This window comes from Bacteroidota bacterium (assembly GCA_041658205.1).
In the GTDB taxonomy this organism is placed as follows: domain Bacteria; phylum Bacteroidota; class Ignavibacteria; order UBA10030; family UBA8401; genus UBA8401.
This window is the reverse complement of record JBBAAO010000001.1, coordinates 980,415-1,038,085: the sequence shown is the minus strand read 5'-3', so window position 1 is coordinate 1,038,085 and position 57,671 is coordinate 980,415. Positions and strand designations below refer to the sequence as shown.

The 57,671-nt window shown below is 40.9% G+C and carries 45 protein-coding genes (2 of these 45 cut by a window edge); 26 read left to right on the top strand and 19 right to left on the bottom strand.

All coding sequences use genetic code 11. The features are described 5' to 3' along the window. Positions 1-838 carry the 3' portion of a TIR domain-containing protein gene (locus WDA22_04280; protein ID MFA5832678.1) on the top strand. It extends 29 nt beyond the left edge of the window, so 838 of the gene's 867 nt are visible here — the last part of the coding sequence; its start codon lies beyond the left edge, outside the window; the stop codon is at positions 836-838. 58 nt (positions 839-896) lie between these two features. Beyond that, positions 897-1,991 (top strand): cyclic dehypoxanthinyl futalosine synthase, encoded by a 1,095-nt coding sequence (mqnC, locus tag WDA22_04275; GenBank protein MFA5832677.1) that lies wholly within the window; start codon positions 897-899, stop codon positions 1,989-1,991. A 53-nt stretch (positions 1,992-2,044) separates the two neighbouring features. Here mqnC and WDA22_04270 read toward each other — a convergent pair whose 3' ends face one another. The 3 genes from WDA22_04270 to ychF all read right to left on the bottom strand — a co-directional run bounded on the left by WDA22_04270 (position 2,045) and on the right by ychF (position 5,231). Beyond that, on the bottom strand, positions 2,045-3,478 hold the full coding sequence (locus WDA22_04270) for a phosphoglucomutase (protein MFA5832676.1): 1,434 nt from the start codon (positions 3,476-3,478) through the stop codon (positions 2,045-2,047). Next, complete coding sequence (locus WDA22_04265; protein ID MFA5832675.1) at positions 3,462-4,043, bottom strand: zinc ribbon domain-containing protein; 582 nt, start codon at positions 4,041-4,043, stop codon at positions 3,462-3,464. Before WDA22_04265 ends, WDA22_04270 begins: the two co-directional genes overlap by 17 nt. Positions 4,044-4,136: 93 nt before the next feature. After that, entirely contained in the window at positions 4,137-5,231 is a 1,095-nt protein-coding gene (gene ychF, locus WDA22_04260; protein MFA5832674.1) for a redox-regulated ATPase YchF, read from the bottom strand. A 268-nt stretch (positions 5,232-5,499) separates the two neighbouring features. On the opposite strand from ychF, the gene argC reads away from it, so the two are divergent. From argC to WDA22_04230, 6 genes are all read left to right on the top strand, one after another. Continuing rightward, a complete protein-coding gene (gene argC / locus WDA22_04255; GenBank protein MFA5832673.1) occupies positions 5,500-6,525 on the top strand; it encodes an N-acetyl-gamma-glutamyl-phosphate reductase in 1,026 nt (341 codons plus the stop codon). Between the two features lie 3 nt (positions 6,526-6,528). Then, positions 6,529-7,746 carry a bifunctional glutamate N-acetyltransferase/amino-acid acetyltransferase ArgJ gene (argJ, locus tag WDA22_04250; protein ID MFA5832672.1) on the top strand — a complete coding sequence of 406 codons (1,218 nt, stop codon included), beginning with the start codon at positions 6,529-6,531 and terminating at the stop codon, positions 7,744-7,746. A gap of 92 nt (positions 7,747-7,838) precedes the next feature. Further along, positions 7,839-8,681 carry an acetylglutamate kinase gene (gene argB, locus WDA22_04245; protein ID MFA5832671.1) on the top strand — a complete coding sequence of 281 codons (843 nt, stop codon included), beginning with the start codon at positions 7,839-7,841 and terminating at the stop codon, positions 8,679-8,681. Positions 8,682-9,016: 335 nt separating this feature from the next. Beyond that, positions 9,017-9,922, top strand: coding sequence for an ornithine carbamoyltransferase (argF, locus tag WDA22_04240; GenBank protein ID MFA5832670.1), 906 nt, complete (start codon positions 9,017-9,019; stop codon positions 9,920-9,922). Next, positions 9,922-10,371 carry an arginine repressor gene (argR, locus tag WDA22_04235; GenBank protein ID MFA5832669.1) on the top strand — a complete coding sequence of 150 codons (450 nt, stop codon included), beginning with the start codon at positions 9,922-9,924 and terminating at the stop codon, positions 10,369-10,371. Before argF ends, argR begins: the two co-directional genes overlap by 1 nt. Positions 10,372-10,420: 49 nt before the next feature. Beyond that, the gene (locus WDA22_04230; protein ID MFA5832668.1) at positions 10,421-11,659 is read left to right on the top strand and encodes an argininosuccinate synthase; all 1,239 of its coding nucleotides are present in this window, start codon (positions 10,421-10,423) and stop codon (positions 11,657-11,659) included. A gap of 172 nt (positions 11,660-11,831) precedes the next feature. Here the strand turns inward: WDA22_04230 and WDA22_04225 are convergent, their stop codons facing one another. Then, positions 11,832-12,731, bottom strand: a complete 900-nt coding sequence (locus WDA22_04225) for a pirin family protein (protein ID MFA5832667.1) — start codon at positions 12,729-12,731, stop codon at positions 11,832-11,834. A 164-nt stretch (positions 12,732-12,895) separates the two neighbouring features. Between WDA22_04225 and WDA22_04220 the strand changes: the two genes are divergently transcribed. The 12 genes from WDA22_04220 (at position 12,896) to WDA22_04165 (ending at position 26,559) form a co-directional block, all read left to right on the top strand. Then, the gene (locus WDA22_04220) at positions 12,896-14,350 is read left to right on the top strand and encodes a HAMP domain-containing sensor histidine kinase (GenBank protein ID MFA5832666.1); all 1,455 of its coding nucleotides are present in this window, start codon (positions 12,896-12,898) and stop codon (positions 14,348-14,350) included. A 509-nt stretch (positions 14,351-14,859) separates the two neighbouring features. Next, the gene (locus WDA22_04215) at positions 14,860-16,698 is read left to right on the top strand and encodes a 2-oxoacid:acceptor oxidoreductase subunit alpha (protein MFA5832665.1); all 1,839 of its coding nucleotides are present in this window, start codon (positions 14,860-14,862) and stop codon (positions 16,696-16,698) included. Next, positions 16,698-17,747, top strand: a complete 1,050-nt coding sequence (locus tag WDA22_04210) for a 2-oxoacid:ferredoxin oxidoreductase subunit beta (GenBank protein MFA5832664.1) — start codon at positions 16,698-16,700, stop codon at positions 17,745-17,747. The genes WDA22_04215 and WDA22_04210 overlap by 1 nt, the downstream gene beginning before the upstream one ends. A 106-nt stretch (positions 17,748-17,853) precedes the next feature. Beyond that, positions 17,854-18,837: a bifunctional oligoribonuclease/PAP phosphatase NrnA gene (locus tag WDA22_04205; GenBank protein ID MFA5832663.1), complete on the top strand. Its 984-nt coding sequence runs from the start codon at positions 17,854-17,856 to the stop codon at positions 18,835-18,837. Between the two features lie 7 nt (positions 18,838-18,844). Continuing rightward, entirely contained in the window at positions 18,845-20,335 is a 1,491-nt protein-coding gene (locus WDA22_04200) for a leucyl aminopeptidase (protein ID MFA5832662.1), read from the top strand. A gap of 277 nt (positions 20,336-20,612) precedes the next feature. Further along, positions 20,613-21,023 (top strand): acyl-CoA thioesterase, encoded by a 411-nt coding sequence (locus WDA22_04195; GenBank protein MFA5832661.1) that lies wholly within the window; start codon positions 20,613-20,615, stop codon positions 21,021-21,023. 21 nt (positions 21,024-21,044) lie between these two features. Continuing rightward, on the top strand, positions 21,045-21,605 hold the full coding sequence (locus tag WDA22_04190) for a thioredoxin family protein (GenBank protein MFA5832660.1): 561 nt from the start codon (positions 21,045-21,047) through the stop codon (positions 21,603-21,605). Then, positions 21,605-22,111, top strand: coding sequence for a TlpA disulfide reductase family protein (locus tag WDA22_04185; GenBank protein ID MFA5832659.1), 507 nt, complete (start codon positions 21,605-21,607; stop codon positions 22,109-22,111). Before WDA22_04190 ends, WDA22_04185 begins: the two co-directional genes overlap by 1 nt. A gap of 9 nt (positions 22,112-22,120) precedes the next feature. Continuing rightward, positions 22,121-23,491, top strand: coding sequence for an MBL fold metallo-hydrolase (locus WDA22_04180; protein MFA5832658.1), 1,371 nt, complete (start codon positions 22,121-22,123; stop codon positions 23,489-23,491). 112 nt (positions 23,492-23,603) lie between these two features. Next, complete coding sequence (locus tag WDA22_04175) at positions 23,604-24,899, top strand: GWxTD domain-containing protein (protein MFA5832657.1); 1,296 nt, start codon at positions 23,604-23,606, stop codon at positions 24,897-24,899. Next, complete coding sequence (pdxA, locus tag WDA22_04170; GenBank protein ID MFA5832656.1) at positions 24,896-25,891, top strand: 4-hydroxythreonine-4-phosphate dehydrogenase PdxA; 996 nt, start codon at positions 24,896-24,898, stop codon at positions 25,889-25,891. Before WDA22_04175 ends, pdxA begins: the two co-directional genes overlap by 4 nt. Further along, positions 25,891-26,559: an ATP-binding cassette domain-containing protein gene (locus WDA22_04165; protein ID MFA5832655.1), complete on the top strand. Its 669-nt coding sequence runs from the start codon at positions 25,891-25,893 to the stop codon at positions 26,557-26,559. Before pdxA ends, WDA22_04165 begins: the two co-directional genes overlap by 1 nt. A gap of 185 nt (positions 26,560-26,744) precedes the next feature. On the opposite strand, the gene WDA22_04160 is transcribed toward WDA22_04165, so the two are convergent. The 9 genes from WDA22_04160 to WDA22_04120 all read right to left on the bottom strand — a co-directional run bounded on the left by WDA22_04160 (position 26,745) and on the right by WDA22_04120 (position 37,569). Next, positions 26,745-29,291 (bottom strand): DUF3160 domain-containing protein, encoded by a 2,547-nt coding sequence (locus WDA22_04160; protein ID MFA5832654.1) that lies wholly within the window; start codon positions 29,289-29,291, stop codon positions 26,745-26,747. Between the two features lie 209 nt (positions 29,292-29,500). Continuing rightward, on the bottom strand, positions 29,501-29,731 hold the full coding sequence (locus WDA22_04155) for a NifU family protein (protein MFA5832653.1): 231 nt from the start codon (positions 29,729-29,731) through the stop codon (positions 29,501-29,503). 45 nt (positions 29,732-29,776) lie between these two features. Continuing rightward, positions 29,777-30,871 carry an Mrp/NBP35 family ATP-binding protein gene (locus WDA22_04150; GenBank protein ID MFA5832652.1) on the bottom strand — a complete coding sequence of 365 codons (1,095 nt, stop codon included), beginning with the start codon at positions 30,869-30,871 and terminating at the stop codon, positions 29,777-29,779. Between the two features lie 24 nt (positions 30,872-30,895). Further along, on the bottom strand, positions 30,896-32,743 hold the full coding sequence (locus WDA22_04145) for a peptidylprolyl isomerase (GenBank protein ID MFA5832651.1): 1,848 nt from the start codon (positions 32,741-32,743) through the stop codon (positions 30,896-30,898). Further along, entirely contained in the window at positions 32,740-33,630 is an 891-nt protein-coding gene (locus WDA22_04140; protein MFA5832650.1) for a phosphoribosylaminoimidazolesuccinocarboxamide synthase, read from the bottom strand. The genes WDA22_04145 and WDA22_04140 overlap by 4 nt, the downstream gene beginning before the upstream one ends. Positions 33,631-33,639: 9 nt before the next feature. Beyond that, complete coding sequence (aat, locus tag WDA22_04135; protein ID MFA5832649.1) at positions 33,640-34,248, bottom strand: leucyl/phenylalanyl-tRNA--protein transferase; 609 nt, start codon at positions 34,246-34,248, stop codon at positions 33,640-33,642. 89 nt (positions 34,249-34,337) lie between these two features. Next, the gene (locus WDA22_04130; protein ID MFA5832648.1) at positions 34,338-35,441 is read right to left on the bottom strand and encodes an ATP-dependent 6-phosphofructokinase; all 1,104 of its coding nucleotides are present in this window, start codon (positions 35,439-35,441) and stop codon (positions 34,338-34,340) included. A 64-nt stretch (positions 35,442-35,505) separates the two neighbouring features. Then, positions 35,506-36,501 (bottom strand): Gfo/Idh/MocA family oxidoreductase, encoded by a 996-nt coding sequence (locus WDA22_04125; protein MFA5832647.1) that lies wholly within the window; start codon positions 36,499-36,501, stop codon positions 35,506-35,508. 63 nt (positions 36,502-36,564) lie between these two features. Further along, the gene (locus WDA22_04120) at positions 36,565-37,569 is read right to left on the bottom strand and encodes a cytochrome c (GenBank protein ID MFA5832646.1); all 1,005 of its coding nucleotides are present in this window, start codon (positions 37,567-37,569) and stop codon (positions 36,565-36,567) included. Between the two features lie 85 nt (positions 37,570-37,654). Between WDA22_04120 and WDA22_04115 the strand changes: the two genes are divergently transcribed. Next, positions 37,655-39,025 carry an LptF/LptG family permease gene (locus WDA22_04115; protein MFA5832645.1) on the top strand — a complete coding sequence of 457 codons (1,371 nt, stop codon included), beginning with the start codon at positions 37,655-37,657 and terminating at the stop codon, positions 39,023-39,025. Next, positions 39,022-40,107 (top strand): LPS export ABC transporter permease LptG, encoded by a 1,086-nt coding sequence (gene lptG, locus WDA22_04110; protein ID MFA5832644.1) that lies wholly within the window; start codon positions 39,022-39,024, stop codon positions 40,105-40,107. The genes WDA22_04115 and lptG overlap by 4 nt, the downstream gene beginning before the upstream one ends. Positions 40,108-40,189: 82 nt before the next feature. Here lptG and WDA22_04105 read toward each other — a convergent pair whose 3' ends face one another. From WDA22_04105 to WDA22_04080, 6 genes are all read right to left on the bottom strand, one after another. Next, complete coding sequence (locus WDA22_04105; protein MFA5832643.1) at positions 40,190-41,065, bottom strand: hypothetical protein; 876 nt, start codon at positions 41,063-41,065, stop codon at positions 40,190-40,192. Then, complete coding sequence (locus tag WDA22_04100) at positions 41,055-44,237, bottom strand: biopolymer transporter Tol (GenBank protein ID MFA5832642.1); 3,183 nt, start codon at positions 44,235-44,237, stop codon at positions 41,055-41,057. The genes WDA22_04105 and WDA22_04100 overlap by 11 nt, the downstream gene beginning before the upstream one ends. Next, positions 44,234-47,341 carry a T9SS type A sorting domain-containing protein gene (locus WDA22_04095; GenBank protein ID MFA5832641.1) on the bottom strand — a complete coding sequence of 1,036 codons (3,108 nt, stop codon included), beginning with the start codon at positions 47,339-47,341 and terminating at the stop codon, positions 44,234-44,236. Before WDA22_04095 ends, WDA22_04100 begins: the two co-directional genes overlap by 4 nt. Positions 47,342-47,420: 79 nt before the next feature. Beyond that, the gene (gene porV, locus WDA22_04090; GenBank protein MFA5832640.1) at positions 47,421-48,533 is read right to left on the bottom strand and encodes a type IX secretion system outer membrane channel protein PorV; all 1,113 of its coding nucleotides are present in this window, start codon (positions 48,531-48,533) and stop codon (positions 47,421-47,423) included. 80 nt (positions 48,534-48,613) lie between these two features. Next, positions 48,614-52,618, bottom strand: a complete 4,005-nt coding sequence (gene porU, locus WDA22_04085; GenBank protein ID MFA5832639.1) for a type IX secretion system sortase PorU — start codon at positions 52,616-52,618, stop codon at positions 48,614-48,616. A 191-nt stretch (positions 52,619-52,809) separates the two neighbouring features. Then, positions 52,810-52,998 (bottom strand): hypothetical protein, encoded by a 189-nt coding sequence (locus WDA22_04080; GenBank protein MFA5832638.1) that lies wholly within the window; start codon positions 52,996-52,998, stop codon positions 52,810-52,812. An 11-nt stretch (positions 52,999-53,009) separates the two neighbouring features. Between WDA22_04080 and WDA22_04075 the strand changes: the two genes are divergently transcribed. The 4 genes from WDA22_04075 to WDA22_04060 all read left to right on the top strand — a co-directional run. Beyond that, positions 53,010-54,719: a PDZ domain-containing protein gene (locus WDA22_04075; GenBank protein MFA5832637.1), complete on the top strand. Its 1,710-nt coding sequence runs from the start codon at positions 53,010-53,012 to the stop codon at positions 54,717-54,719. A gap of 311 nt (positions 54,720-55,030) precedes the next feature. Further along, the gene (gene glgA, locus WDA22_04070) at positions 55,031-56,509 is read left to right on the top strand and encodes a glycogen synthase GlgA (GenBank protein ID MFA5832636.1); all 1,479 of its coding nucleotides are present in this window, start codon (positions 55,031-55,033) and stop codon (positions 56,507-56,509) included. Positions 56,510-56,515: 6 nt separating this feature from the next. Beyond that, positions 56,516-57,088 (top strand): HAD family hydrolase, encoded by a 573-nt coding sequence (locus WDA22_04065; GenBank protein MFA5832635.1) that lies wholly within the window; start codon positions 56,516-56,518, stop codon positions 57,086-57,088. Continuing rightward, on the top strand, positions 57,085-57,671 hold the 5' portion of the coding sequence (locus WDA22_04060; GenBank protein MFA5832634.1) for a hypothetical protein. 586 nt of this gene lie beyond the right edge of the window; the window shows 587 of its 1,173 coding nt (coding positions 1-587); its start codon is at positions 57,085-57,087; its stop codon lies off the right edge, out of view. Before WDA22_04065 ends, WDA22_04060 begins: the two co-directional genes overlap by 4 nt.

The following is a 57,671-nucleotide window of genomic DNA, read 5'->3' as shown; positions in this document are numbered from 1 at the left end:
AGAGTTAATTCAACAAGGCGAAAAATTGGCTCCGGAAGGTGGACACGAATTTTCCGGATATAACGCTAAGATGCAAAGCCAGTACTTAATGTGGCGTAAGTCTTGTCTTGATACTATCACAAAGATTGGTGAGAAAGCAACTCCATTCAGAGAAAAAATCACGAAGGATGAGAACGGTGCATATTTTTACCAAAATTCCGCACAGTTGATTCTTGAAACAGTGAAACTCTCTTTACCCGTTGCAGAAGCAGAATACAAAAAAAATACTGCACAAGCTCCGCCACCGAAACCCGCTCCGGTGGCTGCAGCTCCTCCAAAACCAGAACCCGCTGTGCCGAAAGCAGTACCGCAGCCCGTTCCGGCAGCAACGCCAAAACCTGAACCGCCCAAAGCAGCACCTGCATCTCCAGCAGCCGCTGCTCCTGTTGCACAACCGGTTACATCGTCTTCAAGTAAACAGGTGTTAGTGCTTTCGTCGTCAACTTCTGAATTGCAGAATCAGTTAACAAATTTGTTGAAGGAAATGGGAATTGAAGGAATAATGTTCCAACGGGGAACGGCTCCTGATGCAATCGTGGGATTCTTAGAACAATACCCGACAGTAAAATATGCATATTATCTTTACAATCCGGATGACATCAACAGTGCGATGTTTGAATTAGGATATCTCATCGGCAAAGTAGGATCGCACCGTGTATGCTGCATCCATAAAAAAGATGATGCACCACCAAAAGGAATTCCCGGTATTATCTATAAAGAAATTGTCGTGAAGTTAGAAGAGATTAGTTTCAGTCTTATTAAAGACCTTAAAGCAGCTGGATACACAGTTACATTTTAATTTTTTACCTTATACCCTGTCAAGATTCTGCCTCTTGACAGGGTTTTTAATTTTTACTATGACTCTCACTGAAATTTATTCAAAAGTTCGTGACGGCAAACGCATCAACCGTGAAGAAGGATTATTCCTCCTTCGTAATGGACAATTGTTGGAACTTGGAGATCTTGCAAATCAGATTCGTTTCAAAAAGAATCCCGATCCTCAAGTGACGTTCGTCCTTGATTCAAATCCAAATTATACCAATGTCTGTACTGTAGATTGTATCTTCTGCGCGTTCTATCGTCACCCCGGTGAAGAAGGAGTTTACACCTATACGGTAGATCAGATGCTGGAAAAATTTAAAGACTCTGCCAAGAAAGGGATCACGACGATTCTTCTTCAGGGGGGAGTGAACCCTGCTCTGCCGTTTGAATATTATGTGGAGATGGTAGAGCGAACGGTGAAAGAAGTTCCGGAAGTGTACCCTCATTTTTATTCCACATCCGAAATAATTGAAATGGCTCGAGTGTCTGGATTAACTCTGACTCAAGTGTTGCAACGATTATGGGATGCAGGGCAACGCTCCATTCCAGGCGGTGGTGCTGAAATCCTTTCTGACCGAGTTAAGAAAAAGATCAGCAGCAAAAAAGGAACTTCTGAGGATTGGCTGAATGTGATGCGTACAGCGCATAATGTTGGTTTCAAATCAACTGCAACAATGATGTACGGTCATCTGGAAAAGGATGAAGATATCATCGAACATCTGGAAGTTGTTCGTCAACTACAGGATGAACTCCATGGATTCACAGCATTTGTTCCGTGGAGTTTCAAACCGGGAAATACTCCGTTGGAAAAAATAATTCCGACGTATGCAACACCAAAACGCTATTTGGAAATAATTGCTTTCTCAAGAATCTATCTTGATAATTTTGATCACATCCAGGCATCATGGTTCAGCGAAGGGAAAAAGACAGGGCAGATTGCGCTTCATTTCGGTGCCGATGATTTTGGCGGGACGCTTCTCGAAGAGAATGTTCATGCGGCAGCAAATTTCGTGAATAAGACCAACACCGAAGAATGTATCCAATTGATTCACGAATCCGGTTTTGATGCAGCACAGCGGGGAACACTCTACGATATCAAACGAACCATTACACGAACAAAAGCAGCGTAAAAAAAGATGACTGTCACTTAAAAAGTGACGGTCATCTTTAGAATAACACACTTCTAGTAATCGATTAACTTCTTCCCTTCTTCTAATAATCTCAACAGTTCATCTTCTGTTCTTCCCTCTGCATAGATCCTCACTATCGGTTCGGTCTGCGAAGCTCGGATTAACAGCCAGCGCGAATCTCCAAATAAAAATTTAATTCCATTTAAGATCTCTTTATCATATAGTTTGCGAACCTTTTCTATAAAAAATTCTTCAAGATTTTTTGAAGGATGAAAATGTTCGCAGTGATGTAGCATTTCTTCTCTGTTTGACGAACCTGCTGCGATATCAATTCTTTTGTAATGCAGCTCTCCGACGATACCTTTCACTTCTTCCCAGAGTTCGTACAGTGATTTACCACTCATTGCCAGCAGCTCACAAAACAATAATCCGGATAAAATTCCATCGCGCTCCGGCAAATGTCCTTTAATGCCGAACCCGGCACTCTCTTCAACACCGATCAGAAAATCAGTTTTCATCATTATGTCTGTGATGTTTTGAAAACTGACATTCACATCAAAGAACGGCAAATTCCATCGCTCAGCCAGCATGCGCACTTTATCCGTTACGGGAACAGATTTAATGACCGCACCGCGCAGGTTTTTATAGTGATAGACATGCCAAAGTAATAAAAGGATTGTCTGTTGGACTGACACCCATTTTCCATCAGGAAAACTAATGGCACACCGGTCTGCATCTCCATCAGTCGCGATGCCTATGATTGCGTCTGTAACGCTTACATTATAAAATAGCGGTTCAAGATTTTTTTCGATCGGTTCCGGACAACGGTCATAAAAATTTGGTTCAGGGGATCCGAAGATTGTCTGCGCACGCCAGCCAAGCCCGACAAGAATATCTTCAAGAATTGTTTGACCAGCGCCACCCATCGAATCGATCATCACACTGGGATTGTTCTTTGGATTCAAAGCATATTCCCGCAAAAGAGTGAAATCAATCACCGATGTAAGGTGTTCAAAATAATCCGGGTAAAAGTTTTTCCGAGAAATATTTTCTGTGGTGTGTAGTTTTTCGGATTCATCCCTGAGAAATGCTGCAACTTTTCTTGTCTCCTCAACCGTGAACGGACCGCCATATTCCGCTTTAAATTTTACGCCATTGTATGAAGGAGGATTGTGACTTGCCGTAAGTACGATGCCCGCGCCACAATGGTGATGTTTTACACTAAAGGATAGTATGGGTGTAGGGACAATATTTTCAGAAAGAATTGCCTTGATATTATGGGCGGAAAGAATACTGGCGAACAATTCAGCGTACTGTCGGGAAAGAACGCGTCCATCAAATCCGACCGCTACAGGTTTTGATGATAGATTTTCCGATTGAAGATATCGGACAAATGCTTCGGCTACACGAAAGAGATTCTCTTCGTTGAAATGTTCTCCAACAAGTGCGCGCCACCCATCATTTCCAAATTTAATCGTTTGTTTCATCAGGCGGATTATTTTCTGCGAGGATGTTCTGAGCAGAGAGATATTGATCGGCAGGTACAAACACTTTAATCGGATACTTAAAAATCGTTCGGCCAAGAGCATTGTCCATAAACCCATCGGCGAGAACACCAATATTTGTGGTGTTTGTTGAATGCGCTGTGATTCCGGCACTCTGCAATCGTCCCCGAATCATCTCCGCCTCATAATAATCGTGAGAGGAAAAAATCACAGTCCATCCTTCCGATGCTTCTATTCCGATATGTTCATCACAATAATGTCTCTTTTTCTTCACTGTAAGACATTCAATGCAAAACAATTTTTGGCAGACAACACAGACTCCTACTGCAATGCCGGTGGGATGATTTGTGCAGGAATATTGATCTTCTGCGTAGAGCGTTCCACATTGAGGGCAGTAGTCAGAATCAAGATCTACTTCTCCACCGCAATTGTCACATTGATTCATCGGCGCAGGAACAGGTAGTGTATCCACGAGCAAAATATTGCAGTCTGAGCAAAACAAGGCTTCGTCAGTATACTCTACTTTACAGTTCGGACAAAATTTCATTGTAATAAAGATTACGTTATTGAATCATCGGTTCTTTAAATCATTGAATCATTCAAATGTTCCAATCGATTAATGAATAAATGCTTCAATGTTTTAAACGTTGAATCTGAAGTGACAAACATCTCCATCTTCCATAACGTAATCACGCCCTTCAACATGGAGCAATCCATTCTCTTTCACTGCCGCTTCCGTCTTCAGCCGAAAAATATCTTCGCATTTGATAATTTCAGCACGGATAAATCCTTTTTCAAAATCTGTGTGGATAACGCCGGCTGCTTCCGGTGCCATCGCACCTTTGCGGAGCGTCCAAGCGTGAACTTCTTTTGGACCGGCTGTAAAGAATGTGATTAATCCCAACAGATCCATTCCTTCGCGCACCACCTGTTGCAGGCCTGATTCTTTTAATCCAAGACCGACTAAAAACCCGGCACGTTCTTCCTTCGGAAGTTCAGCAACCTCCGCCTCCACTGCAGCGCTCACAATAACAACTTTAGCTCCTTCAATTGCCGCAATCTTCTTTACCTCTTCAACATATTTGTTCCCTGTTGAAATCTCTTTTTCGTGAACATTGCAAACATACATCACCGGTTTGTTGGTTAGCAAATGCATGTCACGCAAAAACATTTTTTCTTCATCATTATGCACCTGCACATAACGCGCAAGTCTGCCGGTCGCAAGGTGATCTTTCACTTTATTATAGAAGTCGGCTTCGGGGCGCGCTTTCTTGTCATTCTTTGCTCGATGTTCCGCATCGCGGACCTTCTTTTCAATCGTATCCATGTCTTTGATTATCAATTCAGTTTCAATCACTTCGATATCCCTTTGGGGATTCACACTGCCATCCACATGAATAATATTCGGGTCATCAAAACACCGGACAACATGAGCAATGGCATCCGTATCACGAATGTGTGAAAGAAACTGATTTCCCAGTCCTTCACCTTTACTTGCACCTTTTACCAACCCGGCAATATCCACAAATTCGATGGATGAAGGGAGAATCTTTTGAGATCCATATATCTTTACAAGCCCATCAATTCGTTCATCATCAACGAAAACAACGCCGACGTTTGGTTCTATTGTGCAGAATGGATAATTGGCTGCCTCAGCACCGGCAGCGGTTATTGCATTAAAGAGAGTTGATTTTCCTACATTGGGAAGTCCGACAATACCACAGTTAAAGCCCATCTGATTAAAATTCCTACATTCGAAATGATGCCGCTTTACGGCATCCCGCACAGCGGGACAAATTCCAAACTTGTTTATGTGATCTATGCGAGTTCTGTCGTATCGTAACGAAATAGCTCAAGTGCAAAATCGAGATTTGTTTGGTTTGAATTAAAAGTAAGATACGGAAAATTTGCAGGGGTTCCAAAAAGCGAGTGGGATGTTTTTTTTGAAAAAAAATAATCGGGATCTTGTATAATTATCCATTTTTCCGTATAATTATGCAGCTATGAAAAAGACAATTTCCATTATCGGCGCATCGGGTTATTCCGGTGCGGAATTATTAAAGATCCTTCTGCGGCATCCACACTGTACGGTAAGTCGGGTATTCGCCAACTCATCCGCAGGAAAACGGGTTGAAGAGTTATATCCCAAGTTTCGACAAACAGCTGTCGGGCATCTTGTCTTCGAAGAATATTCGATTGACAAAGTTTTAAATGATGATCTTATTTTTATTGCGCTTCCTTCCGGGGAAGCAATGAATTTTGTTCCGGCATTAGTTGACGCAAGGAAAAAAATTATCGATCTTGGCGGAGATTTTCGGTTACAAGATCCACTGCTCTATACTAAGTATTATAAGCATGAACATAAGGCTTCTGCCTATCTTTCAAAAGCTATCTATGGCTTGCCTGAATGGAATAGACAGAATATTCAATCAGCTCAAGTAATCGCTAATCCCGGCTGTTATGTAACAAGTGTATTGCTTCCTCTTCTTCCATTGATCAAAGAAGATCTTATCGAGAGTAATGGGATCACCATTAGTTCATTATCTGGAGTCTCGGGCGCGGGACGCAGTGCATCGATCGATTTGTCATTTACAGAAACAAATGAGTCAGTAAAAGCATATAAAGTCGGCGTTCATCAGCACACTCCGGAAATTGAAACAGTTCTGAACGATTTTGGTGGAATGAAATCTACCGTTACGTTTGTACCGCATTTAATTCCAGTCACTCGTGGAATTTATTCATCAATTTTTGCCAGATCGAAAGAAACAATTTCTTTTGAACAAATTGAATTGGCATACAAAAAATATTATTCGCAAACGCCTTTTGTCCGTTTAATCGGCAGTTCTGTTCCGGAATTGAAACATGTTCAGAACACGAATTTTTGTGATATTGGGTGGAAGATGTACGAACGAAATCAGCAGGTTATTCTCCATTCTGTGATCGATAACCTTACAAAAGGCGCCGCAGGACAGGCAATACAAAATATGAATCTGATGTTCGGATTTGAAGAAACCATAGGACTCATGTAAGCAATGAAAACACACAAGATAAAAACAGTGCATAACGGTGTTTGCTCGCCACAGGGATTTATGGCTTCAGGCGTACGGGCCGGAATCAAAAAATCCAAAAAGGATATTACCGTTATTTACTCTGCGCTCCCAGCATATGTGGCGGGAGTTTTTACGCAAAGCGCCACTGTTGCGGCATGCGTAACACTCAATCGCAAACAATTGAAACATTCCAAAACAGCCCATGCAATTCTCGTGAATAGCGGTAATGCAAACGCCTGCACGGGTGAGCGTGGAATGATGAATGCAAAACAATCAATTGCAACAACCGCTGCTGCTCTGGGAATTAAAGGATCTCAAATCCTTGTCGCTTCTACCGGTGTTATCGGACAGTTTCTTCCAATGGACAAGATGACGCTCGGTATTTATGATGCCGTAAAACATCTACGCACAGACGGCAACAGTGATGCTGCTGAAGCAATCTGCACAACGGATACATTCCCAAAAGAATACGCCGTTGAGTTCGAAATTGGAGGAGTGCCCGTGCGTATTGGAGGAATGGCGAAAGGTTCCGGAATGATCGCTCCCAATATGGCAACCATGTTGGCTTTTGTTACAACGGATGCGAAGATATCCTACAATGCATTGAAACACGCTTTTGCCAAAGCAAATGATATGTCATTCAATAGAATCACCGTTGATGGAGATACCAGCACGAATGATATGTCTCTTATTCTTGCAAATGGAAAAGCAGAGAATACAGAAATAAAGGAAGGAACTGCCGGTTTCAAAAAATTCTATATCGCGCTTGAACATGTGTTGATTCATCTATCCAAATTGATTGTGAAAGATGGTGAAGGGGCTACAAAGTTTGTCGAAATCACAGTGACGGGTGCTCCATCCAAAGCTGATGCTGAAGTTGCCTGTAGAACAATCTGCAACTCTCCCCTTGTCAAGACGGCGATTCATGGTGAAGATGCGAATTGGGGTAGAATTCTTGCCGCAGCAGGGCGCTCAGGAATAAAATTTAATCCCGATAAAACAGAGATTTATTTTGATGAGTTAAGGATTCTTGGAAAAAATTATGATATCAGTTTTTCTGAAGAAAAAGCAAAAAAAATCCTAGAGCAAAAAGAAATTACAATCACTGTTCAATTAAATAGCGGAAAACATTCGGCAACGTTCTGGACCTGTGATCTATCAGCAGAATACGTAAGAATTAACGGATCATATAGAAGTTAAAAGTCAAAATGTAAAAAATTAAAATTTTTATTCACTCTAGTTTTATTTTTCACTTTTGACTTTCACATTTTTTACCTTTGACTTTATCAACTATGTCCCAATCTAAAGAAGAAATACTGATCGAAGCTCTTCCCTACATTCAAAAGTATGAGGGGAAAACATTTGTCGTAAAGTACGGCGGTGCAGCGCAGACAGAAACCGAACTGAAGCAGCGATTTGCAAAAGATGTTACGATTCTGAAAAAGATCGGAATCAATATCGTAATCGTACATGGCGGCGGGAAAGAGATTACCGATACGGCTTATAAACTCGGGATTGAAACTCAGTTTGTGAACGGACATCGATTCACCGATAAAAAAATGGTTGATGTTGTTCAAATGGTCCTTGCGGGTAAGATTAATAAAGAGATTGTCAATCTTATTAATCAAAATGACGGAGAAGCTGTCGGTATTAGCGGTGTCGATAACAACCTGTTGATTGCAGAAAAATATTTAGAAGATGGACAGGATATCGGTCTCGTGGGAAAAATTGTCGATGTAAATACCTCATTCCTTCACATGTTTTTGTCCAATAAACTGATGCCAGTCATTGCACCTTTTGGAGTCGGCACCGATGGAACAATTTTTAACGTTAACGCAGATCTCGCTGCCGCAGCGGTTGCCTCAGCCTTAAAAGCTGAAAAATTGGTCTATCTGAGCGATGTAGAAGGTGTTATCGCAAACAAACAGCTTGTCTCTACGCTGACGGAACAAAATGCGCGCGAATTGTTTGGCGATGGAATTATCAGTGGCGGAATGATCCCAAAAGTAAAATCGGCATTCTCAACACTCCACGCCGGAGTAAAAAAAGTGCATATGATTGATGGACGAAAAAAACACTCCCTTCTCCTTGAAATATTTACGGATGAAGGTATCGGAACGGAATTAGTTTTGTAATTTTATTTGTAATTATTCAGCGACCAAATAAAACAGTATATAATCCTAGTCATTCTGAACGAGTTCCGCAGTTTTGTTGCGGAACGAAGTGAAGAATCTGGTTTGTATGCTTGAAAACTTAAAGTGTAGTTTTTCAGATTCTTCGCTACGCTCAGAATGTCTAGGTTTTCACTATCCACCCAAATAATAGCTAAGCAGTTACTTTTATTTTATTAATGGCAAGATTACATGATTTTCAAGATTATCAAAATTCACTGATTTGCACTTCCAAATCAATCTTGTGATTTTGCAATCTTGAAATATTGAAAATGAATAATTTTTCAGAGTAAAAATACATGAATAAAGATTTTATCTCCATCTCAGATTTATCCAAAGACGAAGTGTTCGAACTTCTTACTCTTGCTGATTCCTTAAAGACTCAAAAAGATGTGAAACCTCTCGTAGGGAAAACGGTAGCCATGATTTTCCAAAAGCCGTCTCTTCGTACACGTGTGTCATTTGAAGTTGGTGTAATTCAACTTGGCGGACATGCTATCTTCCTTACGGATGAAGGGGTCGGACTTGGCGTTCGGGAATCAGCAGCGGATGTTGCAAATGTTTTGTCTCGATTTAATGATGCTATTGTTGCTCGCGTGTTCAATCACCAACTATTGCTGGATCTTTCAAAATTTGCCACAGTTCCGGTGATTAATGCTCTTTCTGATCTGTCTCACCCTTGTCAGATTTTAGCTGATCTTTATACCATTCGTCAGCATGGAAAGCTGCGAGACCATGTAAAGGTGGCTTACGTGGGCGATGGAAATAATATTGTGAATTCATGGCTTGAACTTTCTTCGATTATTCCAATTCACCTGACTTTAGCAATTCCATTCGGGTACGAACCGGATCAAACTACTTTTGATAGAGCCAAAAAGGCAAACGTCAGCAAGATTGAAATCATCCGCGATCCGCGTAGTGCCGTAAACAAAGCAGATGTTGTGTACACCGACACCTGGACAAGTATGGGACAAGAAAAAGAGAAGACAAAACGGATCTTTGATTTCTGGGAATATCAAGTAAATTCATCTCTTCTTCGACAGGCGAAGAAGGATGTTATCGTAATGCATTGCCTTCCTGCCCATCGCGGTGAAGAAATCACGGACGAAGCGTTAGACGGAAAACAATCTGTGGTGAATGATCAAGCGGAAAACCGTCTGCATATTCAAAAAGCAATCATGGCAAAGTTGATCGGAAAAATGTAATGAATAAGAACCAGCGGCAATTCATCATCAAAGAGATTCTCCAAGATCACGACGTTGCCAATCAGGAAGAGCTTGTGGCATTGTTGAAAAAACGCGGGATTATTGTTACACAAGCAACTCTCTCTCGGGATTTTGCGGTATTGGGTATTGTTCGGATCCATGCAAACGGGAAGCAAAAATATTCTCTTTCCGCTAACAATGAAGAATCATCTATTACACCACTTGTCACCCACGAAGTTGTCGGAATTGAATCAAATGAATCGCTCATCGTTGTTCGTACTCTTCCCGGTAGAGCAGGAGGAGTTGCTTCCTATATCGATTCAATGCGTAATCGAATGATTCTGGGCACGCTCGCCGGGGATGACACTGTCTTAGTAACCCCTGCATCTGTTAAGAAAATTTCTACAATTCTAAAACAATTAAAAGAAGCACTGTTCGAAAAACAATAATAGTTGTCCTTGATATCATATACTCACCACTCTTAAGAAAGAAATCACAATGAAAAAAGAAAAAATTGCAGTTGCCTATTCCGGTGGACTTGATACATCGGTCATAGTAAAATGGCTTCAGGAAAAATATAATGCCGATATCATTACTGTCACAGGAAACCTTGGGCAGAAAAAAGAATTGATCGGCGTGCCGGAGAAAGCATATAAATCCGGCGCAAAAAAAGTATTCATGCAAAATCTTGAAAAAGAATTTGTGTATGATTACATCTTCCCCGCACTGAAAGCCGGTGCACTGTATGAACATTCTTATCCGATGGCAACTTCACTCGGCAGGCCGTTACTTGCAAAAGCACTTGTTGATGTTGCAAAACGTGAACGTTGCACAGCCGTTGCTCATGGTTGCACCGGAAAAGGAAATGATCAGGTCCGCTTTGAAGTAGCTGTTATGGCACTCGCTCCCGAATTAAAAGTGCTTGCACCGCTGCGCGAGTGGGAATTCAAATCGCGCGAAGAAGAAGTGGAATATTGCCAGAAGCACGGCATTCCTGTGAAAGCAACAAAGGACAGTCCATATTCGATCGATGAAAATATTTGGGGAACAAGCATCGAATGTGGCATTTTGGAAGATCCGATGGAAGTTGCACCGCAAGATGCATATCAACGCACTGTTTCTCCCGAAAACGCTCCTGATAAACCAACGTATGTGACGATTGAATTCAAGGCAGGCGTACCGGTAGGATTGAATGGCAAGAAAATGGATGGAGTATCGTTAATCCACAAATTGAACGAGATCGCTGGAGCAAATGGTGTCGGTCGTCTTGACCTTGTAGAAAACCGTTTAGTCGGAATTAAATCGAGAGAGATTTACGAAGCACCAGCCGCAGTCACACTGCATTTCGCTCATCGCGAACTGGAACGACTGACGTTGGATAAAGAAGTAACACATTACAAAATTAAATTGGCAAACGATTATGCTAACATCATCTACAACGGATTATGGTTTTCACCGCTGAAGAAAGCACTGGATGGTTTCATCAACGAAACACAGAAGAATGTGACAGGTATTGTTAAAGTGAAACTGTATAAAGGAAATGTTGAAATTGCCGGACGCACATCACCATTCTCGTTGTATGACATGAAACTTGCCACATATACAAAAGAAGATACATTCGATCACACAGCGGCTGAAGGATTTATCAAAATTTACGGATTACCTTCAAAAATCTATAATCGTGTGAATAAGGAGAAATTTGCAAAAGTGAAAAAAGCATTAAAGCGCAAAAAGTAACCTTTTCTTAACTGGCGTATCAATAAAAAAACCGGAGAGCGATCTTCGGTTTTTTATTTTCTTTACTTTAATAGAATATGGATGTTACGGATTACGCGGATGCACACCGATCTGGAGTAAATAATTCATCCGTGAGAATCTGTTCTTTCTTTGTCATCCGTGTTCTATGCTTCTATTTAATAAACGTCCCGTTTCGTAACTCATCAAATGCATGTTGTAATTCCTGCTGCGTATTCATCACAATCGGTCCACCCCACGCAACAGGTTCTTTCAGAGGTTTTCCCGAAACGAGCAAAAATCGAATTCCATTTTCTCCTGCTTGAACAGTCACTTCATCTCCACTATCAAAAAGTATCAAGGAACGATTTCCTGACCATTCAAGGCGTTCGTCACCATTCGGCATCAATGATTCTCTGAGCGTGTCTTGAGGCGCAGATGCTTCACGAAATGTTCCCGTTCCTTCAAAAATATAGGCGAATGCTTGACGATATGTTTCCACCTTCAATGTTTTCCTTTTTCCCGGTGGTACAAAAACATCAAGATATCGTGGATCGGCTGCGATTCCATCAACTGGTCCTTTCTTTCCCCAAAAATCACCACAGATTATCCGCACTTGTGTTCCATCGTCATCTGTAACTAATGGAATCTCTTTGGAATTCACATCCTGATAACGCGGCGCGGTCATTTTTAATGATGATGGAAGATTTGCCCATAATTGAAATCCATGCATCCTTCCAACAGAATCCCCTTGTGGCATTTCTTGATGAAGAATTCCGCTTCCAGCAGTCATCCATTGAACATCACCGGCACCGAGCGAGCCATTATTTCCTAAACTATCACTGTGTGTGACGTTTCCGGCAAGAACATATGTGATTGTCTCAATTCCTCTGTGCGGATGCCATGGAAAACCGGCAAGATAATCACGAGGATTATCATTCCTAAAATCATCCAATAATAAGAATGGATCGAATTCACTCGGATTCCCAAAACCAAAAGCGCGCCGTAGATGCACACCGGCTCCCTCAAGAGTAGGTTTGGCTGGAATAATACGTTTAATAGGACGAATAGACATACTTTTCTCACATTATCGTTTAATTATACACCACCTGGTTAAGTGATGCAATAGGAGAATTATGTTATTTAATAAATCCGAAAACTCATTTCTTTCGTTTATACCCTTGAAAATCAGACTAAATTGTATCATTTTAGCCCAGCACTTCACATCAAGGAGCCATTATGTTCAGAAATCTTAGTATCTCAACAAAATTATTCCTCACGTTTGTTCCCATTTTTATTGTTGGGATTGCCGCCAGCATTTATCTGAATAATCAATATCAGGAAGAACAAATGCAGTCCCAAGCACTCGAGTCTGCAAATGAAAAAGCTCTAATAGTTCGTGAATCGTTGGTGAACATGATGGTAGAAAGTCAAATGGTGGATGATAAATATCTTGAGAAAGTAAAGCATGTGGCCAATCTTCATGATCTTTATATCAGGATAGACACTGCAAAACTGCGCCTTGCCGAAGATTTTATGGACAGCACTCGTGCTGCACGATTAGCAGAACGCGTAGAGTTGGCAAACAATAAAGGTGAATACGATAACCAATACGGCAATCAAGTTCTTGCAACAGGTAAGCAGCAATGGATCCGATTAGGCGATGACTTCAAAGCAATGGTTCCATTTGTGGCAGAAAAAAAATGTCAACGCTGCCATGATGTTCAGATCGGCGATGTTCTCGGTGTTGCACATCTTGACTTTCCCCTCACAAAGATTATTGAAGCAAATCAAAAGAACTCTCAACGTTCCGCTATGATCTCCGGCGGAGTTGCCTTCTTTGTTATTCTTGTCGGATTTATTTTCTTCCGCTCGCTCGTTCAGTCCCCATTAAAAAAATTGGAGAAAGCCACCGAAGAGATTGGTAAGGGAAATATGAGTGATGAACTAGCATTGCCGAGTGGAAACGACGAGATGGGAAAACTTGCGCAAGCATTTTCTCAAATGCGCGGAGCATTGAAGCAGAGTCAGGATGCAATGAGAATCTCCACCGTTGGCCAAGTTGCTGCATCGTTGGTTCAGGATTTTCGCGCTCCCATTAAAGAGATTGTTAATGCCATCGATGAGATTAAAAAATCTCCAATAGATGAAGTAAAGAAAAATGAATTGCTGGATGATGCAAAAGAATCTGCACAACTCGTCAACAGAATGACACAGGACTTGATCGATTTCACTTCCGGTGATATTAAGGTTGATAAAAAATTATCCAGCGTTGGGAAACTCATCCGATCCGTGACAACGAGCATCAAACCAGATTTAGATAAACAAGGGATCAAATTTGACACGAACGCAAAATATGATGGTCAGGCGATCATCGATCCAGAACGAACTGCCCGTGCACTTGATAATATTATTTCATATGCAGCAAATTATGTCGCAGCTGGAGGAATGATCAAACTTGAAACTGATTCCGATGCCGGGAAATTATTTATCAGAATCATCGATAACGGCAGCGGTATTCCAAAAGCATTTCAAGAAAAAATCTTCGAACCGTTCGTGAAAGTTGTTCAAAGTGGCGGGGTAGGACTTGATCTTGCCCTTGCAAAAAAGATTATTGAAAAACAGGGGGGCAAAATCTCCCTCGTCTCCGAAGAAGAAAAAGGAACAACCTACGCCATTACATTGCCAATGTAAACGCAGCGTTCAGATTTTAGATTTTAATGTTCAGACATAAAAACCCGCTTGAAATGTCTTCCGTCGGTAGATAAAGCGGGTTTTTTATTCAATCATCAATAACTTTGAATTTGCCCTTAATTCATTCGTTATGTCTCATGATAAGACCTAACTTGAATCTGCCAATTTAATAATCTAACTTAGTATTAAGGAGTTTTTGGTCTTAATTATTCTCTTCAATATTTTCAAAAATACCGTGAATTATTTCTTATGAGCTTCATATGATTGGGATTTTCATCGCTGAATTTCTCAATAGTGAAAAATGAGCAATCTTACAGGAGAAAAAACTCGGTATTTTAGGTAGTTCATATTTGGCGCGGCTTTTGCATTAAAATTGACACATTGCTTCAGGGATTTTATCCTTAAAAAATATTCCCGTTCTTAAATGAGCTGAAATAACAATTTTTTCAACGTCATCCCGCACAAAGAAATACCTAGCGGTGAGACAAAACTTTAAGAAAGACGTGCTTATGGAAAAAGAAACTCGTGTTCTTGATGAAGTTACGATACGCTTTGCCGGAGATTCCGGTGATGGTATGCAATTGACTGGGGGTCAGTTTACCAACACTTCCGCTGCAATGGGAAATGATCTTTCAACGCTCCCGGATTATCCAGCTGAGATTCGGGCTCCTATCGGTACCACATACGGTGTCAGTGGATTCCAAATCCATTTCGGTGCAACGGAAATTAACACGCCTGGCGATCATTGCGACGTTCTTGTAGCAATGAATGCTGCATCACTGAAGGTGAATCTCCGTTCATTAATCGATGGTGGTATCATCATCGTCAACACCGACGGTTTTGGCGACAAAAATTTGAAACTTGCCGGATATGCGCAAAGCCCATTATCTGACGGTTCTCTTTCCAAATTTCAAGTCTTTCAAGTTGATATTACAAAACTGACGAATCTTGCACTTGCCGACATGAACCTTGGCCAAAAGATCGTCGACAAGACAAAGAACTTTTTTGCATTGGGTATGATGTATTGGATGTTCAATCGAACGTTGGACAATACCACACAATGGATCACGGAAAAATTTGAGAAAAAACCTGAACTGATTGAAGCGAATACTCGGGTAATGAAAGCCGGATGGAATTATGCTGAAACGACAGATATCTTCGTTGTAAAGTATGATGTAAAACCTGCCCCGCTCACTCCCGGTAAATATCGTAACATTAACGGTAACCAGGCCACCGCGCTCGGATTCGTTGCCGCTGCGGAAAAAGCAAATCTTCCACTCTTCCTCGGTTCGTATCCTATTACACCAGCGAGTGACATCCTGCATGAATTATCATATTTCAAAAATTTTGGCGTAAAGACATTTCAAGCTGAAGATGAGATCGCAGGAATCACAAGCGCTATCGGCGCAGCTTTTGGCGGTTCTCTTGCACTCACAACCACGAGCGGTCCTGGTGTTGCGTTGAAGACAGAAGCAATCGGTCTTGCAGTAATGGTAGAACTTCCTCTTGTTATTGTTAACGTTCAACGCGGCGGCCCAAGCACCGGTCTGCCGACGAAAACAGAACAAGCAGACCTTCTGCAAGCAGTCTATGGAAGAAATGGTGAAGCACCTGTCCCGGTAATTGCGGCTTCAACGCCAAGCGGTTGTTTTAATGCGGCATTTGAAGCATCACGTATCGCATTAAAGTTTATGACTCCAGTTATGCTTTTAACGGATGGTTACATAGCAAACGGTTCGGAACCATGGCTCATCCCTGAAGTAAAAGATCTTAAAGACATCTCTGTAAAATTCCGTACAGATCCGGATAACTATATGCCATATTTGCGTGATGATGTTACACTCTCCCGTGAATGGGCAATTCCCGGAACTCCCGGACTTGAACACCGCATCGGCGGCTTGGAGAAACAAGATAAGACCGGAAACATTAACTACGAACCGGAAAATCATGATAAGATGATTAAACTCCGTGCGTCGAAAATTGAACGAATCGCAAACGATATTCCCCCGGCAAAAGTCGAAGGAGATGAAAAAGGCGACGTATTGGTTGTTGGTTGGGGTGGTACGTATGGAACAATCAAAACTGCTGTCGAGAGAAAACGAAAAGAAGGAAAATCCGTTTCCCACTTACATCTTCATTATATTAATCCGTTACCAAAAAATGTTGGTGAGATTTTGTCACAATTTAAGTATGTCCTTGTTCCCGAAATTAATTTGGGGCAATTGATTAAAATTTTACGCGACAAATTTCTTGTCCCGGCAATCGGTCTGAATAAAGTTCAAGGGCTACCCTTCCGTTCGATTGAGATCGAACAAAAAATTGATGAGATCTTAGGAGGAAAAAAATAATGAACACTCTCGTAAATGGCGTTACCAATCAATCAACAGTGGCAACAACAAAATACACTGCTAAAGATTTCAGTTCGGATCAAGACGTGCGATGGTGTCCCGGTTGCGGCGATTACTCAATCCTCGCACAGGTACAGCGTGTGATGCCCGATCTGAACATTCCAAAAGAAAAAATTGTGTTCATTTCCGGAATAGGTTGTTCAAGTCGTTTCCCCTATTATATGAACACATACGGATTTCATAGTATCCATGGCCGTGCAACAGCAATCGCTTCCGGATTAAAGATAGCTCGCCCGGATTTGAGCGTTTGGGTTGCTACGGGCGACGGTGACGGTCTTTCTATCGGTGGTAATCATATGATTCATATCCTTCGCCGAAATGTTGATGTGAATATTTTATTATTTAACAATCAGATCTATGGATTGACCAAAGGCCAATACTCACCAACATCTGAAATGGGAAAAATAACAAAATCGACTCCATACGGATCAGTCGATATGCCGTTCAATCCAGCAGCATTAGCTCTTGGTTCAGGCGGTACATTTGTTGCACGTTCTTTGGATCGCGATCCGAAACATATGCAGACAATCATCAAACGGGCAGCAGAACATAAAGGTACATCGTTCGTCGAGATCTATCAAAACTGTAATGTATTCAATGATGGAGCGTTCTTTGTCTTTACGGAAAAAGAATCAAAACCCGACAATGTAGTATTTCTGGAACATGGCAAACCGCTGGTCTTTGGAAAAGAAAGTGATAAAGGAATCAAACTCGACGGCTTCTCTCCGGTTGTCGTTTCGTTAAAAGACGGAAGCCACTCGGTGAACGATCTTTTAGTTCATAATGAAAAAGATTCTACACTGGCGTTCATTTTGGCAAACATGACATATAATGCTGAATTGCCAAGACCAGTCGGGATATTCCTCGCAACAGATCGGCCCCGTTATGAAGTAGAAATGGAAAAACAGATCGATTCCGCCATCTCCAAACGAGGGAAAGGATCTCTTGAAAAATTGTTGAATACCGGAGATACGTGGGTTATTCAATAAATTTATAAACCATATAATATATTTAGTGCCCGGCGAATGTCGGGCACTGTTGTTTTAATACCAGTTCCATCTTTGAAGCCAGGTCATTTTTTCGTATTTTGAGTATATGATTGAACAATTCACCCAACTGCACGAAGTTTTTAAATCCAAACAAACATTCGTTATAACAACTCACGTAAATCCTGACGGAGACGCAATCGGAAGCGAAGTAGCTTTGGCGTTATTCCTGAAGGATAAAGGGAAAAAAGTAACTATCATCAACCAGAGTGAAACACCAGACAATCTTCTCTTTTTGACAAAGTTATTTCCTATGCTGACATATAATGGAAATCTGGATCATCATATTCTTAATGTGGACTGTTTTTGCGTGGTGGATACTAATTCTCCAAAACGCTTTAGTGCCATGGCAGACACCGTGCAAAAAAGTAAAGCATATAAAATCTGTATAGACCATCACCTTGAACAAGAACACTTTGCTGATCAATATATTGTCGATACTGACGTTCCGGCCACGAGTGAATTACTCTATCGAATTTTCATCTCCGACAATCCCAATACGATCACAAAGCCAATTGCCGAAGCATTATATGCCGGCATAATGACTGATACAGGTTCATTTAAATTCCCCAAGACAGATTCTGAAACGCATATTATCACCGCCCATCTTTTAAAATGCGGAGTTGATCCATACGCTATCTATCAGCACATTTACGAAAGCGGCGAGATCAATAAACTCCACTTACTCGGTAAAGCATTGGAAACGATTCAAGTGCATAACAATGGGAAGATTGCTTCAATGGTTCTTCCCCGATCGATCTTCAGCGAAACACATACGAATGAAGCTGATGTGGACAATTTAACGCAGTATGTTCTGTCCATCAATAAAGTTGTTGTCGGACTTGTGTTCGTAGAACTTGTGGACGGTGTCAAGGTCAGTTTCCGGTCCAAAGGTGATATAGCAATCAATATTGTAGCAAAACAATTCGGCGGAGGCGGGCATAAAAATGCCTCTGGTGCTCGTCTAAAAAATATCGGACTGCAGGATGCAGTGACAGCAGTCTTAGATAAAACAAAAGAAATTTTACTTTAGGAATAATATGAAACTTTCTGCCATCCGCTCTTCCATTGATAAAGTATCCGCAGATCTCATTGTTACATTCATTTTTCAAGATGAAAAGCTCTTCGCTCAATCAAAATCAAAACTTACAGGTTTTTATAAGACAGCAGAATCCGCTCTTTCATCAAAAGATTTCTCGGGAAAAGAAGGAGAAACGATACTTCTCTATACTGAAAAAAGTAAATCACCTCGCTTATTCTGCATAGGTTTAGGCGAATCAAAAAAATTCACAATTGAAAAACTCCGCCGAGCGACAGCAACGGCAGCAAAAAAAGGAAAAGCACTCAAAGTTTCTTCCATCGCAATCGACATGCCGGATCTATCGGTTATTCTTCCCGATTCAATTGAAGAGATTGCCATTGCACTGTCTGAGGCATCGATTCTCTCTATCTATAAATATGACAAATATATTTCAAAAGAGAAGAATGGAAAAACGTTATCAGTCATATCCTTTGTGTCGAACTCTCATTATTCCAAAGAGATTCTGCGAGGAATCCAAACGGGACAGATCATTGCCGATGCAACAATCCATGCACGCGATCTCACCAACGCTCCGGGAAGTGAAATCTACCCCGAAACGCTTGCCAATGATGCCAAGCAACTCGGAAGACAATTAGGATTTACCGTTTCTGTTTTCGATAAGAAAAAAATTCAACAGCTTGGCATGGGTGGTGTGATTGGTGTGAGCAAAGGAAGTTCGAAAGACCCACGATTTATTACGTTGGAATATGGAAAATCTTATAAGAAAAAAGGAACCATCGTACTAGTAGGGAAAGGTGTCACATTCGACACCGGTGGAATCTCGATTAAACCATCCGCAGGAATGGCGGAGATGAAAATGGATATGGGGGGAGCTGCTGCGGTGATCGGAACATTCCATGCAATTGCAAGATTAAAATTGAAAAAACATATTGTCGGACTTATCCCCTCTGTGGAAAATATGTTGAGCGGTGACGCAGTGAAACCGGGTGATATCATTCGTCATTACAATGGCAAGACTTCCGAGGTGGATAATACCGATGCTGAGGGGCGATTGATTCTGGCCGATGCATTATCATACGCTGCTATATTCAAACCAGAACTGGTAATTGATCTTGCGACATTAACGGGCGCAGTTGTTGTAGCCCTTGGACATTATGCAAGCGGTATGATGGGGAATGATCAAGATTCAATGGACGCATTGTCTGTTGCCGGCGACAAAACCTACGATCGAGTATGGCAATTACCAATGTACGACGAATATGAAAAATTGATTAAAAGCGATGTCGCTGATGTGAAGAATGTCGGCGGGCGTTGGGCCGGTTCCATTACTGCCGGTTGGTTCCTGAAAAAATTTATCGGAGATTATAAATGGGTGCATCTTGATATCGCTGGAACTGCTATACAAGAAGAAAACCAAGACTATATACCTCGTGGTGGTTCTGGCGCTGGTGTTCGATTACTTGTGGAATTTTTAAGAAACAGAGAATAGCGCTCTCGCAAAGTCGCTATTATTACGCCCCTACGGCGCATTTTTGAAGCCGATAAAATCATGAACTAATTCGCTTGTTCCGTTGTCCCATTAGGGACAAGATATTTGTAGAAGATCAAGCGGATCAATTTTCAAGTCCCGTCAGGGACGAAATATTCTTTCATTAATAAAGAAGTGAGAAACATCAGTCAGTAAGTAAAGTATTGCACGAACTGTTAATACTCTAGATGATTAAAAATTATTGCTTCTTATTCCATTTGCGACTTTGCGAAACAATATGAAATATTCTAAATTTACTTCAGAAGTGCTCGTTCGCCCGGATGATATCGACATGAATAACCATGTTCATAATTCAAAATATCTTGAATTAGTCTTAGCAGCCCGGTACGAACAAATGACGCGAGATTATAAAATGTCCATGGACGAATTCATCCGGCGTGGATTAGGATGGGTAGTGAACACTTGCTTCATTCAATACAAACGCCCTCTTGTCCTTGGGGATGTTGCAATTGTAAAGACCGGGATTCTTGAGTTCGGAACTTCTTCAGCAAAAGTCGGGTTTGAGATCTTTAGAAAAGAGACGAACAAATTATCCGCAGACGGGTATTTTGATTACACCTTGGTCAATCTTACATCAGGCCGTTCTGAAAAACTTTCAGAAGAAATTGTTCAAAAATATAGTATCTAACAATCACCAAATGGAGTAACCATGAAAACGTTAATTGCTACGTTAATTCTTGCTGTAACATTTACCTTCGCCGGCACACCAGTAAAAGTAGAAAATTTCACATTAAATGATTATAACGGAAAGAAATTTGAACTTGCCGATTTCAAAGAATCAAAAGCAATCGTATTAATGTTCATTTCAACTCAATGCCCTGTGTCAAATGCCTATAATGAACGCATGGCGTCGTTATATAATGATTACAAGGATAAAAAAATTGCCGTGGTCGGAATCAACTCCAACAAAGCTGAAGCACCCGATGAAATTAAAGAACACGCTCAAGAACATAATTTTGGATTTACTATTCTTAAAGATGTGAATAATGTTATTGCTGATAAATTGGAAGCCAATCACACACCGGAAATTTACATCGTTCACCCTACCACATTGGAGGTGTTGTATCATGGCCGTATCGATGATTCACAGCGAGAAGCAAAAGTAAAAACGAATGATTTGCGCACGGCATTAGATGAAATTATTTCCGAAAAACCAGTTTCTGTGAAAGAAACCAAAGCGTTCGGTTGCACCATTAAGCGAGTGAATTAATGTTGAATCATCAATTTTCACGAAGCCGGGTTTTTCTCGGCTTCTTTTTTTTGAATACAGTTCTATCAATAGGCCAAACCGTTCGACCTATTGATGAAAAAGGATTGGACTCACTCATTTCTCACCGAAATGGGAAACATCTCGTCCTTAATATATGGGCAACGTGGTGTATTCCATGTAAAGAAGAGTTTCCGGATCTGATAAAACTTTCCGATAGTCTCAAAGCAAAACAGGTTGAAGTCGTTGCAATCAGTGTCGATTATCCTGATGAAATCAATTCCAAGATACAACCATTCCTAAAAAAAATGAAACCCCCTTTCCGAGTTTTTGTTTGGGACTTCCCATCGCAGGATGCCTTTTTTGCTCAATTCGATAAATCGTGGAGTGGTGCAATTCCCGCAACATTTATCTATGATAACAAAGGGATACAACAGCGATTTCTGCTGGGCAAACAAAGCAACTCTCAATTTAAAAAAGCCATTGATGATGTTCTCAGGAAACAGTAACTTTCTTTCATGATCACTTTCCTTCCTCTTGGTGGTGCAAACGATATCGGCGCATCATGTTATTATTTGAATATTGAAGGAACAGGGATCATCCTGGACAGCGGAACACATCCTCGTAAGTTTGGCATTGATTCCCTTCCTCGTTTTGAACTCCTGAAAGACTTGAATGTGGATGCAGTATTAATTTCACATGCACATCAGGATCATATTGATTCCCTTCCGTTTCTTGTCCAGCGACATCCCTATATTCGTATTGTGACCACTCCCCAAACGCGTGCGATTGCGGAGATTACACTTCATAATTCTGTCAATATTCTTACCGAACAGTTAAAGGATGAAACCACCATCCGTGCGTACACCCATGATGAAATCGACTTGCTGATTCAAAATGTGGAATGGCAGGAATACCAGAAACAATTCATTGTGAATGGATATCGTCATGCAAGTAGTGATCCGGTGTATGCATCCTTTCATGACGCAGGACATATTCTCGGTTCCGCAGGAACGTTAGTGGAACATAACGGGAGATCGATTTTTTATACTGGCGACGTTAATCTTGAAAAGCAATCACTCCTTGCAGGGGCAAAACTGCCAAAAAGAAAAGTGGATGTGCTTATTTTGGAATGTACGCATGGATCAACCGATTCCGAATTACTCCCATCCCGAACGAGTGAACAGGCGCGCCTGGCAAAATCAGCAAATATGATATTGGGACGCGGAGGTTCAATTCTCGTTCCGGTATTTGCCCTGGGAAAAATGCAAGAAATGCTCTCGATGTTTTGGAAGTTGATGCAAAAAGGTTCAATGGCTACCTCCGATATCTATACGGGAGGCGTGGGGAAAAAACTTTGCAGTGTGTATGATAAAAATCGATATACGGTTGGATATAACGATACAGATTTTGTCCTTTCCGATATCCCGCAAAAAGATCTCTACGATGTAGAACACATTGATGATCTTCTACGGCATCAATGTATTGTTCTTGCCGGCAGCGGAATGGTTATTCAAAATACTCTCTCTTTTAAAATGGCTCAACGCTGGTTAACAAATCCCAAAGCGGGCATCTTTACTGTTGGATATATGGATCAAGAAACACCGGGATATCGAATCGCCACATCAAACAAAGGAGATCTTATCCAATTAACCGATGCTCATGAACCGCAAAATGTTTCATGTGATATTGACCGATTTCGTTTTTCGGCACACAGCAATAGGGACGGTATACTTTCAATCGTTGATACACTTCGTCCTTCAACCGTTATTTTGGTTCACGGTGAACATGATTCCATTGATTGGATGGGATATTCCATTATAAAACGATTTCCTCATATAAAATTACACGCAGCAGAAATTGGCAAACAATTGACCTTCTTTGAATAAATCCCTTCATCCTGAAACACAATTTTCTTATCTTTCCATATCGAAATTATTTCCACTGTCTGAACGGATTGTTATACGTGAACAAAACATTTTATAATAATCGAAAGAATTTATGAAAACACGAGCAATCGTCTCCGTTGTGATTGTCCTTTGTGTATTAAGTGTGGCATTTGCTCAAGAAAGAGTGGTCCGTGAGCAGACCGGAGGAAATGTTATCCAATATGAGTCGATAGTTATTTCTTCGGATTCAGGAAATACAGTCGTCATTCCACTTCGAATACGGTATGATTTTTTTGTCTTTACACGATCGATGAATACATCTGAAGATCTCTTTACCGCTCATGGAGAAGCGACTATTGAACTGCTGGACTCCACCGGCACTTCATCAGCTCGAGCAATTCAACAAATTAATGTATCAGCTGCCGAAAATTCTCCTTCTTTTCTCCGGTCACAGTCCGGCCAGTATTTTTTCTCCTTTCCACTCCCTGCCGGATATTATACTATTGTCATTAAGATTGATGATATGGAATCAAAGCGAGAATTTGTCGACAACAAAAAACATATCATCATCCCAAAACAATCGGGTATATTATCCGGATTGATACCTATTCAAATTTTTTCCGGAAAAGCATTCACTTTATTCAATCTTGGCGGGGACGTTCTTTTTTCGCAGAATTATGGTTTCATCTTCCTTTCCCATAAAGCATATTCCACTGCTCGATATTCACTTTCTAAATTGTTGATGGATGAAGAGGACAAAGAGTCGGTTGAAACGAATATTTCTACCACTATTGTATCATTTGAAAATCAGACCGTAAACACACTCCATAAAGACAATTCGATCGAACTCAGTTTACAAAGTGCTCCTCATTGCAACATTAATTATATTTCATTGAACGGTTCACAATTGCGTCAAGGACGGTATGAATTATCCATTCTCCTACCTGATTCGACGACACTGAAGACAACATTTGCAGCACGATGGCGTGATATGCCGATATCATTGTATGATCTTGATCTTGCCATTGAGCCAATTCAATACATTACAACCAAAGATGATTACTCCGAACTTCGCAGGGGTGGACGCGAAAGCAGGATAAATAAATTCGAAGAATTTTGGAAGAAGAAAGACTCGACACCAGCTACGGCATATAATGAAGTGATGCATGAATTTTATCGCAGAGTTGATTTTTCTATGACTGCATTCAGAACATTGCGTGAGATGAATGGTGCTATTACCGACAGAGGGAAAATTTATATTCTCTACGGAAAACCGACTTCGACCGAGCGATTGCTCAATCCTGATGGTGCTCCAAAGGAAATATGGAAATACAATTCACTAAACAAGATGTTCACATTTGAAGACCCCAGTAAACAAGGAAATTATAAACTCGCAGAGAATAAATGAAACCTATCATTGCAATCACCATCGGAGATTTTAACGGCATAGGGCCGGAAGTTACACTGAAAAGTATCTCATCCAAAATTGTTCAAAAAAACATTCAACCTGTATTGATCGGGTCATTTGACATTTTTCAACATGTTGCCACAAAATTAAAAATTGCGGTTGATCTTGTTCAAGTTGATTCACTTACAACAAAATTCAAAACCGGAACCGTCCCGGTCATCACGGTCCATCCCGCAACAAAAAAAAACGTGCAATTAGGTGTCACCTCCCCGGACGCAGGTGTCTGTGCAGGAATGGCCATTGAACGCGCCATAAAACTTTGCATGGATAAGGATGTTGACGCAATGGTCACGGCACCGGTATCCAAAGAAGCCTTACATTTTGCAGGATACAATTTCCCGGGACAAACTGAAATGCTTGCCATGCTTACACGATCGGACCGAGTGACAATGATGTTATTATCGAAAACAATGCGTGTTGCATTGGCTACGGTACATGTTCCGCTCAAAAGTGTTTCTGAAAATCTTTTTATAGATCGAATCGTTGAGAAACTGGACACGGTAAATTCATCGTTACGAAGGGATTTAGGAATTGCGAAACCTTCAATCGCCGTTCTTGGATTGAATCCCCACGCCGGTGAAAACGGCGCAATCGGAACGGAAGAACGCGATGTGATTATTCCGGCAATCAAAAAAGCACAAGAAAAAGGAATTAATGCTGTCGGCCCTTTCCCTGCTGATGGTTTTTTTGCATCTCAGGCATTTAAAAAATATGACGCAATCTTGGCAATGTACCACGATCAAGGTTTGATTCCATTAAAAATGAGCGGATTTGATGAAGGGGTAAATTTCTCCGCCGGATTAAAAATTATTCGCACGTCGCCCGACCATGGAACAGCGTTTGATATAGCCGGAAAGAATATGGCAAATCCCGGTAGCATGATCTCTGCGATCCAATTGGCCGCCTCAATCATTGAACAACGGAAAAAATAATGCTCGTACAATTTGACGATGTCAGTGTTTCATTCGATCATCATGCATTATTGCGTGATATCAATCTTCTTATAGAGCCGGGAGAATTTGTTTCATGTGTCGGAGAATCGGGTGCGGGAAAAAGCAGTCTATTACGATTGATCTATATGGACCTTATCCCAACACACGGCATCGTCTCTGTCGGAGAATTCACTTCAAAGAACATCACATCTCGACAAATTCCATTTTTACGACGAAAACTCGGCATCGTGTTCCAGGATTTCAAACTTCTGGAAGATCGAAATGTGTATGACAATGTAGCGTTTGCGTTACACGTTACAAGTACATCATCAAATGTTATCAAAAAGAAAGTTGTTACGGTATTAACGCAGGTAGGACTAAGTCATAAACGAAATGCAATGCCGCATCAACTTTCCGGAGGCGAACAGCAGCGGGTGTGTATTGCCCGAGCACTGGTCAATGAGCCATTCCTCATCCTGGCGGACGAACCGACGGGAAACCTCGATCCTGGAACATCGATGGAGATATTAAAACTCCTTCTCGATATCAATCACAAAGGGACGGCCGTGTTAATGACAACTCACAATTACGATCTTGTAAGAAAAGCACAAGGAAAGATTTTGCAGATTAAAGAGAGAAATATACGGGAAGTGCAGTTAAAACAATAAGTTTTTGCAAAGAGATTTGCCTCTGATATGTGCTACTCCTTACCTCAACAAAACAACTTTTCATTTCCCTTTCGAGAACATCAACAACTTTTAGCACAACAAGGATGTTTTTTAACATACTTTACCCTAGAAGTTTCTAATATTTCGGTGATCTATTATTGTAGAACGCACATCCGTTCTTTGTCCTATTTTATCAAACTCATCTTCCCGATTTGTCTTTGATCTCCGGAAATAAGATGATAGAAATACACTCCGCTGGCAGCACCTTTTCCATTCTCAGCCGTTCCGTCCCACCGCGCAGCATAATTTCCTTCCGGCATTTGTTGTTGAAGTAATTGTTTCACACGTCTCCCCTGCACATCATAGATCGTGAGCTCAACACGATGATTCGATAGTGATCGGGGTATAGAAAAACTAATAATTGTCGATGAATTGAATGGATTTGGATAATTATTTCCAAGTGTAAGTTGAGACGGAATTTTCATGTCATCAGATTGTTGTAGAACACCCGTCACAAGTGAAGCACCTGCTCCTCGTGAACCGCCAACCGAATCCGCCATGTAGAGATTAACAAAATCAGGTCTGAATGCTGGTAAGTTTAGATAGCTGCTCTTCCACTCTTCATCTGACAGTCGTTTGAAATTGGTGCTCACATACTCATAATAGCTCATCACAGGGCCTATAAAGGATACCAACTGTCCATCAGATGCTTCGGTTGTGATAACGGCAAGATTTACGGGGCCTGTTCCTGCATGGAGCACCCATCCTACAAAACTACCAGTTTCATCAGTCGGACACGTGTGGACATCGGCAACAACCAAATCGTTTTTCAGAAACCCTTCATCACCAGTATAGAATAAACGATAATACCATCCATCGTACTCAGGGCCGCAAATTTTATTCAAAAATAACATCTGTTTGAGAAATGTTTTTTCTTTATCGGTTAATTGCGTATGGTCAAGTTCCTTTTGTGCGATTAACTGTAATGTATCTGCCATTGCTTTCACATTATTCCAATAGTAGACTATACTCCCTTCTGTCCATGGGAGCATTTGAAATTTCTCAGCGGCAACTTTTGCAAACATTTTTATTGCTCCAAAAAATTCCGGTATTGGTTCAACATAACTTTCCGGAAATGAACATACAATGCCGCCGGTATAGGACTGTTTTGCATATAACAGATTGTCATGGCGAAGCTGCGCCCATGATGCAAGCTGCGTATTCATCTTTTCCTGCCACCATGCAGCTGTCTGCATAAATAATGGTAATTTTGTTCTATCCTTTGGCGGCACAAGAGTTCGAATTGATTGCAGCCAGTTGTTATACAGGGTGCCTTGCCAAAATTCCGGTTCATAGGAATCAACCAGATAGCGAAGAGAAGCAAGATTTGTTGCATAATGGTATGTTGACAATTCGGATTCAAGTAATTGCGCCGCAGCATTGTTCCCTAACGAGAACAATACATCATATCGTGATGGAAGAGCTCTCCAAACCTTTTTGTTATTGAATGTAATTTTATCGTAGACAACATTTCCTGTGATATACGAATCAATGACAAATCGCTGCCCTAACAATAAGAATGCCGATGCCGGCTGTATACTGTCCGGACTGCTCGGATCTGAAATAATGATCTGAGACAAAATACGCTGAAAGGCAAACGATTTTTGTCTCAACGAATCCTGAAAACTCTTATAGCGCTTAGTATCTAATAAGGTATATGCACTATCAATATTTGTAACCTGTTTAAGTGTTTGAACATTTAGAAGCGTAACGTTATCAGATTCTCCAACAAAAAAGCGTATCATACTGTCAATCTCTTCCAACATCGGATAGGCATTGCTTCCTTCTGTAACTTCTGCCACTAATACTGCATCTATCACCTGTCGCTGAATATCTTCGTCTTTTTGAGGAGGAATGGAGTTTACAGGGGCTATCAAATACATTTCTGTTCTGCCCAACCACATCATTGCTTGGAAGTACTTCTTTAATCGTTCCGATTGGGTGTAATGACCGCGGACTGTAAACTGACTGAAATCAATGTATCTGGGAACAGATGAAAACAAGGAGTAACTTACTGGTTTTTCTGCAGCAATAAATTTCATGATGGAATCTACCAATGAGATATTTTCTGAGAAAACAGGTGTAACAACATTACCCAACAACTTTCTCGGTACCGTAAGATACAGATCGACATCCAATAACATTTGCTTCATTGCAGGATATACTTCGTACCGCGTAGAAAGAATAGGCAATTGCTTGTGCAGTTTTCCGAGCAGCGAATCGAGTTTTGGTATGAGCATTCGCTCTTCTACATTTTTTAATATTGCATCATATGACATATGAATTGCGTGCAGAATGGCATCGGTGGAAACAAACACCGGCAGATCACGATGGAATATTTCGCCAAATGCGGCACCAAATGATGGGCGCTTCAACCGTTCCGTCACCATAAAGCCATGTGTTTCAATCAATGTTTTTTCATATTCAGTCAGAGCATATTTTATCTGGATGGAATCGCTGAAGAGCGCTGAACTGAACTTCGTACGAGCTTCTTTTTGAAAGGCACCTGCCGAATGTAACGCTCGCAGTTGACTCGCATCCATATTTTGATGGCTTGATAAAAATTGTTTATACGCTGCAAGATCAAACGGTGAGGAAGATTGGGGATAAATAATACCAGAAAGGGAAAGAATGAAAAGCGATAATACAATGTGTTTATTGCGGAGTGACATATATGCCTCCTTTTGACAGCCATTCAGTGTACAAAATTACGACAACTTCAATGAGTTGTCAATGTCAGTAACGTATGGAAGATTTCTCAAGGAAAAATTGGAGGTTTTTTTGAAGAGAAACTAAAGAAGATTAGGACAAAGCTGTCTGTAGCAGAAACCGCCAATACTTACAGCTCAATCTCACACTCATAACATCGAAAAAGAAAATATTATCCTACCTGCTCTACTCTGCGAACTTCAGGAATATCTCTCAAGATCTTCCGCTCCACCCCTGCGCGCAGCGTCATTCTCGACATCGGACACGATACACACGAACCGATGAGTCTTACCTCAACGAATCCATCATCAGTAACACGGAGTAGTTCAACATCACCCCCATCTGCCTGCAGATACGGGCGGACTGTGTCCAATGATTTCTGTACTCTTTCAGTTATTGTCATATGAAGTTGTGTCGGTAGGAATTGATGCCAACCGACTTTACCACATTATGAATGATTATTTCCTAACGATATTTCAATCGGTGCTGATTGTTTTGAAAAGTTGCTGATACTAATCTGTGCTGCAAGATTTTTGGCAATCGTTGTAAAAATCTTGGCCGGTTCACTTTGCGGTTCAGAATCAGTGATCGGTCTGCCTGTATCACTGCCAACGCGAATCTTTGTATAAATCGGAATCTCTCCAAGGAATGGAACCGTAAATTGTGCAGCGACCTTCTTCCCACCACCGTTATCAAAGATGTTCTCCCGTTCCCCGCTAGCGCTGACAAAATAACTCATATTTTCCACAACACCAAGTATAGGCACATTTACTTTCTGAAACATCGCCATCCCCCGGCGCGCATCGGCAAGAGACATTTCTTGAGGGGTTGTGACAATAACAGCACCGGTCAATGGAATCTGTTGAACAATCGTCAATTGAATATCCCCTGTTCCGGGAGGAAGGTCAAAAACGAGATAATCTAATTCACCCCAGTCTACATCTGTCATAAATTGCTTCACTGCACCACTTGCCATTGGTCCCCGCCATATGACTGCTTGAGTAGAATCGATCAAAAATCCTATTGACATCACTTTTACACCGTATTTTTCCAACGGGATTAATTTTTGATCATGCATTTTCGGTTTTTCATTGATATTGAACATCAATGGAATACTCGGTCCATAAATATCACAATCGATCAATCCAACGCTTGCACCTTCTCTCGCTAAGGCAACGGCAAGATTAACGGCAACGGTAGATTTTCCTACTCCTCCTTTTCCGCTTGCCACAGCGATGGTATTTTTAACGCCCGGAAGAACTGGTGTCGCTTGCATATTCATTCGCTTTGAAACGCTTGATGTCATTGTCACTTGCAACGTATCAATCTCCGGAATCGAATGTTTAACGGCGTGCTCAGCCTGAGCCTTCATTTCCTCTTTCACCGGACATGCTGGTGTCGTCAACTCGATGGAAAAGCTGACATGCTTCCCTTCGATCTTAATATCTTTCACAAAATTCAACGCCACAATGTCCTTATTCAGATCTGGATCGCGCACCACTCGAAGGGCATTGAGAATATTTTCGCTGTTCAAAGAACTCATGAGTTTTTCCTTAATAGATGACAATTACTGATTCACACGTTGTTGTTGCAGCCATTCATAGACCCATTGCGTCTGAGGAATCATTTGAGGAACGGCAAGCACTCTGCCGCCAAATCCTATATTGCGCCATGTAACCATACTTGTGGTTGTTGTTTTTACTTGTCGAAGAGTATTTTCATAGAGTGCAACATTATATTTTTTTGCCAGCGTTCCAATAAACTTATCCAATGTTTTCTGCTTCTTTTCATTGAGAAGTTTTTGAGCAATAGTTTTTTTGGCGTTAACTAAATTCGTTTTCACAGAATCATCCTGAATTTTCCGATCGAGCACCGTAAATACAGTATACCCCTCTTTTATTTTCCTGGGACCATTTAATTCTCCAATATTCGCCGAAGAAGCAAACGTCCCCAAATCTCCATGCATTGAAATGTCGATCCATGGTGATTCACCTCCGTTATTCGCCCACTCTTTTCTCTTCGAATATTTTTTTGCAAGTGTTGAGAATTCTTCCCCTTTATTAATTCTATTAATAATTGTTATTGCAGCATCAGCACTATCAACCAGAATTTCTTTCATCCGAACCAATACCGTAGCACCATACTGTTGAGGATGTTTTTGATATTCGGTCTCTATGTCAATTTCGGTTACTTGAACGGAATCCATAACGGTTCGAGCAAGAAGCCAGCTTTTTCGGTTATCCAACCATGTTGCCACATCATGCTTTACCGCGTTCGATTGATGAAGGTTCTTCTTTAGACCTTCCCGAGCAAGCAATTCATTTTGAATAACCGTTTTGATATTATTATTTAAGACGATCCGGATGTGGTCTGGATTGAGCGAAGGAAACACAACATTATTATTACTTAAACCGAGCAGCACATCACCAAGCGTCATATCACCTGATGCAATCGAAATAAATTGTTTTGAAAGATCAGTGTTGAATTTTTTTTCCAGTTGATTGATGGCCGTTGAAGGAAGTCGATACATTCCATTCGAACCATAGCTCGTTGAATCAGATTGCAATAAAAATATTACCGAATCGGCCAATCGATAGAACATATCCGGATTAGCTTCCGCCTTTTGAGGAGAGGTAACTTGTGCGAATGTTTTTATCGCTAATGAATCTTCTTTCCGTTGTTTTAGAACATTCTCTACCTTGTGAAGTCTATCGGGATGGGAAAATCTGGCGTTTTGTTCATGGATATTTTTTTTCAATAGTCGAAACATCACCATACCGCGGTTTTCGACTTCAAGAGGGAAAGATAGACTATCTTTCCCAAGCGCATAAACAATGTCTTCGATCTTTTTGTCGACAGATCCATACGACACGCGAAGTGTATCGATAACAACAAACAGAGAATCCGTGTATCGTCTAAATATCGCTTTTTTATTTTTACTTTGAATGACCTTTTTTCTCAACAATTCCCCATCCTGTTTGGATACAATGCCAAGAATTTCTACCTCTATCTCATAGGGAAAACGAAGTAATCCTTCCCGCCGTTCGGCGTCAGAAATCGCAATTTTTGGGAGAACTTCTTGTTTGTAAAATTCATCGCGAACGAACAGTCGTTCGAAATTGCGTTGAGCATGTAATGAGACGGAATCAAATCCAATATTCTGTGCCGAAGCCTCAATGGCAAGTAATTTCTCGGCCACCATTGAATACAGAAATTCGAGTTTAGAAAATTCAATACGCGACGCCTGATCTTTACGAGGCCATGGCATCAATTCGAACCGCTCAAGAAAGTCTCTGGCTGAAACAACATGAGAACCTACAGTCGCTACGGTATCAAGCGGCAATTCAGCAGAGCGCTGTTCAAATTGAGCAAACGTAACGGAAACCAAAAAAAATATTGATGCAAATATTTTCATTCTACATGTTTCCCGGTCAATTGATATACTGCTTTTTGATAAAGATCTGCCGTTTTATTGATGATATCATCCGGCATCACAGGTCCCGGCGGGCGTTTATTGAATTTGATAGACAAGAGATAATCACGGACAAACTGCTTGTCATAACTATGTTGAGCTTTACCTGGTGAATAGGTCTCCTTTGGCCAAAAACGAGATGAATCGGGAGTTAGTAACTCGTCTATCAACATTAGTTTTGCATCTTTTATTCCAAATTCCATTTTGGTATCAGCTATGATAATCCCTTTTGTTTCTGCAATTTCCGATGCCCGTCGAAATATTTTTTGGGAGACCTCACGAACTTGCTCGCTGCGCTCTTTCCCTTCTTTTGCAATCATTTTTTCAAATGGAATATTTTCGTCGTGAACACCTATTTCTGCTTTCGTTGAGGGAGTGAAAATGGTCTCAGGAAGTTTTTGGCTCTCTACCAATCCGGAAGGAAGAGTAATTCCACAGATTGTTCCACTCTTCTTATATTCTTCCCAACCAGATCCGGAAATATATCCTCGTACGATACATTCCACGGAAAGTGGTTCCGTTTTCTTGACAAGCATACTGCGTCCGCGTAAATCTTCTTTATACGGTAAGCACTCGGCAGGGAAATCATCTACCTTCGTTGAAACAACATGATTTTGAATGATATCTTTTGTCTGTTCAAACCAAAATGCCGAGATTTGCGTAAGTACATTCCCTTTAAATGGGATTCCTTGCGGCATAACAACATCAAATGCCGATAAACGGTCTGTCGCCACAAACAATAAGTATTCACCGACATCGTAAATATCTCTTACTTTGCCCCGTTTAATAAATTTCAGTGTAGGAAATTTTGTTTCAGTCAGAATATTCATAAGGCACTCTCAATTGAAATTACAGTGTAACTGAATTGCAATGCGCAAACGCTCGAGGTACTCTTCTTTTGGAATTTCGACACATCCAAGCGTCGCAAGGTGTGAATTCACATATTGTGTATCGAGCAGGACAAATCCTTTTTCATTCAACTGTTGTACAAGTGCAACAAGCGCTGTTTTTGAAGCATCGTTCATTCTGCTGAACATCGATTCGCCGAAAAAGGCGCCGCCGATTGCAACTCCGTATAAACCTCCCACGAGAGTGTTATTGTTCCAGCATTCAACAGAATGTGCAAAACCATAATAATGGAGGTTCAAATAACTCTGTACAATAATTTCAGAGATCCAGATGTCTTCCCGTTCGGCACACGCACGAATTGTCTTTTCAAAATCGGAATCTATACGAATCTCAAAAATATTTTTTCGAAGTGTTTGACGAAGACTTCTAGATATTTTTAATCCGTCCAGAGGGATGATTCCTCTCTGCTCAGGGGAAAACCAATGTATCTCCCCCGCTGTTCCATCTGCCATTGGAAAAATTCCGTTGCAATAGGCGTCCAACAAAAATTGTCCGTCTATAATTTTGCTGCCATTCGCTAATGTAGAATAGATCTTCACAGTCTAAAAATCCAATGCCGAGTTTTCATGAAACATGAAGAACTCGGCATTGAAAATAGTTTGAAACTATCGGCATGTCTCAATGGATATTATTCATCACCGAAACTCGTTCCAACGGCTCGTGCCGTGTTAACGATTTCTCCGTCTAGCACTGGAACAAGTCGTTGTTTGGAGATTGCATCCTTAATGGCAACACTTGTCACTGTTAACCCGCGCAGACTTACCATGCGTCCAAATTCTCCGTTTACTGCAAGTTCAACGGCTTTTGTACCATATCGAGTTGCAAGGACACGGTCAAACGCTGTTGGACTACCGCCGCGCTGTAAATGTCCAAGAATCGTGGTCCGTGTTTCTAATCCTGTTTCTTGAGAGATACGACGGCCGACATGTTCTCCAATTCCACCAAAACGGATCGGATCGGTTCGTTTCACATCAGTTTCTTTAATGACTATCTCTTCATCCGCAGCTTTTGCGCCTTCTGCAATACAGACGATAGAATATCGATTACCTCGCGTGCTGCGTTCAATCACTCGGCGCATGACACTATCCCACTTGAACGGGAGTTCGGGTAGTAAAATAATGTCCGCTCCTCCGGCAAGTCCGGCTTCGAGAGCAATCCATCCTGCATATCGTCCCATCACTTCAATGACCATCACGCGGTGATGCGCAGAAGCGGTGGTATGCAAGCGGTCTATTGCTTCTGTCGCAATAGACAACGCTGTGTCGAAACCAAATGTTTGATCAGTTGCATCAAGATCATTGTCAATTGTTTTCGGAACACCAACAATATTCATTCCCAAATCAGAAAGCTTATTGGAGATGTGCATTGTTCCATCGCCGCCGATGGTGATGATTGCATCAAGTCCCCAGCCTTTATAATGCTTCAGAACACGTTGCGAAGCATCAACGATCTCAATTCCATTTTGTCCTTCGGTCGGATAATGGAATGGGTCCCCTTTATTGGACGTACCAAGTATTGTTCCCCCTTCTCCGATAATTCCCGCGATATCATCACGGGAAATTTCTCGCATCTTTCCTTCCACAAACCCTTCAAATCCATCCTCGATACCAACGATGGTCAGTCCATGATCATTCATTGCAGGCTTTGCAACACCGCGTATAACGGCATTCAATCCAGGACAATCGCCACCGCCAGTTAAAATTCCAAGACGTTTAATTTTTTTAGTTGACATGATATCTGTTTTTTTCTCCAGTTTTTGACTATTCAATGTAAGAAAAAATGATAACTCTTAAAAGCTATTTTTTAGAATCGATTATTGCACGTTCTAAAATTTCTTGATTTTGTAAAGAGTTTTTATTTGTGACGATGGGCTTTATCTCATGTAAAATGCAGTCAGAAAAATGTTCAACTTCTTTGATATAAAGATTGGGAACAGTAATGTTTTCCTTTTCGATCTTTTCAATTTTCCCATCCTTGCCGAATTTTATCTCCAGCGTTGTTTCCGTATTACTCGGAGTAAAATTGAATGCAGAGATCGATCCTTTTGTCCCGACAAATTCAATAAATCCTTGGCGGTACGCAGATTCGAAGGAAGAATAAATCGTAGCCAATACTCCTTTGGAAAATTGCAGCGCCAGAACGCATGTCTTTTCCACATTTCCTGTTGCATGATTCGGCATCATCACGCTCTTAACCGTTTCGACAGTATCATCATTGAGAATATAGCGCATCGTATCAAGACAATGAATTCCGATATCAAATAATGGTCCGCCTCCTGCTGTCTCTTTGTTTAACACCCAACTTCGTTGTGAGTGTCGAGCATCATAAATAAAGTGAGATTGTGCAAAAGTGATTTCACCTATCAATCCGGATTGAATTATCTCTTTCATCCGTTGAACAAGTGGAGAAAACCGCAGCATATGTCCGACCATAAACTTTACTCCCGCTCGCTCACATGCATCAACCATTTCTTTCGCTTGATGAATATTAATTGCCATCGGTTTCTCTACAAGGACATGTTTTTTATGGTTTGCTGCCGTGAGCGTTTCGGAATGGTGTTGAACATTTGCAGAGACGATAAACACAGCGTCAACTTCGTTCGACGAAGCAAGCGCTTCCACGGAGTCAAAATAAAAAGGGATCGAATGTTCTTCTGCCTTCCATTTCGCCATGTCAAGCGATCGCTTTTGAAGCGCAACAAGTTCTGCATTGTGTGCAGAACGAATCGCCGGCATTATAGCCCGTTCTGCAAACGCTCCAAATCCAATAATCCCAAAACGGACTTTTTTCATACTCTTCACTATTGTTTAAAACAATAATGAGCGAGACAGTATCTGTCTCGCTCATTTGCTATGTTAATTCTCGGCAACCTTTGCCGTAAATTTTTCCACTTTATGCTCAACAGGTGGAATAGTGCGTAAATAACGATAGATCGCTTTTAAATCTTCATCTTTCATTCCGGACAAGAGCATCCAAGGCATTGCCGAGTTGAACTCTCCCGCTTTAACGGTTTTATTTCTGTTCAGAGAATCACGGTACATTTGAAATTTTCCAAGGAATACATCTTCCGTCCAAGTGCCAATTCCTGTCTCATGACTTTGTGTGATATTTGCAGAGCGAACTTTATCACCTGTCAATGGAGAAGTGAACTCCATTCCACCGGCAAACTCCATTCCGGGAAGACGGTTTCCTTTATCATCCATCGGTGTATGACAATCTGCACATGCGGCTGACGTTACAAGATACTTACCATAATTTACCGTATCGCTCCGTTCCGGCAATGTCATTGGTGATGTTGCATCTTTCGGAATCAACTTTACTATGATATTTAAGGGGAAGTCTAATTCAGTTTCAGGATACACTGGTGTTTCAATCGTAGGAAGTGTTCGAATATATGTGATCACAGATTTCACATCTTCGGGATCCATTTTTGCGTACGAAGGATATGGCATCAATGGAAATATTGCTTTCCCATCTTTTGTTACACCGGTGGTAATTAAACGATATAATTCTCCATCAGTCCAATTTTTCAAATTGTGAGGAGTAATGTTTTTTGAATAAATTGTCCCAGGAAAATTCGCCGTCACTTTGTCAAATTTTTCACCACCTTTTCCTTCTGTCCCGGGTGTAATAGGGCCAGCAAATTTTGTCCAATCGCGCGTGGAGTGACAATCGATGCAACCAACAACGTGATTAACGAGATATTTACCTCGTTCAAGTCGTTCAGGTGTTGCTTCTATCGTAATGGCAAGGGCCGGTGAAACTTTAGGAAATGCAAGATTTAGATACATAATCAAGCCGATGACAATGAGCACGATAGCACCGACAATATATCCTGCAATCTTTAGAGCTTTTTTCATAATGTCTCCTCATATGATGAAAAAATGTGCTGTAAATTAAAAATATTTTCTTGATTGTCAAACCAAATGAGAGGTATCTTGTAGAATGATTCTTTCGCTCTATATATTGAAGCGCCATTCAGCCCCTTTTTTCGGTTCATTTTTGTTTCTGATGTCCGTTTTTGTGCTACAATTTGTGATGAAGTTCATGGATCAGTTGGTAGGGAAAGGACTGAGCGGTGCTGTCATCGCAGAATTGATGATGTTGAATCTTGCCTGGATGGTTGTGCTGGCTGTACCAATGGCTGTGCTTGTAGCAACGTTGATGGCTTTTGGCGCCATGGCATCTACCAATGAAGTTACAGCGATGAAAGCAGGTGGAGTAAGTCTATATCGTATGATGTTTCCGGTCGCCATTGCAGCAATGATTGTCAGTTATGGAATGATCGAGTTTAATAATAAAGTTCTTCCGGAAGCAAACCACCGGTCCAAAACGTTAACAATCGATATTCGCCAAAAAAAACCAACCCTCTCCCTTATCCCCGGATTATTCAATCAGGACATGCAAGGTTTCAGCATGCTCGTTCGGAAAACGTTTGAAGAATCCAACGAACTTGAAGGAGTCACGATCTATAACCATTCCGACCCGAACAAAAACACCGTTATCACAGCCAAACGTGGAACACTTTCATTTTCAAGCGATTATCGAAAACTCATCATGGATCTGTATGATGGTGAGATACATGAAATTGATCATCTTAAACCAAAAATGTATAGAGTAATTCAGTTCCATCGGCAACGCATTTCCACAATCACGGAAGGATTTGATTTTGAACGATCCGCAGTGGATAAGTTTTCCCGAGGAGACCGGGAGTTAAGTTCCGGCGAAATGAGATATATGGTTGACAGTCTTGAAGGATTAACGAAATCCATTCACCTGCGAATTGATGATTATACTGCGGGATTACAGGGAAAACTCTTTACCGGATCAGTTAGTGCAAAATCTCCGTCGAAGGATTTTTGGCGAAATATTGAACAGTATTCAGACATAAAAAGTCAGATGATGTTCTATAGAAATAATATTGAAAGCGAAATCTCCAATAACGATTATCAGGAAAAAGTTATTCGTGAATACCTGGTGGAAATCCATAAAAAATATTCCATCCCGGTTGCCTGTTTTGTTTTTATTCTTGTCGGAGCTCCATTGGGTGTTATGGCGCGACGGGGAGGATTTGGGGTTGCCGCTTCTTTGAGTTTGGGATTTTTCTTATTGTATTGGGCTTCATTAATCGGCGGCGAAAAACTTGCCGATCGTCATGTGATTGAACCATGGTTTGGAATGTGGGGTGCTAATATGGTCGTTGGTCTATTGGGATGCTTTCTTACCTACAAAGTCGGCAAAGAGAATATTGAATTGAACTTTGATTGGTGGCGAAAACTTGTTCCCAAAAAACTGATCGACTGGATGAACAGATGAAGATCCTCGATTCATATATCTTAAAACAATTCCTTATGACGATGATCTTCGGATTGATCACGTTTATGGCGATCTTTGTTATCATCGATCTCATGGAAAATCTGGACGACTTTTTGGATAACAATGTCGCCAATTCAATCATCATTCAATATTATTTTTCATTCCTCCCGGAAATTATTAAACTAATGACCCCCGTAGCGGTGCTATTGGCAAGTCTATTTACTACCGGAAAGTTGGCGTCAAACAACGAGCTGACAGCAATGAAAGCCGGCGGCATGAGCATCTACCGTTACATGTTTCCGTTGATCTCGGTCGCATTGATTGTCAGCCTTGCATCGGTCTATTTTAACGGTTGGATCGTGCCATATGCAAATCAACAAAAGTTTTCGATTGAACGAAAATATCTAAACAAATATTTGGAATCCTCTGCACGTGCAAACATCTATCTTCAAGATGGTCCGCGACGAATCGTTTATATTGCATACTTCGACAGAATAAGCGGCAATGGTACGCGAGCTTCCATCCAAGAATTCAGCGATAGCAGCTTGATTTCCATTTCACAGCGATGGGATGGGCTTCAATTTCTATGGGATAGTACAAAGCAGAAATGGACGATGCAACTTGGACAACATAGAGTTGTGACGAAGAATGGTGAACAACTCACAACATTTGATACATACGTTTTCGATGATCTCTCCTTCTCGCCAAAAGATATCGTCAAAAAAGTTGAGAAACCGGAAGAAATGAACTATACGGAATTGCGTGATTTTATTGTCCGACAACAAAGCAGCGGAAATGACGTCGCACGATGGATGGTGGATTATCACAGTAAAGTGGCATTTCCATTTGCAAGCGTCATCGTCGTGTTGTTCGGAATTCCGTTTTCATTTGGGAAACGAAAAGGAGGCATTGCAATTCAAGTCGGGATTTCTGCGGCAGTCGTTTTTATCTACATGGTTTTTATGAAGATCAGCAATGTTTTCGGTTACAATGGCGATCTTAATCCTCTCTTAACCGCGTGGCTAGCGAATATCATTTTCTTTACCGCCGGAGTGATAAATATTTTGAGGACGAACAAATAGATCTTCAAGTCCCAAAGAACAAATCCCAAATTCCAACGATGACTTCATGGAGTTTGGGATTTGTTCTTTGGAATGTGGAATTTTACTGCAATCCTATTTTAATTGTCAACTGCGACAACAATCTCTTCCCTTCCACACCATCAACAGGTTTCATGTTTAATGAAGCGGAGAGAGTGCTGTTGTAACTCTTCGTGGAAATAATAGCATCAATAGCGCTAAGAACGTGATTAATAACTAGCACGCTGACGGCAAAACTTGCTGCATAATAATAATCGTTTGCCTTTCCACGCTCGACAGCATAATCCTTTAACTGTTGAGGAATAAAGTCATCGTATCTTCCACCATCAGAATCCGGAATACCATCTAAATTTAGATCGGGATACTTATCCCATCCATATTTGAATTGGTGATATTTACCGATCAATTCGTAATATTGCTGCTCGCGAAATTTTGGAAGCGAATGAGAGAACCCAAGTTTATGAACGCCTCGTTCCCAATCATTAATCTCTGAAAAATCATACTGACGCACCCTATTAAGATCTATACTTGCCGCCGGGCCATATTCTGAAACACCATACGTATTAATCCATTTTGCATATCGTTCCGGGCTCCAATGTTGTTCGGCATACGCCTGAAACTCCGTCGTTTTGGTATTTCCCAAACTGTTATTAACTAATGCATACACCACTAACGCAACTTCAGCACTAATAAATATGGCTGCCTTCGTATAATGTTCTGTCTGAAATTGTCCGACTCCAGGAAGTGCAAGAGAATATAATCCATTCAAAAAAGGTTCTTGTTTTTGGGGTGATTGGACAAGAACGGAAACAGATGATGAAACGGTATCTTGATGGACTTGAACAAGATCCCATTGAAAATTTCCCGTAATACGTTTCTCTCCGCCAAAAGAAACGTTGGCACAATAGAGAAAAAAAAGGAGAAACAATTTAGTACCCATCAAAACCCCTAACTAAACGTTTAAGATCGTTACTAAAGTCAAATCCGAACAACACACCAAAATAAAATCTCCATTCTTTTCCATAATTCGCAGAAACATTTCGTCGATTGTAAGAGAATGAATCTAATCCATACGTTCCGTTTACAAAAATCTTCGTCGGGTACGCATACCAGGAAAATGCATCAAGTCGAAGCTCAAATCCTACATCCCTCTTGAAATCCCGAATGTTCGGCGACCCTGTCCAAGCATTCCCGTAGTCAGCGTGAAACTCACCGTACAACCGGTCAAAATAGAGTTGAAAAATCCTGATATCAATATTTTCCCAAATCGGAAAACGATAGGCAATATTCAATGTCGAAATTTCATTTCCACTGATGGAATAGAAAGGATAGCCTTTCATTCCAACAAGTCCACCAGCATAGAAGTCAAAAAAGTCAGGAACTTGTCTTCCAAATACCGTCCCGCCGCGCACAGTAAAGGATAATGTATGCTTCCAGTAAGGTAATTTGAAATGTTCAGTATATCGCACTTCAGCTTTGTGAATCGTATACGGTACAAGTTTCAATTTAATCCCGGTGTCCGTCGCTTCAAACTCTGAAGCTCCGGTGGAATCCTCAGACACAAAATCGGCAAATTCATTATCTAATCTCAATGAGAAAGAACGGCCGACCGGATTGATCTCGCTTGTTCGCGACGGAACAATACCCGAAAGATTATATTGCAGCGAAAGATTCTTGCCGTTGAAATACACTTCCGACGACGCCGGCACAAGCAATGCGCTACTCTTCACAAGAAAAGAACTTAATGCGCTGCTATATTGACTATAGGTCAATCCTAACGTTAACAAATCAAACGGTCCAAAAACATGCTGCTTCAAGAAAAGATCGACTTCAAATAAACTATAGGTGACGTCTGCTGTTGTTTCTTCAAATTGTTCAACAATCGTAATCTTCTCGTTAGTACGCTTGCGCGATACGTTATATAGTTCGAGCAAAAACGTGGGATGCCATCCAAGTTGATGAAAACCAATAATGCGATCGCGATATTCAAAAATTAAAAAGAGGTCGCGCTCAAAAATATGATTAATCGCAGCTCCTCCAAACATATTGAACTTTTCCAGCATATCTCCGGAGACAAAATAAAAACCGGGCTTCAAAAAATCTAACCCGCTGCTTTTGGTGTTATAGTTATCAATCCGCAGGAATGGAATGATGGCAAGACTGCTGAAAATATTTTTATAGGTCTTACTTTCCTTCCCCAGCAGATTTGTGTCGTTATAGTTTCGTAATGCTGTAAAGTCAAATTGATTACGCGGAAGCGAAGCATTAACATCCGTTTTCGGAACGGGTTTGGTGTATTCGTATGATGTCTCCGAAAAATTATTTGGTCGCGGATCATCGATCATTCGCAATTTATATCCACCCGAAGTATAGCCTGCGTACATGATAGCACCGGTTCGATTCACCGTCGGCATGAATGTTCCGCCAAGAACATTTGATAGTTGTGATATTTCACCGTTCGATAACTCGAACCGATACAGATTAAATATCCCGGTGCGATCCGAAGCAAAAATGATTGCAGAACTATCCATTGTATAGACAGGATCTCTCGCATCGTCGCTGCCGGATATCAGAAATTCTACTGCACCACTATCGCTTGAAATACGGGCAACATCCTGTCCATCATTCATGGAATATCCAAACACAATCGATTTTCCATCAGGAGACCAATTGGGATGATAGGTCTGCTCGCCATTATGGAATGCCGTAAGTTGTCTGAAATTGTTTCCGCTGCTGTCGACAAGTCCAAGGTTCAACGAGCCGTCATGTTCAAAGGTAAACACCAGTTTGGAACCATCAGGAGAAACTGATGCGCTGATTGCTCTTCTGCCGAAGGTAATTCTTGTTTCTTCTTCCTGTTCGATACTGTAGGAATAGATGTCTGATATTTCAGAACCGGAAGGATTCTGATGCGAATGTTTCGTGTAATAGATTTTTTTTCCATCCGGCGACCAAGACAGTTGTGAACGGACTCCGCTGACAATCTGCTCCTCTTTTTTTGTATCGAAGTTCGCAAGGAAAAGCTCGGAAGATCCAAGATAATCTTGATCTTTATTGGAAGTATAAATAAATCGATTATCCACGGGAGAAAATGAAGGATTGAGATTTCCAAAACCAATACCTGTAATAAGACTATCCTCTCCGTCCAAAAAAAATTTACGTCCTTCAACAAGGTAAGGAATGATGCGGGAAGTTTGGCGTTTATACCGGGCGGTGAGAGTATCTTTCCAATCGTTATATAATTGCTCTCCGCTGATACCAATAGTTCGTTCGATGGCTTGATCGATCATAACATTGTTGATGCGGGATATATTCTTTGCGATGTTGGGAATCGCATCCTGTCCGTATTGTTCCGAAATATATCGTGTAAGCGCAAATCCTGCGTTATAAGAAGATTCATTCCCAAGCGACGTCTTTCCAAAAACACTCATCTCACTCCAAGAAAGCATATTGGAATCCAAAACGTACGATCGCAATATCATATCCCGATGTGAATCCCAGAAGTCATAACTCAATTCAGGACGATTATACTGTGCGACACCTTCGGCAAACCAGCTTGGAATAACAAATCCCGAGAGCGGATACGATACAACAGTGTTCGGATAACCATATAACACATCTTGACGTCGTTCTTCTTCGTAATTCAGCCACTGAAGGTAGAAGCCGGGAAATCGGCGGCCAAACTTCATCGATGTTTGTATCTGTATGATGTGTGTGAATTCGTGGGTAATGACGTTACGAAGCCAATTGTGAGAACCGCGAAATACGAAATCCAATGAGGGTGCCCAGATCTCAATCTTATTGTCGTAGAAATATGCTGCGCCGTTCGAATAATCATCGAAATCTTTAACAATAAAATTTACTTTATGATCCGGTTCATGTTGATAGAGCGTTGTCACCGGACCATAAATATCTTCGGCAATTTTAGCAATAACATTTGCTGTTCGTTCAGTCCCCTCATGATAATGAACAAAAAAATGTGCGGTTTCGATACTTTTCCAATTCAAATCGCCATGGTTATAATGATTCTCTTGTGCAGAAGTAAACGAAAAAATGGCCAGTGCAAAACAAATCAGTCTGTTCAGTGAAAGAACGCTTTTTTTCAACATCATTTCACCACCGCAATTTTTACGATCTGACTCGCCTCTTCCCCGCTTCCGGTGGCAGTGATTTGAGCAAAATAGATACCGCTCTGCACGCTGGAAATATTCCACGGGACTTCATTGTCTAATCCAACATAATTCGTTCCCTGCAATTCCTGAACAAGTTCACCGGCCAGATTCACGATCGTAATTTTCACTGTGGCAGATTTTCCAAGATAATATCGGATATTCGTCGAACCGGAATAAACAGGATTCGGCCAATTATAGGCGAATTTTTTTGGAAGAAGTTCCGCAGATTTCTTTACTTCAGAGACATCTGTACTGAGATAATTGGTATGAAAAACATTTCCGTATGGTCCACTCCAAACCGGATATGCTTCGTTTAGATCAACAGAAAGTTCAAACAGTGATAATGAAGTATCCGTTGATGCAGCCGCGATTCTTGTGATTGTTGTAGATTGATTTTGTGTGGTGTGATAAAAAAATGGCGAAGAAACTGATCCGCCGGTCTGTATTGGAAAACCTTTCACTACTTTATTCGGATATTGATATGCATATATCTGTCCGTTCGAACTTGAAAACAGAATTATTCTTCTCTTGGGGAACTCTAGATTCAGAACAGTTGGTGATCCGAAAATTGAACTCTTATCAAGTGCAGCAATAGGAAAATATTCAATCAATATTCCCGTTCTGCTGTATGCCGAAAGACCTTTATCTGTTCCGATAAGAACATCAACACTATTATCACCGTCAATGTCTGCGATTGCATACGATCCAGTGACTTTATCAGGTGATTTGAATGTTTTTATTGCACCTGATTTGTACGATAGTATTGAAACGTTATTATTTTCAGTTACGACGGCAGCATAAAATCCGTCGAGAGATTGATCATTCGACGTTTCATACCATGTCCCCATCGATAATATTTTTGTATATGAAAAATCCCATGTTTTACTATTATTCGATATTACTTTATCGCCTGTTACAGCAAAATAATTGCTGAAATAATCAACTCCTAAGAATCGTACCGGTTGGGTTCCGTAATTTATTTTTTGAACAGAGTATGTTGAATCATTTGTTTGACTAATCGAAACAACATTTCCTTTCTCATCGCCAACAAACGCGCTTTGTGTCAGCGCTGATCCATTGTTATCAGGAGTAAATAATGGACTGGTTATCATGTTACCGACGGAGATCGTTTTTCGGATGTCTGCAAGACCATTATTGTCCTGATCTTTTTCCGAAAAAATAATAATGACACTATCCTTAATTCCAACCAACACAGAATCCGATTTTGCGCCTGTGGCTGCAAAACGTTTTGTAAACGTCGGTTGGAAACGACCTCCGAACGTTGAAAATAATCCAGTGGAATTGCTCAAATATGGTGTCAGATCAGCGTTCAGCACATAGAGAGAATCTCCACTGGAGTAGATAAGTTCTTGTTTTCCATCACCATTAAGATCTGCAGCAGTTGGAGCATCATTATTATTCAATTTAAGATTATTCCGTTGAATCACTTTGACCAATTTAACATCAGCACTCCCCACGTTCGCCTCAAAAGTCATCCGAGATGCTTGGGCAGAAAAATTCTTCAACGTCACATGCGATTTTGCAAACGTGTTGCTGAGAGAATTGGGATTTGTATTCTCTGAAAATTCATTTTTATAGTTCGGAAAAATATTTCCGCTAAACCAATAATCGATTGGTGAGCCATCTTCGCTGCCGGATGCCGGATCGCCAAAATCGTACGTTTGACCAATATCCTGTGAACCATCCGCTTCTTCCAGATCGATGCCTCGTTTTGCCGGATCGGCGTTGATACTATTTGGTATAAGATTCTTCTCGATAATCGTTTCATCGATATGCCAAACGAGAATGCCCCCTTTATAACTATTATTGGCGTTGATCAAACCCGGCGCACTCCAATCCAATTCATCAACATCTATAACAACACCATACGCAGAATCGATATTTGAATTGGAAAAGAAAATTTCATCCTTCGTAAAGGTCTTGAGAATTGTTTGTCCCTTCCACTGCATCGTAAGAGTCTGCCCATCATTCTTTGCATCCCTCTGTCTGTTCTCAACAAGATAATATTCCTTCGCACTGATCGGGATCTTGTAGATTGTATCATTCCCGAAGGAATACAATCCAACTGCAGGAACATTGAGACTCTTATTTCCTAATACTTCAATTGGTGTTGTCCAGCCAAGATAGGATTTTTCCCAAGCACTCGGTTCTGGAGGAGCAATGCCCGAAAAACTAAAAATCGATTGTCCATCCATCAAACCAAATCGTCCGATACCCGATTTTCCGCTCTTTGTGTCGAAAAGATCCGGTAATCCTAAATGACTTCCGATACTGGCAACAAATAATCCGTTGATTCCTAATTTCAAAACAAATTCACTGCCAACGGATGGAATACGACGTACTTCTGTTTCGGGAAGAATGATGCTGTTAGGAATTTTAAAGGATGAATTGTTTAGGATAACACCTTGATACGAATTTCCAAAAAGGGATTTGAGCGAATTTAAATTAAAATAGAGCGAAGGAAGATCGAGCGGTGTAGGATCATAACCGAGAGCTGCACGAAGATCAATATCCTTGCCAACGCCTGCATGAAAGATGGTAAAAAGCTCATACTGTTGGAATGGGAATCCGGGGTATAATGAATCTGCCCCTTTCCACGCTTCATCAATCAAATTCGCCAGAGGAAGATTTCCACTCACCGGGGCGTAATCTTTCATCACTTTTTTTAAAGTGATCACTTTGGAGAGCACCGTTATACGCACATGCTGTTTTCCATTGGATGCTTTGGCAAAATAGTTCTGCGCAAAAAGACCATGGTTCGCAAAGTATGCCGAGTCATGCGGCGGCGCATCGATGATCCGCTCATCGGAAAGCGTGAGATCAAATTGTCCATTTCCCGATGTTCTCGAATCATTATCAGACTGGAATTGCACCTGGATCGAAAGAACATTCAGCGTGTCCGGAAATGTCACTATCGATGAAACCTGATAAGAACTATTTTCAGCACGTAATGGATGAGAAAGCTTTTGCGAAAAAAGTGTGTGCAAAAAAAGGAGAGTAACGAGAAGAATTTTATTTTTCATTTCGATTTAATGTTGGAATAGCTCCGGCGCTGCAGCGCGTAACAGGTTCTACCGCGCTGCAATCTTCATTGTAGAACTCTTACAACATTTCGTTCCACAAAATGAGAAGTGTAAAACGAAGAGTCTCGGACAGAGGATGATTTTCTTCTTTGGAGGAGATATAGCTGAAATCAAATCCATAAATATCATAACGCAAACCGGCACCAAATGTCATAAAGTTGCGATTTCCGTTCAAGGGATCTTCAAAGAAATATCCCATACGAAGCGCAACTTTTTTATCATACCAGTATTCCAGTCCGACCGAAGTATTAATGTATTTCAAATTTGCATCAAAAGAATTGTTCGTGAACGATGTGATGATGGATTTCGGAAGTTCATGAGATGCACCATTCGGTTCGCGATAAACGAGAAGTTTTGCAAAATCAACGGCAAGAGTCAAGCTATTGAATTCATCTTTCATCGGAGTTATACCGAAGCCTAAACGTAATTGCGTCGGAAGAGGATCTGCTTGCGCTGCATCAATATACGTCACTTTGGGGCCGAGATTGGTAACGTTCATTCCCACACTAAAGAGATTCCCAAGATCTTCTTCGATGAACGGAATGATTAGAGATTTCGGACGGTATAAAAAACCGATATCAAAACTAAAATCGTTCGCGATACCGGAACCTTTTTCCTGCGCCGTTCCGATTGGAGATAGACTGGAATTGATATATCGAAGATTGATTCCTAATCCAAAATCGTCCGTTACCTGCGCTCCATAGCCAGCGGTAACAGCAAATTCAAATCCTTTAAATTTATCAACAGCATCCGGGCCTTTTTCCGTTGTAACAACAAATTCTCCAAGATTAAGGTACGTGATACTTGCGCCAAATGTTCCGCCGTATTCCGGCATCTCCTGCTTAATATTGAAATAATCATAGAACAGATCGGACAAGTTAAATTGCGGGAGCCAGTTTGAGTGCGTGATACTTACTTCTCCCCCTTTTTGAAATGCAAGACCAGCTGGATTCCAATGGATGGATGCCGCGTCGTCTGCAATTCCCGTTCCTGCCTCACCCATTCCGCTGGCGCGTGAATTCGGCGAGATCATTAAGAACGGAACAGCCGTAGAACCGGCCTGTGCAAACACCGTTTGCGAGATATTAACAAAAAATAGTACTGCTCCAACTGCACTGAACACCTTTTTCATCTTATAGCTCCTCAATGATTTTCTCTTTTAAATATAGTTAATAATGTTTTTTAATACCAGCATTGCTTTAAAGCACACTGTCACCGAACAATCGCCATTTTCCCAATTGCTTCACTGGTGAACCGACCATCAACAGTCTTCGCAATCACCTTATAGAAATAAATTCCATTTCCTACTTCATCGCCGTCAGTATCAATCCTGTTCCAATCAATCTTGACAAACCGTTCGGAAATACCAAAACGCTCTATTTTATGTATCAACCGTCCGGAAACAGTATAGATGTTGATTGCCACATCAATCGGTAATAACTGATTGTGTTGAAATGTAAATGCCGTTCTCGTCGAAACTGGATTTGGGAAATTATATAATTGTTGAATGGATAGGCCACTACTCGATGCCACGGTGAAATATGATTCTGCCGAAGAAGAATTATTATGAACATCCCACGCTCGTATGTTAATGGAATGGTTCCCGACTGAGAGTCCGCTCATAGTATACTCCGCCGTACCCTTCTGATAACTATCAATTGTTCCTTTGTAGAATTCCGTCAGATCAACGCTCTTTGCATTTCCATCTATCCAGGCTTCCATCCGATGGCCAATACTGTTTGTAGATGAATTGATTCCACTGCTGTCGGTTAAACTAACAATCAATGTCGGATTCTCCGTGACAACATCACCTGATCTGAAATTTTTATTGTCAAAGAAAATAGAAATATCTGGACCGAGCGAATCAGGTTGCACAGAGCTGCTTGCTCCACCCACAATGAAATTGCTCGTATATCCTCTTCCGTCGGATGCAGTATTTGAAAAATAGATCGAGATGCGGCCTTTCTTGTTGGCATAAACAATATCTTTTGGAACAATGAACGTGGCACGCATGACACCATTCTTGACAGAACTTTCTCCTTTATACATAATCCCGCCGTTTTCGTGATACTCCAACCCTGCAATGGTAGAAATAGTCTTCGTCCTGTCAGCATCAAACACCGTGAGTAAAGCACTTCCAGTATAGTTTGAGACGATAGCATTCGCAGTATCACGCACTGTCGCTTTGATCGTAATCTTTTCCAACGCATGCATAGTATCCGCAACCGCTGAGGAAGATGTTTGCAATGAATCAATAAAAATTTTATCGGTTGGGACTGCTAACTGAAGCGTCGGATCTCCCATTAAAAAATATTTCTGCTTATTTCCAACATCATTAAGAACATTCTTTGTCAACAGATAAGCATCACCAAGACGCATCACCGGTTTTTGAGCAAATAAAAAACCGTAGAAATATTGATTCGTTTCTGCATTGGCGGTGGAGAATACAGCCCGCGTTGCACTTAACACTCCTATTGCTCCTCCCTTTTTATTAAACATAACTTCTTCTGCAGAGCTTGACTCACCCGCTTCTTCGAAACGTCCCCAATCACACGTTGCGGCTACAATGAACGTCAATTTATCTTGGTTTTGGAATTGATTGCGAACATCGTCCAACGTTAAAATACTTTCGTGTGCCCACACTTTAGGATTGCCGTGCCCAATAAAATTAAGAATTAACGAGCCGTCATTCACCTGATCCAGCATTTCTTTCCGTACATCTGGCTTCCTTCTTCCTGATGAAGTATACACGACAGGATATTCTTCCATATAGATTCGATGTATTTCAAAATCTTTCGGTGTGTAAACGTCAGCAAGACTTTCGGCATCGAATGTATGAAGCGTTTCGTCTTGATTATCACTAGCCCACTTATCGTCTGCAACAATCGTAATGACATTTTTCCAAACTCCTTTGGGTGCAGATAATTCATACTTGATGATTTTATCAACAATCAATCGAGCATCATCGGCAGAACGAGGTGTCAAACGACCATGGGCTATTGAGACATGACCTGGTGCGCTGCCATCGAGATAGGAGAAATAATCTTCATTGCTTAACGAATAAATCTTGTCGTTCGATTCCGCGGTTTGATATGTGGGGACAAACGATCGGTCATTTTGAAGTACAGATCGAAAGTCAAAACTCGCGTCCCCAAAAAACAGAACATATTTCGGCTTAATGCTCCAATTGTAAAATGCATACCGGATAAAATCCCGGATCGCTGTTGGGTCAGGCATACCAATACCAAATTCATTATAGATGGTATCAACATCCACGACAACTGTTGAAAGCTTTTTAGAGCCAGGCAGATTCTCTTTATGGTTTTTCAATCGAACCGCTTCACTCTTGAAATCATTATGCGAAACAATAATAAACTCAGCACCATTGAATCCGTGCAAATTTGAATTGGCAATCTTTACCACTGATTTTGGAGAGAGATATTTTGCTTCAGTTCCCGCCCAGTATGTACGGATCGTTCCCGTTTTCAACGTATCCTTAAAGAGTATCGATCCAAGTATTTGATCGGCAGAATGATTGATCTTTCTGACATTATTCACATCCGAAACATCATAGACAGTAAGTGAATTTGTAGAAAATCCTGTTACAGAAAATTCAATCGTTCCATTCGTGTCCGGTGACGAGAACAGTAGCATGTCGTTGGAGGCAGTCAATCGTTGTCGATAAAAAATTTCCAACCAATCGATAAAACCAAACGCAACAGTGCTGGTGACCGAGTATGTCATTTTTATATTGCTCCGATCATCAGATAACACTGGAACAATGGTTACTTCCCGCTCTCCGCTCGTATTGGAATATGTCGCTATCGGATAATTGAGTTCAAAATCGCTTTTACCGGCAATGAATTCCGACGCGATTGGTGAGCCGGATTCTTCAAGAATGAATTGTGCATTGGCGTTTGATCGAGAATACAACGTATACTTGTAAGAGACAGGGGTTCCGGCAATTCTTCCGGTCAATTTATTACTGATCACTCTGGATTCGTTTGCATTCATCGGTGGACTAAACCATTGTTGTCCGGAAAAAAGAAAGTTAAACTTCTCTTCATCCACAAATACTTTACCCAAGGCTTGATTCACCGAACCACTCGTTGCCGAAGATACCGAAATATTTTGTAGCTGTCGTGATGTCGTGTTCGCGCCGATACTGAGGAAATAATAATTACTGAATGTATATGGATTCACATAATGGTGGAGCTGTTTTTGCACCGGATTATATTCCCATCCTGTTGTACCTTGGCCATAGAAAAGAATATAATCTTCAGCATCGAATTTTAAGTTTGAGTTTTTATCTACATACTCAACGGCAATTTGCGGAAGATCCGCAGGACGAGTCGTTCCAAGATCTTCCGGAATACGCCTACCGTTCCCACCAAAGATTTTGATATCATAAATGGAAGAAAGCGAACTAGGTTCTATTCCAATCGCTTTCAGGTACGATGCACTAATCTTATACATCCCTGCATCAACAACTTCCATTTTGTACCACGTACCAGATGAAAGGAGAGAATTTACCGAGGATATTTTTTTAAGCCCTTCCTTCATACTCCAACTTTTTGCCACAGAGTAATTCAGCAACGATGCTTTTGCCCATTCATCATTTGCGGATCGATCGAAGGCAATATTTCTTGCGCCAAAATCAACACGAACAACGATTCGGGAATAACGCTTAAGTGTCTTGGACGAAGATTGAAATTGATATGGTGCAATAACAATATCGCCAGTCAAGATTCCCTTTACCATGCCAATATTTTTCAATTCCACAATTTGAGCCGGGTAAAAATTCTGATGTGAGATGTATGCTGCTTTATATCGATTTTTTATTGTTCCTAAATTATCAATCGCCTCGATATTCGGGACCGGGGCAAGGGAGTACGAGTGTATTGTTTCAATATCGGATGCAACAATGGAAACGATATTCCCTTGATATGATGGAAGTGCGATCGACAGCACCCTTGTACCAATTTCTTCTTTGCCGGCATCGCGTTGTGAAGAAGAATGGCGAAATTTGAATTGCGGAATTTTATAGGTAATTCCCTCTTCAACAATATTGATATCTCCAAAATAGTGCGGCCGGAATTCTAACGTGATACCTTTTTCATCCGATGACTGTATTGTGACATCTGTATACAGAGAATTCCCTTGACCTAAGGCAATGGCGCTGAATAAAACAACAATAAAAAATAATTTTTTAGCCATAAATAAAATACCGAACGGTGAGCTGCAAAGACACTTTCACGTTCGGTACAATAAAAAAGCAACGAGTATAAACGTTAAAGGTGTCATAAAAAACATTTGCTGACATACAACCTTTAACAAAAAATCTATACTTGTTGCTCCTCGTGTTTGATGAATTTCTACTACAAATATAGAGAAGACCGTTTTGTTTGTCAACTGTTTTTTCTCTCAACTGTTTCTTTTACCATTTTTCTATCCGGTTTTCGCTTGCGATGCGGAATCCCTTTCAGTAGATTATTGTAATTACCGTAATCAACCACCATAATCTTCATTAATGAAAACATTTCTGTTACTTTTATTCTGTATGACCATGATGGCAACTTCACAATCTTCAATCTCATATACGCTTTCAATGCCGAAGCCTGAAACTCATCTCTTTAACGTTGAGATCCGTGTTGATCACCACAAAGGAAAAATGATTGAATTCCATATGCCCGCGTGGCGGACCGGACGATACGTACTGCTTGATTTTTCCGGCGGTGTACAAGGATTCTCCGTGCGAGATGAAAATGATAAAACGCTGGCATTCAAAAAAACAGATAAAGATACCTGGCGCATTGAATCTTCTGATGTAAAATCGATCATCGTCCGATACAAAGTGTACGCTAACGAATTCAACATGCGGACCCGTGAATTAAACAGCGAACATGGTTTCGTTGATCCGTTATCGGTATTCATGTATGTTGAAGAATTGAAAAATAAACCGTTGGAATTGAAAGTCATTCCCTATAACAATTGGAAGGTTACCACCGGTTTAGATGAAGTGCCCGGAAAACCTTTTACCTTCTCCGCACCGTCCTTTGAATATTTAGGAGACTGCCCTCTTGAAATCGGCAATCAAAAAGATTTTGAATTCTTTGTCGATGGAAAGAAACATATCATCAGCATGTATGGCGATGGAAATTGGCATATTGATACACTCATCACCGATTTCACTAAAATTATCATTGCCAATAAAGAGTTATGGGGAGAACTCCCGTATCATAAATTTGTTTTCCTTATTCATTGCCAGCCAAACGCCGGCGGTGGAACGGAACACATCAATTCCACAGTGATGGGAGTCCGGCCATTCGTTTTTGCCAACCCCGTTTCATATAAAGGATTTCTCGGATTGGTGTCGCATGAATATTTCCATACATGGAATGTGAAACAACTTCGTCCCAAAGCGATTGCGCCATACGACTTCTCAAAAGAAAATTACACTGAGGAACTCTGGGTGAGCGAAGGGACAACGTCCTATTACGATGATCTTATTCTGCTCAGATCAAAATTTTCAGATGCAAAATCATATCTTGATAACATTAACCAAATGGTGAACAACGAACGAACGCGGTTTGGCAACTCCGTTCAACCATTGGCAGAGGCAAGTTTTGACGCCTGGATTAAATTCTGGCGTTCTAAACAAAATGCCTATAATGCTGAAAGTGATTATTACGGAAAAGGATCACAGGTAAGTCTCCTTTTGGACTTGGAAATTCGTCAAAGATCTAAAAACAAACACTCTATGGATAACGTTTTGCGAACAATGTTCGAACGTTATCCTTTGACAAAAGGGTTTACAAACTCGGATCTTCAAAAAGTCTGTGAGGAGTTTGGTGGAAGTAGTTTCAAGGAATTTTTTCAAAATTATATTTATGGTACTGTGCCGCTTCCATGGGAACAATCACTAGCATACGCCGGATTAGATGTTTCTCAAAAAGATTCAACAAAAAAAATTGGACTTGGGATGACGACTCAAGATGTCGGTGAAAAAACACGAATATCGAATGTTACGCCAAATTCCCCCGCTGAAAAATCCGGACTGGAAATTAACGACGAGATTGTTGCACTCAATGGGTTCCGTATCCGCACCGCAGATCTTAATGACAGAATTGGATCAATGAACGTCGGCACCGAGATTGTTTTGACGGTATTTCGAAATGATAAGCTGAAAGAAATAACGTTGAACCTGGAGTACTTCGGAATCCCAAATTACATCGTTAAGAAAACTTCAAAACCGACGGAATTACAGAAGACGATCTACGAAGATTGGCTAAAAGAGTCGTGGGAAAATAAAAAATGAACTGATGAGAAATATGACTGAGGCTGTTCTTTGTTTCAAGGACAGCGTAAACAACCGTTGAAAAGACTTCATGACAGCTTCTATTTATATTATTACAAATACCCGTACATGGAAATAGTATTTGTCATTCGGGAATATTCAATTCTGCAATAAAATCTGAGGTTTTTTTCCCTTCACACAATACCGACAACGTATCTGATTATACAGTTTCACCTCGTATACCTCTTTCTAAAGAGCCTATTCTTGTAAATTCCGCAAAATTTCCGTATCTTAGTAAAGTTTAAGTCAGTTCCTCACAAGTCAAAGGACGTATGTCGAAACCCCTTAATATCCTCTTTATTACCAGCGAAGCAGAACCTTTTTCAAAAACCGGCGGATTAGCAGACGTATCAAGTGCACTTCCAAAAATGATTCGGGAATTGGGACATGATATCCGAATTATGACACCGAGATATGGAACGATCAGTGAGCGAAAATTCAAACTCCACGATGTCATTCGTCTCAAAGAAATACAAATCCCGGTTGGGACCGAACAAAAAGTGGCGAGTGTTAACTCCTCCTTTATTTCCAGCTTGAAAGCAAAAGTACAGGTCTATTTCCTTGCGAATAAGGATATGTATTATCGCGCTGGTTTATATACGGATCCGAAAACGAATAAGGATTATCCCGATAATGACGAGCGATTCATATTCTTCTGTCGCGGTGTGCTGGAAACCCTCAAAAAACTTGGTTGGCAGCCGGATATTATCCATTGCAACGACTGGCAGACGGGTCTCATTCCTGCGTACATGAAGACGCTCTATAAAGATGAACCAACTTTTAAGAATATTAAAACTGTCTTTACGATTCATAATCTTGGATACCAAGGCGCTTTTTCCGATAAATCGTTTGATAAAACCGGTCTTCCGGGAACAGAATTTACCCACGAAGGAGTTGAGTTCTACGGAAAATTGAACTTTATGAAGGCGGGACTCGTCTATTCTGACATCATCACCACGGTAAGTGAAAAATATGCTCAAGAAATCACCACCAATGAAGAATTTGGTGCGGGTATGGAAGGAATTCTAAAAAAACGGAAAAAAGATCTTTTTGGCATTATCAACGGAATCGACTATACCGTTTGGAATCCTGAAACGGATCCTGCCATCGATCAGCGTTACGACATCCAGTCTCTGGAAGGCAAAGAACAGAACAAGATGGCGTTGTGTGAAAAGTTCGGTCTTCAGTATAAAGAAGGTATTCCGATTATCGGTTGTATTACTCGATTGGTGGATCAAAAAGGTATTGACCTTATTAAAGATATCGCTGATGATATGATGAAACTTGATGTTCAATTCATTATGATCGGATTAGGCGAAAAACGATATCATGAATATTTTGAATCCTTAAAAAAGAAATATCCCAAAAAAGCTGGTATCACATTCGGTATGAACGAAGAGATCGCCCATTTAATCGAAGCTGGTAGCGATATGTACCTTATGCCATCGCGTTACGAACCGTGCGGATTAAATCAACTTTATAGTTTGAAATACGGAACAGTGCCCATCGTTCGTGCAACGGGCGGACTTGATGATACGATTCAGGATGTCGGTGCGAGCGGCAACGGCACCGGATTCAAATTCCAAAAATATGACGGCAAAGAATTGCTGAAGACAATTCAACGCGCCGTAAAGATGTACGGTGATCAAAAGACATGGCAGAAAGTAATGCGTAACGGAATGGCAAAAGATTTTTCATGGGAATCATCTGCAAAAAAATATATCAACTTGTATCGTAGTTTGTTGAAATAGTTGACGATGGCTCAAGCAGACTTTGCAGTGTTTATTGATCGCGACGGAACAATCAATGTGGATGTAGATTTTCTCTCTTCCCCAAGCCAGCTTCAGATTATTCCCCGAAGCGCTGAGGCAATTCGAGAATTGAACGAGCTTAATATTCCCGTTGTTGTCATCACAAATCAATCCGGCATCGCGCGTGGTTTATTTTCCGAGGAAGATCTGAAGGTTGTGCATCAAGCAATGGATACCATGCTGCAAACATCAAACGCATCCATACTCGCATATTATTATTGCCCGCATCACCCAAATGATGGAATAGCACCGTACGTAAAAGATTGTCATTGCCGAAAACCAAAAGCAGGAATGCTGAAGGACGCACAAACCAAATTCGGTTTTAATCTACAAAAATCATTCGTTGTTGGAGACAAGTGTATCGATGTCCAAACCGGAAAATCTGTCGGAGCGGTTTCTATCCAGGTTGCAACGGGATACGGAGTTGCTGAAAAAGATCTTTGCGGAGATATCCGCGATTACTACGCGACGGATCTCTATGATGCCGTACAATTTATTAAAACAAAATTGAATCAATGAAAAAAACCTCTTCCGCTTTCCTTTTATTCCTCATACTGTTCACAGGCTGTGCTGAAAAACCAAAGTCCGTCGGCAATGGTCTTCCCAATCCGGACGGTATCTTTAGTATTGCAGATACAACATTCTATTCCATGGGCGATACGACATACAGAGTCGCGTTTCCGACTGGATCTGGACTGAGCAATCTCGTTGGCAGAATTTCATCCACGGAAGAAGTTGTATCACTCATTCAATTCATACCAGGAGGAGCGATCGATTCACTCAAGGGTGCACGGATTGATACTGCAGAATTTCGATTGACGGTAAATTACCAATTTAAACCGACGACACTTCCCGTTTCGCTCAATATTGTTGAGGTGCAAAAATCGTGGTCGCAAATTACTTTTACGTTTGACTCATTACCTTCGTTAATATTTGGAACAAAAACATTAGGAACATTTTCCGATTCAATGAAATTTGCTTCAATTGTGAAAGCTCTATTAGATACGGTTGAAGTCCGAAAATGGGCAAATTCATACATCGATTCCGCTGCACCAGATTTTTTTGGATTTGCCGTTCAGCCTCCGACAGGAGTGACCAACGG

Coding starts and splice junctions, on each gene's coding strand:
- WDA22_04165 (MFA5832655.1), top strand. CDS start 25,891: ATGCTCGTACAATTTGACGATGTCAGTGTTTCATTCGATCATCATGCA.
- argJ (MFA5832672.1), top strand. CDS start 6,529: ATGAAAACACACAAGATAAAAACAGTGCATAACGGTGTTTGCTCGCCA.
- argC (MFA5832673.1), top strand. CDS start 5,500: ATGAAAAAGACAATTTCCATTATCGGCGCATCGGGTTATTCCGGTGCG.
- WDA22_04065 (MFA5832635.1), top strand. CDS start 56,516: ATGGCTCAAGCAGACTTTGCAGTGTTTATTGATCGCGACGGAACAATC.
- WDA22_04270 (MFA5832676.1), bottom strand. CDS start 3,478: ATGAAACAAACGATTAAATTTGGAAATGATGGGTGGCGCGCACTTGTT.
- WDA22_04105 (MFA5832643.1), bottom strand. CDS start 41,065: ATGGGTACTAAATTGTTTCTCCTTTTTTTTCTCTATTGTGCCAACGTT.
- WDA22_04080 (MFA5832638.1), bottom strand. CDS start 52,998: ATGAGATTGAAGATTGTGAAGTTGCCATCATGGTCATACAGAATAAAA.
- WDA22_04075 (MFA5832637.1), top strand. CDS start 53,010: ATGCCGAAGCCTGAAACTCATCTCTTTAACGTTGAGATCCGTGTTGAT.
- WDA22_04190 (MFA5832660.1), top strand. CDS start 21,045: ATGAAAACGTTAATTGCTACGTTAATTCTTGCTGTAACATTTACCTTC.
- pdxA (MFA5832656.1), top strand. CDS start 24,896: ATGAAACCTATCATTGCAATCACCATCGGAGATTTTAACGGCATAGGG.
- WDA22_04140 (MFA5832650.1), bottom strand. CDS start 33,630: ATGAATATTCTGACTGAAACAAAATTTCCTACACTGAAATTTATTAAA.
- WDA22_04180 (MFA5832658.1), top strand. CDS start 22,121: ATGATCACTTTCCTTCCTCTTGGTGGTGCAAACGATATCGGCGCATCA.
- WDA22_04150 (MFA5832652.1), bottom strand. CDS start 30,871: ATGAGTTCTTTGAACAGCGAAAATATTCTCAATGCCCTTCGAGTGGTG.
- WDA22_04095 (MFA5832641.1), bottom strand. CDS start 47,341: ATGAAAAATAAAATTCTTCTCGTTACTCTCCTTTTTTTGCACACACTT.
- WDA22_04125 (MFA5832647.1), bottom strand. CDS start 36,501: ATGAAAAAAGTCCGTTTTGGGATTATTGGATTTGGAGCGTTTGCAGAA.
- WDA22_04225 (MFA5832667.1), bottom strand. CDS start 12,731: ATGTCTATTCGTCCTATTAAACGTATTATTCCAGCCAAACCTACTCTT.
- WDA22_04195 (MFA5832661.1), top strand. CDS start 20,613: ATGAAATATTCTAAATTTACTTCAGAAGTGCTCGTTCGCCCGGATGAT.
- WDA22_04200 (MFA5832662.1), top strand. CDS start 18,845: ATGAAACTTTCTGCCATCCGCTCTTCCATTGATAAAGTATCCGCAGAT.
- WDA22_04230 (MFA5832668.1), top strand. CDS start 10,421: ATGAAAAAAGAAAAAATTGCAGTTGCCTATTCCGGTGGACTTGATACA.
- WDA22_04160 (MFA5832654.1), bottom strand. CDS start 29,291: ATGTCACTCCGCAATAAACACATTGTATTATCGCTTTTCATTCTTTCC.
- WDA22_04130 (MFA5832648.1), bottom strand. CDS start 35,441: ATGTCAACTAAAAAAATTAAACGTCTTGGAATTTTAACTGGCGGTGGC.
- WDA22_04205 (MFA5832663.1), top strand. CDS start 17,854: ATGATTGAACAATTCACCCAACTGCACGAAGTTTTTAAATCCAAACAA.
- argF (MFA5832670.1), top strand. CDS start 9,017: ATGAATAAAGATTTTATCTCCATCTCAGATTTATCCAAAGACGAAGTG.
- WDA22_04100 (MFA5832642.1), bottom strand. CDS start 44,237: ATGATGTTGAAAAAAAGCGTTCTTTCACTGAACAGACTGATTTGTTTT.
- lptG (MFA5832644.1), top strand. CDS start 39,022: ATGAAGATCCTCGATTCATATATCTTAAAACAATTCCTTATGACGATG.
- porV (MFA5832640.1), bottom strand. CDS start 48,533: ATGAAAAAGGTGTTCAGTGCAGTTGGAGCAGTACTATTTTTTGTTAAT.
- WDA22_04115 (MFA5832645.1), top strand. CDS start 37,655: ATGATTCTTTCGCTCTATATATTGAAGCGCCATTCAGCCCCTTTTTTC.
- argB (MFA5832671.1), top strand. CDS start 7,839: ATGTCCCAATCTAAAGAAGAAATACTGATCGAAGCTCTTCCCTACATT.
- WDA22_04265 (MFA5832675.1), bottom strand. CDS start 4,043: ATGAAATTTTGTCCGAACTGTAAAGTAGAGTATACTGACGAAGCCTTG.
- WDA22_04220 (MFA5832666.1), top strand. CDS start 12,896: ATGTTCAGAAATCTTAGTATCTCAACAAAATTATTCCTCACGTTTGTT.
- mqnC (MFA5832677.1), top strand. CDS start 897: ATGACTCTCACTGAAATTTATTCAAAAGTTCGTGACGGCAAACGCATC.
- WDA22_04155 (MFA5832653.1), bottom strand. CDS start 29,731: ATGACAATAACTGAAAGAGTACAGAAATCATTGGACACAGTCCGCCCG.
- argR (MFA5832669.1), top strand. CDS start 9,922: ATGAATAAGAACCAGCGGCAATTCATCATCAAAGAGATTCTCCAAGAT.
- WDA22_04145 (MFA5832651.1), bottom strand. CDS start 32,743: ATGAAAATATTTGCATCAATATTTTTTTTGGTTTCCGTTACGTTTGCT.
- glgA (MFA5832636.1), top strand. CDS start 55,031: ATGTCGAAACCCCTTAATATCCTCTTTATTACCAGCGAAGCAGAACCT.
- WDA22_04215 (MFA5832665.1), top strand. CDS start 14,860: ATGGAAAAAGAAACTCGTGTTCTTGATGAAGTTACGATACGCTTTGCC.
- ychF (MFA5832674.1), bottom strand. CDS start 5,231: ATGGGCTTTAACTGTGGTATTGTCGGACTTCCCAATGTAGGAAAATCA.
- WDA22_04120 (MFA5832646.1), bottom strand. CDS start 37,569: ATGAAAAAAGCTCTAAAGATTGCAGGATATATTGTCGGTGCTATCGTG.
- WDA22_04185 (MFA5832659.1), top strand. CDS start 21,605: ATGTTGAATCATCAATTTTCACGAAGCCGGGTTTTTCTCGGCTTCTTT.
- porU (MFA5832639.1), bottom strand. CDS start 52,618: ATGGCTAAAAAATTATTTTTTATTGTTGTTTTATTCAGCGCCATTGCC.
- WDA22_04210 (MFA5832664.1), top strand. CDS start 16,698: ATGAACACTCTCGTAAATGGCGTTACCAATCAATCAACAGTGGCAACA.
- WDA22_04175 (MFA5832657.1), top strand. CDS start 23,604: ATGAAAACACGAGCAATCGTCTCCGTTGTGATTGTCCTTTGTGTATTA.